Source organism: Streptococcus sp. SN3 (assembly GCF_030439905.1).
The window spans coordinates 57,319-113,350 of record NZ_JAQFJF010000009.1; the positions used below are offsets into that span (position 1 = coordinate 57,319).

Genomic DNA, 56,032 nt, shown 5'->3' on the forward strand with positions numbered 1-56,032 from the left:
CTCAACATCTTCAGGTGCCGGACTCCAATCGGTCTTAATCGTCCCTCGTTCGACCTTAACTTCCCATACTTTTTTCCGAGCGTCCTTATGATAGGTGTTGACTCGCAAGTGATAAGTTCCAGTCGGTTTGTTCCATATAAAAATCGTACCTGTCGTGCCAGTATTGCTATCGGACACAATCTGATAATTCGTAACCGTCTTATCCATCAACCAGAGCACTACATTATCGCTTTCTCGATTCCCGTTGTGATCGCCGCTAAAAACTCCATCGGTTTTAGCAGAAATCAGATATTTTTCACCCTTAACTAAATCAATCGAAGTGGATTGCACGTATAAAACATTGTTATCAAAATTAGATGGATTTATATCAGGCTTAAATTCTCCCTTTGAGCCTTTCAGTAAATTCTTCCCGCCGACAGAAATCTTACTAATCTCTTCTCGGATTCCATCTGCAGTCTGTTTGACCTCTGTTTTGCTGGCTTTGTCAGCCAGCTGGCCAGTAATCCGATCGAGGTTTTGCTCATTGGATTGTTCATAGGTTGTCTGTTGCGTGCGGATAGCGCCAACATCTTTTTTGACTTGCTCGATTTTAGCGGAGCTTTCTGATTTCTCCCTGAGTAAATCTGATTTGACAGCACTCAAATCTTTCTTAGCCAGCTCCATATCTTGTTTGAGTTGGTTAATCGGCGCAGGATCTGCGGGCTTTCCAGGGTCTCCCTTATCGCCTTTTTCTCCAGTAGCTCCTTTAGGCCCTCGTTCTCCTTGGTCTCCTTTTTCAATCAGACCTTTAGAGACCGTTTTAATTCTATTTTCGCCCAGAATTGCACTAACCGAAGCTACTATCCAGCTATCACTCTCTTTATCCGTATTAAATACCCTTATTTGGACGCTATCACCAGCTTTTAACCCTGCTGTGTTTTCGATGACAGACCAATCTCCAGTATAACCATCTGCGCTGTATTGATTGATAAATTTTTGCGCATATTTGTATTGGGTGGTAAACAGTCGTAGAGACTTTCCATCTTCTCCTTTTTCACCGTTTAAACCATTCTTCCCGTCATTGACATTGCTAAAAGTGACTTGCTCTCTAGCAACCTCTTTTCCATCAATCAAGGCAATAGCTGTCAACACTAGCTTGCTAGACATGCCAGCCGCCTTAACTTCAAAAGTTGGAGACGTGCCAAATCCTTGATTATCAACTAACCACTTCCACGTACACTCAACTGGTTTTTGACCTCTCTTCAAGGTCGGATAGATTGTTGATTGTCCTTGATTGTTTTTAAAAATAATCCCGTTGTTGGTCGCTAATTTAATAGCGTAGGGTGTTGCTTCAAGCGTTAGTTGTTCCACTCTTTGCAATAGCTCATTGGCAATCTGGCTCGACTTTCGGACATAGTTTGAGAGACTAGTCTTGACCTCACTCGTCTCTAACAAAGATTCTGTTTGCTCGTTAATCCGAGCTTGTACATAAAGTGGAGGGTCAAAGTGCCGTGCGTCAGCTAGCGTCTTTCTGTCGCCGATGTTGCCGTCAACCGCACCTTCCACTTCGTAATCTACTTTTAACTCACAGTGCTTTTTCAACTCAGATAGCATATAACCAAACAGAGCTTCTTTATTAGCATATTCAGTACCGCTATCCTCATTGACGATATACCCATCATTGGTCTTTCGAGCGATAGACGGGTATTTATCTCTTGCCTGTGGTGCGTAGAGCGTATCGCCGCTACTGTAAAAGAGCAAGTTTCCTTTGCCGTCATAGATTTTTTTATTTAACCCAGCTATCGTCAGACCGTCTTTACCAGTACGACGAATCCCAGTATAAAAGTCATCCATGTTGTCCGAGTAGTTGATAACTTTCAGCTTTTCACCCACTCTAACAGGCATCCCCGTCTTGTCTTTCCCAAGATTTCCCTCACGGTAGATATTAACCACATGACGTTTGAGTGAGTAATCATTATTTAGCTCTGTGACAAATTCCAGCTCTGCGCCAAAGCTATTAGCAACCGAATAGAGCCGCGCTAGAATTGTGTCTGTTCCGCTCCACTCTAACTTAATGGACTTGTCGGCTACTTCATTGATTCCAATCTCAAATGAGTGTTCAGGGTCATAGTAATCGATGTATTGCTTAATACTCATGGCATTGGCTGGTTTGTGCGGGCCACGCTTTTCTTTGTTCGCTTCCAAACTCAATGAGTAGGCTGTTAGCTCAATCTTATAGCCTGTTTTCTTGACACTGTTAATATTCAGCCAAAAATCCTTGTCCTTAAACCGAAAAGCTAGCTTTTGTCCGCTTTGAGCAACCATCTTTTTGGAGTGATAAGTCAGCACAAGGACACTACAAGCACCTTTCAAAAACTGAGTTAGGTTGGCAGAATTATATTTGATTCCGCTTTTATTATCAAAAAAACCGACATTGTGACTGTCGGTTGTATCACGGATGGCGATTCGTACATTTCTTTTTGTCAAATCCAAGCCTCCTCAATTTCAGCTCGTGCGCTCTCTACTTCCGCAAAGCTCGACACAAGCAATTGTACTTTTGTTTTACCAGGCGGAACTTTAAAATAGTCCGTTCCCAAAATCTCATCATCTGGAGCTAACAAATTATTGACATACAACCGCCCCTTTTCTTCTGGGTTTACTTCTCCTGTTGCATCAATAAAAAGTTCTGCTCCCGTCGGATAGCGATTAGGGACATCACGCCAGAATGGCACGTTTAATTTATAAATAGCAAAGTCATTTAGATAATGATGCGTTACTAACTGATTGATGGTTGAGTTCTGCCCTTTATACTGTCCGACAAAAAACTGAACTTTAGCAGCTTGCTTGTCCTTAATTTTGGACTCGAAGTAAGAATGATAACCACCATACCAGAAATAAGTGATTTTATCCCCTTCTTTTCGCAAATCAAACATATTTCGATTTTGGTCTTTACCTTCTAGACTATAAGGGTTGTCTCTCACCCAAAGACTAGGAGTGAACTCAATGGATTTTACAACTCGACTCCCACCGGCTCCATCTCCCATAAGAAAGATGACAAGTGCTTTATTGCGCGTTCGCTCGCTTTTTTCAATCGCCATACCAGCGATAAAATGATTGTCGCTGTCTACAACTGATAAGCACCATGCCCCCGTCTGACTAACATAGCCAGTCTCAAACCAAGCACGAGCCCAGATATACCAGTCTTTTGCTTGTTGAGAAAGTTTTAACTCTTTGACTGCTCCAAACCATGATCCGTTAGCTGTATTCGTGAAATTGACCGGAAGAACCCCTAATCGTCCACCAAGATTAGAATCTGCTGCCATTTTCGTAACAACTTTTTTATTTTGGTTTTCGTAAAAAATGGTTCCGTCCGTCCAATTATTAAAGTTACCTTTCCCATTTCCAGACAATAAGACATTCTTTTTTTCTTCAACTAGATCTGCTTCCTCAATCTTACCAAACTGCATAGCACCGTACTGACTGACAATACCAACATACCCTGATTCACGCTTCAATTTGATTCGATAATTTACCGGGATTTCTTCACTACCATTATTTACGATTTCTGCTTCTAACACACCTTGCGCATTCTTTTTAAATTCAAAATAGCGTGGATTCTTAGCGTGTGCCAATCCATCAGCAATCGAAAAATTGATTGTCCCTTTGCCGCTGAACTTGATTTCTTTAAAATCAAGATCGCTGCTCGGAATAGCGTAAAAAACACGATCAGGCAGATGACTGAAAGTCAGCTTTTTCGGCTCGTCCACATTGAGAGTCGTTTGCAATGCATCGTAATCTGCAACACTGTCATATTTTACATAAAACGGTACTGGAATCTTTTTCAGCTTCTTGCGAGTCTTGACAAATTCCGATCCATCAAGTATTGGATAGTCTTGGAAAGTTGGATCATAATCTGCACCACCAAAGGCGGTGAACCCATCTAAAACAGTAATCCATTTTGTTAATTCAACATCATTAAAATGTACTTTTATCATTAAGTCCACCCCAATCCATTCACAGCGTTCAGAATAGCCTGACGCTTTTCTTGTTCTTCTGATATTGGCTGTGCCAGAACTTGAGATACCTCTCTAGTATCTAATTGCTGTGACACGATAATTGGACGATTTATCAGCTTGGCAATCATATCCAGCATATCATCTTCTCTGCTGCGGTCTTTCGTAGTGTTTAACATCTGGTCGGATAATTTACTAGACGATAGAGCAACTTGCACTTCTTGATTCGCTAACGCTCCAAGCTCAGGCACAGTCAGCTCATTTCCGAAACTATCAGTAATCTCTCCAGCCATACCGCTAACAGTCGATTTAACGGATTTAAATTGATTTCGTAACCCGTCATTTAAACCATTCATGATTGCTTTACCGGCAGGTATCAAGAGTTTGCGGTCATATTCAATCGGCCCTTTATGGTCGCGAATCCAGCCTGCAATCCCACCGACAAAGTCAGTTACACCTTTCCAAGCAGATTTTAAACCACCAAGAAAACCATCAAGAATAGCTCGACCGGCATCCCAAAGATTAATGTTGCGCAAACCATTGAAAATATTAGCGATTCCTGATACTAAATTTGAAACACCCTGTTTCATGCTGTTCCATGCATTTTGTGCGCCTTGCACAATTCCATTAATAATGGCTTGTACAGAAGATTTCAGACCATTCCATGCACTGACAGCAGTGGATGAAATAGAATTCCATAAATTAGACAAGAAATTCATAAAGCCATTCCAAATGTTTTGAGTGCCCTGTACTAGTCCAGTTATCAGATTTGATATAGTAGTTTTTATCCACTCCCATGCTGCAGAAGCTGCATTTTTAATAAAATCCCAGATAGCAGATAAGATATTTGAAAAGTTCTCAAACACGGATTGACCATATCCAACAATTGCACTCACAACTCCCATAAAATAGGTTTTGATGCCTTCCCAAACCATACTTACAGCGTCTGAAATGCCTTGCCAAATCAATCCTAGATCTTCGCCAAGTTTCCCAAAATTGCCTGTAACAATATCAAGGACGATCAAAACAGCCCCTAATACAATGGATTTGATGAAATCCCATGCTCCTTGAAAAATCATCTTAACACCTTCCCACATCTGAGAAAGTCCATCTTTTATGCCGTTCCAAATATTTATAAATCCGTCAATGAACGGCTGAACAATTGTCATGATAGTCTGCGTTATTGCAGTCCATGCAGCACTAACGCCTGATGTGATACCAGACCAAAGATTCGAGAAGAACTCTACAATCCCATTCCATGCATTTTTAATCGTATCAACTACTGCATTCCATGTGTCAGTCACGCCATTCCAAAGGTTCTTCGCACCATCAGAAATACCAGACCAGATACCAACAAAGAAATCAGCAATCTCTTGCCAGGCGTTTTTTATCCAGCTAACAAACCCAGCCCAAATCTTTTGACCAATTTTTGTTTGAGTAAAGAACCAAACTAAACCTGCTACAACAGCAGCAATTGCAGCTGCTATAGCACCGATTGGATTTGCTACTATAGCAGCATTAAAAGCCAAAACCGCTCCTTTAGCCGTGCTGATAGCTGCCGTAAAACCAGAAATAATCGTTTTAATCGTAGTTATAGTTTTAAAGGCTAAAAATCCCGCTAATAGTCCTGCCATCGTTGACTTAAGCACAGCCATTGCTGTTTCATTACTTTTAAGCCAAGTTGTGAAATTCTTGATTGCCCCAGAAGCTGACTTGATAAAACCTGTCACAGATTCAAATGCAGAACCAATGGCATTTACACCTTGCTTACTCCCGGCTATACCTAACAAATCACTGACAAAGTTACTAACAATACCAGCTATATTCCCGATAGTAGAGCCAATATTTTCAAAGGTGACGCGGATGTTCTCGCCGATGTTGACAATGTTGGAAGCTGTCTTTTCATCAAGGCCAAGATAGCTTTTTAAAAAGTCCTTGTTGTCTGCCTTATCTCCGGAACCAAAGATCATATCAGACAGTGCATTAAGAACACCGCTGACATTAGTATAGATATCATAAATTTTATCAGTGATACTTTTAGCAATTCCATCACCAAAGATTGCAGCAATTCCCTCTTTCAAAACTGTACCGATGACATTCGGTAAGCCCCGCAGGATATTTCCAATCATCGGAATAAAGTTTTTAAATAGAAACGTTGATGTCGTCTCTGCCAGAGCTTTCAACGAAGGCATAATATCTTCACCAAGAGCCAATTTCCCCAGCACATTTTGAGCGGCAGCTTTCATGGCAGAAAATGATCCACTAAAAGTAGATGCTGCCTCTTTAGCAGTCGTCCCCGTAATATCTAGCTTCCCTTGGATAGCATGAATAGCTTGATAAACATCGGATAAGTTGTTGATGTCATATTTGACACCCGTCAATTTTTCAGCGTCCGCAAGCAGCCGCTCCATCTCGGTTTTCGTACCACCATACCCCAACTTGAGATTGTCTAACATGGTATAGTTTTGCTTAGCAAATCCTTGATAGGCATCTTGAATACGATCCATAGATGTACCCATTTTGTTGGCATTATCAGACATATCAACCATGGCCATATTAGCCACATCTGCAGCTTTTTCGGTATCTCCACCCAAAGACTGCAAGAGACTAGCAGAGAAGCCAGTTACATTTTCCATGTAAGCATTAGCGGACAGTCCGGTAGTGCGATAAGCCTCATTTGCATAGGCTTTGACCTTATCAGCCGAACCCTTGAAGAGAGTTTCGATTCCTCCAAGTGATTGTTGAAGAGCTGCCCCCTCTGACAGAGCTGCAGTAAAAGCTTTACCGATGCCAGCTGCGGCAATAACACCCGTTACGGCCTTTACAAGAGTAGATCCAAGGGTTGACCCAGCGCTTTTACCTGCTGCACTAGCTTCCGGTGAAATAGCGTTTTGAATCGCTCCACTAATACCTTTAGCGGATGGCATAATCTGCACATAAGCTTGTCCTAATTCTGTTGCCACTAGTTCTCACCTCCAGTCTTGTCTAAAATTTTTGCTCTCGCTTTTTCAAATTCCTCGCCAGAAATAAAGACCATTTCATTGCTTTCTTTTTCTACTGCGGTCAATTTCTCTGTAATAGAAACAGGTCTATTATTCCCTTTTTGCCCATCTTTCGTTTTAAACCATGTAAGCAAAGAGAGCCTGTCTAGAATGCTGGCTTGTAGAAGAGTATCAAATGACACTCTTTGTCCAGACATCACTAACTTAATACGAGAATCTTCTCTGAGACCATAAGAAAAAACAGCTACCTGATAAGCAGGCAACTGTCTATAATCGTATATACGATACACCTCAGCAAGGTCACAAATCAATGCGTCTTCATCTGCTTGTATCATTTTGGCGAGGAGGACAATTTTTTTACCTTGTTTTGAGCTTCGAAGATTTCTTTAATAGCTTCTCCCATTTTGTCCATTGGCACAAGACCTTTTTCATCACGCACATGCTCTTTCAAAGCATCTGCTTGATCGCCTAGTAAAAGTTTTAGCAATTTAGGCAACACAAGAGGATTCGTATCCACTTCTGCGATTGCTTCTACTAGTTCATAGTTGCTTAGACGTTCACTTGAAATTTCAAACGAAAAACCTGATGTAGTCGTACCTTTAATTGATTTTAGCATCTATTAAGCTCCTTTAATATATTCATAGTGCGTATTCCCTTCTTTATCAGGAAACGCAGTAACAGTTGTCTCATAACCTACCGTTTCACCGTCTTTGTAGGCTACTTCCCCGATTTCGGTCACTTTTCCTTGCGGAATAACAATCCGTTTGAGTACACCACCTTTAAGGATAACCTCCACAACAAGACAGTGGTCTTTTAATTCAGTAGAATTTGCTTTGACAGTGATACCTGTTGCTAGTTCTCCCGTTACGTTAGTATCTCCATAAATTTCTTTAAGCACCGCTAAGTTTAGCGCTTCAATTAGTGTAAAACCAAACGTATCCTTTTTCTCAGTTTGAGAAGAGTTTACCACATCGCCACCCCAGGCCTTAATATCTTCCGATTCTGGGCTATTCGTGTTAGTAAGTCCGTCCTCTGAGATGTAGCCCAATGATTTAAACGCTGTATTAAGAGCTGTAGTTGCATCTGTTGGAAGTTCAGTACCCAATGGCGCAGAGTAAATTGCCCCACCAACCTTTGGTTTTGCGGTTGTTACATGTGATGAATTTGACATTTTATTCTCCTTTTCAATTTTAATAATGGTTAATATCAAATACTGCTTGATACCGGTAAGATTTTGTTTCGGTATCAGTATAGTTATAATCGCTATTTAACGAGATGCCACTAATATCATCTAGTTCTATCAAGCCTTCAACAACATCTTTGACTTCTTCGTTTAATAGCGCGGCATCGTGCATAGACTTAGCGTAACTCTGAAAAGCAAAAGTTGACGACTTCAACTGATTTCTCTTGCTACTGCCTGTTTTTTCTATCACGACATATTTATCAGGCATTTTCGCCTGATGTTCAAAAAAAGACGGCACAGTTAAATGACCGTCAAAGTATTTCTTGATGATAACTTCAATCATTTAACGCACCGCCTTTAAAAGTGTATTGTTTTTGAGATTATCTTTCTTAGCTTTGCGAGTTTTAGCACTCACCATTGCATTTGCACGATTGCGTCCAATATGGATGTCCTGCTCGTATCCATCACCACACCGATTTTTGATATTGCTAGCATGTTTGTTCAAAACAGTTTGCATAGCTTCTGATTTCATAAGATCAGCTACACCCGCACGATTTAGCTTAAATTTCATACCGCTCTACCGTCACTTTCTTGTTCCAGTCAAGTGGGATTAAATCTTCAATTCCCTCAAGTGGAAGACCAAATACCTGCCAACGTTTTCCAAAAAAACGTACCTCTTTGTTCTCCCAATCATGAGTATCACCTTTCGGAATAGCTAACGTATAGGCTGCCTTTCGACCGGTTAAATTAAGCTGTGTCGTGATATCGTCTGACGTAGTTGGACTGACTAACACATTTTCAACTTCGATTTCTTTATCTTCAAAGATTGAGTGACCGAAATCATCCTGACCCGTCTTGACCTTATCGATTAAGGTCACGGTAATTCCTTTAATCTGTGCCATAAATATCAATCACCCCAAATCTTTGTTTTTTCAAACCAAGTCGTTTTAGCTCTGAATCTTTGATAAACAGACCACCGCCCGGCACAAGATAAGAGCCACTCCAAGTGTATCCCAGAGCACTCTCAGAAACTTGTGTCATTGGCTCTTGATTTGTCGAAGTCATCAACGTTCTAGCTACAACATCCACTACTACAGACTTAACAACATAGGCATACGATTCATTGGCTACAAACAATTTGTCTAAGTCTTTACCAACCTTTTCAGCTTCAACACGCAACGAAGCAGAGACAACTTTCAACAGTGCCTCAGCTCGTTTTTGTTCATCAAGCTTTAAAGGTCGCCACAATTCCTGCAGCTCATCTACTGTTGCAAAGTTCTTCATATCTTTTACCCTTCGTGTTGTTCTAATAAGGCAATCAAGTCTGATTTCACTGCTTTGCTATCGTATTCAATTCCAAGTTCATCAAGTTTAGACTTGATTTCAGGAACAGTCAACTTATAGCTCTCTTTAAGCTCCGAAGCGGGGACCCAATCCCCGCCAAGTTCGCAGTCTGTTTCAATACTTACAAGAGTTTCTTTATTGATATATTCCATATTAAGCCTCCACACGAGCAAATGCTTGCTCATCAAGAATTCCCCAACCAGCATATACTTCTGTCCGCAGGCATACTTCGCGATAACGTTTTAAGTCTCGACCTGCCCCGTCAGGGTCGCCGTATTCAATAATTTCAAGCGGAATATTTTCTGCATATCCCCACTTCACCGCATTTTCAAAATCTCCCGCGATAACATGGTCTTTTTTAGCTGTACTTGCAACAGTTGTCAATGTTTTATTAACATCAGACTTCATTCCGTAAAATGAATCTGGATTTTGGCCAAAGCGGTATTCAGGATATTGAACTACTCCGTTTACTTTAATTTTACCAAGTGCCGCTCCTGCTGCCGGAGATAACGCAATTCCGTTCACTTCACAATCATTTGCTGTAATAGTCGCAACAGCAGCATCAATATTTTCATCAATTTTATCCGCTTCAAAAGTTACTACATTTCCTGTAATTAAGCCATCAAACGAGTTGGTCGATTTAAAAGAAGCATCTGTCATCGATTTGGGTTCTAAACCATGGAAAGAAGCAATATCAATTGCTTGTGCCACTTTCTTAGCCAAACCATCAATAAATGATTTAAGATATGATAATTGTTTTTCTTCTGAACAATGTACAAATTCTTCCGAAACCCGTGCTTGATAAGTAATTAAAACTGGTTTGATCACTTTTGGTTTCATAGTTGCATTTCCAGCACTTGAAGGATTTCCTTCACCTACAATTTCAGCGTTTCCTTCAAGGTTGAATACAAATGTTTCTGTACCAGTAAATGGAATAGGTTCTTGTGTGGTAAGTTTTGCAAGGGTTGAATGCCCTTTTACTTTACTAAAAATATCTTGTACTGTTTCTACAGGGAACAAATCCCCTGATTGCAATGTTGCCATAAATTATTCTCCTCTCATATTTCGCAGCATTCCTCTCAATGCTGCATCTTCATCATTTTCTGAGCCGACATTCGGCTCATTTGATTTTGGCGGTGCCTTTGGTTCAGCCGGCTTCACGAAACTGGCCAAACGCTCTGCGTCAGCTTTCAGGCTCTCCTCATCGTTTCCTTGCAGTCTATCAGCAAGGTCAATTGGCAGACCATTTTGCAAAGCAATCCGCGTCCGCAAAGCTGCTGTCTCATAACCAGTCACTTTTTCCTGCAAATCTGCAATCTGCTTGTCTGTATCTGCTTTTGATTGATTCGATGCTTCAAGTGTTGACTTCAAGCTACCGTTTTCTTTTTCCAATTCCGTCACACGAGACTTGATTTGGTCATAATCTGCGTATTTCTCTTTTTCACGAGCCAGACGCGCCTTAATCGCCGCATCAAATTCTTCTTGTGTAGTAATTGCTATAAATTCTGACATATAAAATATCCTTTCTCCGCATTTCCCGTGCGTTCGGTAATTTTGAGCATTAAAAAAAGCGTCAGTGCGCCTTTTTTAATAACTGATTCTTTGCTTTTTCCTAGGTTTTGTTGTGTAACAAAGCCAGTGCGCAAGCAGAGCGCTATCCATTAGACTGATATCCCTATCATCATATAGCGATTTATAGCCAAAACCGCCATTAGAACCTATATTGCGTTTATCACAGTTAGTCACGACTTCTGTCAAAGAGGGTTGGTCATTATGGCAGAGAGTTTGTTGAACTATTGCCTGTTCCCATAATGAGTTGGCCGTAATAACTTCTTTTACCGCAGGTAAAATAGGTTTTTTTAGTCCACTCTCCGTCATCTCGTTGGCCAAAAGTTCCTGACCGCTGGCGCCATCAACAACAACTTTTTCAACATCCGCTGATTGCAAGAAATTGATAATCCAATGCGTGCCGCTTCTAACTGACACACAATCAATGTTCTCTATGAATATCCTGCTATCTGCAGTACGTACTGCGATTGCCATAGCGACATTAACGCCATTCTGACCAAACTTGATACCAACAAATAACTTGCCTTTTAATCTTGGCATTGTGTTCACCTTCAATTCAGACCACTCTTTTTTAGAGATAACCGATTTTTGGTTAAATGTAGGCCAATAACCCAAACGCTGGATATTGTGATCAAGCTCATCTTCCCCAAGCTCTGCTTTAATTTTTCGCTCGTTGAGATGATAACCCATAGATGGATTTGTCAGGTACCAAGCTTCCACATCATTTATATCGTGGATACCCTCAACAGCCCATTCAGCCCATCCTGAGTACTCGCTTTTCCCTGCTAAAACCTTATCACGGAAACTTTGGAAGACAGTTCCTTTAGAAACCATGGTTGGAGGCGTCCCGCACATGATGGTTATTGGATTCTTACTATCCGTCACCGTGTACTTTAGAGCCGATTCTTGCTCCGTTGTGTACTCCTGTGCTTCGTCAATAATCAGCAAGTCAAAACCTTCACCGAGACCACCGCCTGATGTCCTTGTTCGGAATTGGATTACTGCACCAGTGGCCTTGAACTCAATGCGTTCCTGCCCTTTAGCTTTGTTTGAAGTAAAATCTTCACCATTAACATAGCCCATATCCTCAAGTATCTTCTTCAATTTTTCAAAAGAAGAGTGCGATGTACTGATTAAGTGCGCAGTATGCAAGATTTTTAAGCCTTTATGCAGTCCCCAAAGTTCGAGCAAATAGACATCTTCTGTCTTACCATTCCGCCGCGGGATAGCATAGCCAAACTTTTGATGTACCCACAATCCGTCTTCTCTAATCCCCATGATAGATTCAAGAAGATTGACCTGCCAGGGATAACAATCACGACCAGACTTCCAATATAGCTCTATAGCTTCTTGTGCCAAGCTATCAGTGTAATGTAAAGTTACCGATTGAGTAGGATTTTGATTGCCAAATCTAATCTTAGTTTTAGTAACCATAACATTTCCTTTCAATCGTCATTGCATGATAACCCTATCGCTGGGAGATAGTAGATCACCTCCTAAACTAGTTGTCCAAAAGTGCAATCATTCTTTTTCTTCTCTTCTCCTTTCCTTGCTTTTTAAGCAAAATTGTTGTATACTTAACTTAAGTAAGGAAGTAATCCTGTTCCCCTTGTCCACTATGTGGTCGGAATGACGGTTACTTCCTTTTTTGTACTATATCAATCAAGCGATTGCCACGCTTCATGATAACAGTATCAACATCTCTCCTGCCGCTTCTGTAGATTATTTCCAACTGCTGTAACACTTCTTCTGTGCTAATATTAGATTTTTCTAGTTCAAGCACAAAATTATTTGCTTGTCTTTTTGATTTTCGCATATTGTTATCAACAACATTTTTACCAGCTCCCTCAATCTCTTTTAAGTCAAATCGTTCACCATTGACCAAATAATCAGGAGTCGGAACTTTTAGCGGATAATTTACTTTTGGTACAAGCTGGACTTTAACACCAAATTTCTTGGCTAGCCACTCTGCAACCTCTTTTTCTTTTTGTGAATAATCTAAGACAACATGCTTTCCGTCAACATGATACTTGACCTCCTCATGCTCCCAGTAGCCCATTTCGGCAACAGAACCTTTACCTGAGTGCTTTAGCCACTCTTTTCTTATACTCTGATAAGGTTTACTATTCTGCTGTTGTCCAATCATCTTTCTGCGCTTGATAGCAGTTTTCTTTTCATCACTCCATTTTTTAGAATGAACATTTTGCCTGCGGCCATCACCGGGGCGGTAATCTACTGTACATCTACAATTCTCGTGCCGATGATAGACATCATCAGGTACATCAGGGTAATCATAAGAACCTGCCAGACCCTTACACCATTTACAAGGATGCCCAACAACCCTGCGAACGATTTTAGGTTTCAATCCTGCTTTTGCATGAAACTTAGCATTAGCCTCTATGCTGTCATCAACGATACTTTGACTGAAATTGACAACTGGGTCATTAAGCAACCATTTTACTTTCTCAAAACTATCCTCACTAGCCAACCGATTGACTAATCCATCGATACGGTCTTGGTTAAGCGCTGGATTCTGAATCGCAAATCCAAATCCTGCTTCATTGTTCAAAATCCGCTGAACTTCTGCCGAGTAATCACTTATCAGATCGTAATTTCTGCCCAGCGTCTCGTTTAACAGTCTTTGAGCAATGTTGTAATACATTTTCCCATCTGGCAAAACATCGTCGCTCAGAGAGCCTCTCAGAGCCTTAGAGAGAATCTCGCCAAGCTCAACGGCATAGTCATTCGCGTCAATGTAATTTGCCTTTTTCTGCTCCAATTTTGAAATAAGAATCTGCAAAGTGGAACTATTAAGCCGACCATCTTCAAAATCTAATTGTATCTTTTTGAGGAGCTCTGGTACGATATCTTCAACCATTGACATCAGCTCCCTTGATACCAGTCAGGTCTCTGATAGTCTTAGCATCCAAATAGCCAGGAACTGCCTGATTCAGCTTGATAGCTCCATCACCAATCATGGTCAACATATTGGCATCAGCCTCAAAGAGTGGCTCCCATTTTACGCTAGTTTCCATAAATTGGCTACGTAAAAAGGGGAACTTGTCGCGTAAACAAACGGCTACATAAGCCGTATTTAGCAATCCAGATGCGAAAGATCGTTGAGCTTTTCGCCCAGCCGCTCTTAGATTTTCATGAGCAGCTTTGATTGCTTCCACTGAAGATGGATTGTCAGACGGGAAACCTAAATCATCTAGAGTTAATCCGCTTCCACCAGCAAACAAAGAAGCATACATCCTAAGCTGCTCAATAAATGGAGACATGCTAGCAGTTGAGAACTGACCAACTGTAGGACTGTCACCATCAGCATCCTTAGAAAATTCCAAAAGACTGGAAACTGTCGCTTTCCATTTTTCGATAGGATCTGCATCCTGACTAGTTCCTACTACATATTTTTGAGGAAAAGAATAAAACTCTGCAGTCACTTCTGCACGCTCCAGCGTCCGCTTAGCAGCCTTTTGCTGGTACATGCCAGCACGAGTGATACGACTCCGCCCAAATGGCCGCACAGCATCTGGTCGATGGATAATTGGAACCAATAGAGGCTGTCCAGAGGGATTTGAGATAGAATACTCCTCGCCATATTTAGGATAATACCACGTTGCATCTGGTGTGAAATATGCCTCTAAAGTTGGAACACCATATTCATCCTGTTCTAAAACAGCATAACCTTCTGTCAATAGAAATGTCGTCGGATCCAGAATTCCTGTTGCCCGGCTCGCTTCTACAACCTGCATTTTAGGCAATTCACCATTTACCCCTGGCATGACGTAGACAAAGCAACAGGAGGCAATCAAAGCCGACTGTATCGCCGTATCAAAAAAGATATCCGGATTGTTAGCGTTAAAAATTTCTGTTGCATTAAAATCATCATTAGCAAACTCGCGGAAAACAATTCTATCTGCTAGAGCGTCGACTCCGTGGGCAGTCCATCCCAAAACAGAACTGTACGCATCACGAACTTTGTCTGGCACAACAATACTGCGAGATGGTTCTTTGTCTTCCATTGCATAATATCGATAACGCTTCTTTACACCCAATTGATAAAGGGCCAACTTCCTACGAAGATAGCCCATACCCATATAATTCATTCTGATTGCTCCTTTATCCTTTCTACAACTAATTGTTCAAAGTTTTCTTCGTGTACATCAATACCCTCAACGACTGTCCGACTAACGAAATCAAAAGCTTCTTCATTTGCCAAAATTCGATTTTTCAAATCACGATAGTATTTCAACAGACTTTTACTTTTTTTACGCTTTTTGGAAGTTGAAATGTTAGGATTTGAAACTTTGATTTTTTCCTGCTTCTTAGCAGCACGCTTTTTCTTCATCAGTTTGCGTTGATTCGTTCTAATCCCGTCCCTACGGCATTTGTCACTGCAATATTTTGACCGACTAGATGTAGCCGTGAACTTTTTACCACATATCGAACACTTAATTTTTTTCATTTCCTAACTCCCAAATCCTAACGCGAGAAAAAATGTACAGTGACGGCGTGAAGGGCTGCGCCCGTCAAGGGGAGGGGGAATCCCCCCCTTGTCGTCGTTTTCAAAAAAATTTTTAAAAAACTCAAACGATTTTTCAAAATTTAATCAAATCATTGTACGTGCTTCAATGATTTTTTCTTTTTTCAAAAAATTCAAATATAATCTTAAATCTCGTCATAAGACTTCAAGCTCTGTACTTCGTCCAGTCGCAGCTTTGCGGCAGATTGCGATTTCCAACCACAGTAGAGCTGGCTGCTCTATCTGCATAGAGCTTATCAGACTTCTGCCTGTTACATTGCCAGTGAGCTAGTTGCAGATTCTCAATTGATGATGGATGACCACCTTTTGATACTGGAACCACATGATCTATCACAGGACTTAGTGGGTGAGGGTACTTCAATGACTTATCCACCGGATGACCACAGATGCCGCAAGTGTTCTGAGTTTTGAGAATCACTCTTTTATTTTTTTCAAAAACCGTTCGATGGGGACCCTGACGATCCGGACGGATATTGTTCATAGCGGACCTCTAACTAATAAGAGGGGAGTACTTTTTAGCACCTCCCCTCGGTATTTTTTGATATTACAATAATATCACGTTGAAACTGTCATGCACTGTCAATCGCTGTCATTACTATTTTTTACTGTCATTTACTGTCACGGCATCAAGTTCTCTAGTAGCCACGCGCAGCAATCGAAAATAGGTACTCTCACTGCAATTCAACTCATCCATAACCTGCCAACGTGTCATCTTATCGATGTAGACCAAGCTTAGTATCGCTTGACTATCCGTATTCTCCAGGGAATCAATTAATCCCTGCAGTTCTCTCTGCTTTCTGATTGCTTCAGCTGTCTTTTGCTCAATCTCTTCCTTTGCAGTCAACAGTTCAATATAGATATCATCCTGCTTACGCTTGATACCTCCAGACACTTTATCTGCAGAGAATTTTGCGCTAGATAAAAGTGAAGCTTCGATTTTATCTCTACGTCTAATCAAGCTCGCAATATATAAATCTAGGTTTCTCAAATCTTTCAAAATAGCCTTTGCCTTCACTTTTAGCTCCTTTGTGATATAATATAAGTATAGTTGTTACAAGGAGTCAGCAAAGCGCTGGCTTTTTTTAATACTGATTTAAAATTACTACGACTTCTATATTATTTTATTCATATTTTTTGCATAAAATCAGAATGCAACACTGTGACATTTACTTTCAAAACTTTTATTTTATATAAAACAAGAATGGCTCTATAATAGGCTTTGTAGCTATTCTTATTTTTATATACTCTTTTTATTTAATAATAATGTCACAGATACTATTTAATTGTCTATAAAGTCAGTCATATCAAGTGCTAGATGGTGTGACATTTCATTTTTTTAAAATTTGCGAGAAAATCGACCTCAAACCTTGATACACTTGACCTCAAAGGGTGTGACATTATAAATGTCACAGTAATGTCACATAATGTCACGGATAGCTGTTTTTGTGACATTACAAGCTGAAAGTGTGACATTAACTTTTTTGCATATTTTTACGAAAATATCCTCTAAATTGACTACCATTTGTTCTACGAACTCCATATTCCCAATCACCATCATTATCCATCATCAACTTGATTTTCTTGGCCAACTTGCTGCCTCTTGCTGTATCTACATCAAAGACATTCTTTAAAATGTCCCTAGTAGAGACGGCTTCCTGCAGCACCACTCCGTGGACTGGATTACCGACCTCATCACGATAGATTTGATTATTGAAATAAGAGTAGGTGAATTGATGCCGCTGCACCATAGACATATCCGACCAGTTGGACGGAACCAACATATCCAGATATTCATAGATTTGCTCTTCTTCCTCGTCCTTGTAAGCAAACTGCTCTTTATAGACTTTTAGATCCTGCTCAACCTCTTCATCGAAAGTCAGACTAAAGCCTTTTTTGTATAGAGCCACAGCCTCTCCCCAAAGTTGAAGAACATCCTCATCCGTCATATCAAATGGCCGCATAAATTGATTATCTGCATGAACCAATACTGGTAGAAATCGACGTTCACCGGTTTTGTCCCGTAAATATTCAATTTCGTTACTGGTTCTGGCAATCACGAAGTTTTTTGGAAATTTCTCCGATCTCCGGCCGTATGCTTTCCGAAAGCGCAAGTCTGTCTTCGTGACAAAAGCTTTTAATTCCGCAAAAGTAGTCTTTCTTGACGCAATCATCTCGTCGTCATTAACGATTAAGGACTTAAGCATAATCTCATAATTATCCTTGTCAAAGAAATCTTTAACAGAATCTGTGTACCAGTCCATTCCTATCTTTTGCAAAAAAGTAGTCTTACCGGTTCCTTGACCGCCAACCAGATCAAGCACGTAGTCGAATTTAACACCAGGAGTAAAAACCTTGGCCACTGCGCCAACGAAAAACATTGTCGCTATTCTTGAAACATTGATGTCATCTTCTGCACCTAGCCAAGTTTGAAAAACCTGGTTCAATCGCTCCTTATGGTCCCATTGCTGATAAGCACGTTCCATATATTCTGAAACTGGATTATAGGATTTTTCTGCAAAGAATGTTGCAATCCCGTCTGATAAGGCTTGACGTTTAAAGACAACCCCAAAATGATTCTCAAGATAAACACTAAGCACCGCTTCAAAATTCCCAGGTAATTCACCTTTTGGAAGTTCGACATTATCAAGCTTGATGTCGGCCACAATCTCGTGTTCTTGAGAAAAGGAATTATGCCTTAAAAAGTCATTGAGGCGCGTGTCACTCTTGAGAGCTAGCAGCACATTTCGCGGACTGTCTGAGACGATTACATCAATTTCTTCTTTCTCGCCCTGGTCATTGACAATCTTTTTCTTCGTCCGCTTAAATTGAGCCATGGACATTTTTAAAATCTCACCAATGATACTCACCTCCTCATATCTTTATCAATCATACTCATCACCGTCCGCTCAAGTTCTTTATCAGGTAGCGGATCCAGACTGTTATTGTTTGCTATCTGAGCCAACTGCAGAACAAACTCTGCTTCTACATGCCTAGACAGCAAACCGCCCGTGAATTTGGCCAAGGTATCGTTTCTGGTTCCCTCACCACCAAATCCAATCGCAATCATTTCAAATAGCTCTGTTGTTCTATTGCGTTTTCTGTTTGAATAATTTTGATAGCGTAACTGATCCAGGTCATTGACCTTGTTCTTTTTTAAGTATTCCGATTTGATAGCCATGACCAGCGCCCTGCTGGCCGTGACCATCGTGCCGCCCTCTTTTGATTTATCAATGTCCCATTCATATTTCCCTTTTTTTGTTTTCGATGGAGCGACTAACACATAGTTATTAGGATGAGCTTTGACATCTACACCAGGAAGAAAACCAATCATCTGGGTCATGGACACATCAGGATGTTTAAAATAAAAAATATGTTTACCGCCACTTGCAGTCTTAGCCTGCAAAGTCGGAGTTATCAAGTTCAGATGTTCCCAATTCTTTAAAGATTCAAAGCCATTATGCTTACCGTGTAAATCAATGTCGATGACAAAAAACTTATCTGTCCGAACTGCAATATTAGCATCAGGATACTGCGACCAGAAATCCTCTATTTCCTGTTCTGTCAAGGCTGGCTTATCTGCAAAAGCAATCATCGGTTTCTTGCTAGTTGGACTAATAGGAATAACCGAAAATCCCTTTTTCTGATAAGCTAAGGCATGTTCTTTCATTCCCATCTAGTACCTCCTATTAGAATGGCAGATCATCATCCGATATATCCATCGGATTGCTATTGTTATTTTGTTGATTGCGACTTTCCAAAATTTGGAAGTTTTCTGCAACAACTTCGGTGACATAGACGCGCTGACCTTGCTGATTTTCATAGTTACGCGTCTGAATTCGACCAGTAATTCCGATAAGAGCTCCTTTTTTGGCCCAATTTGCAAGGTTTTCTGCCTGTTGGCGCCATATAATACAATTAATGAAATCTGCTTCTCGTTCACCATTTTGACTTTTAAAATTACGATTAACTGCAAGAGTAAAACTAGCTACTGCCGTATTACTCTGAGTCATACGCAATTCTGCATCACGGGTCATGCGACCCACAAGTACAACGTTATTTATCATTTATTCAATTCCTTTCACTTTTTTCGTTTCGTCAATCAACTGTTGAGCGGCCTTCAACTGACCAACTGGTATCTGTTCGATTTTCTCAACTCCCATCAGACCAACGAACCATTTTCCAATTGTAATAACTGGTGCATTAGTTGATTCTGCAATATATTTGATATCCTCACGCAACTTCTTAGCCTGAGCGCCTGTGATGAATTTCTTATCATTAGTTGGCTTTTTAGCACTTTCATTTGATTTAGCCGCTGACTTACTTGCCGCTTTGTTTGTAGATTTTTGATCTGTCTGTTCAGCGTATTCATCTGTGTCAGGATCCTTGTTGTCGTCAATAGCAAATAAACCATTCAAAGCGTACTTACGCGCATAGCTGGATGCTGTACCTGTTATTTGGCTGCCGTCCATCCCTTTTTTTGTTTCTTCTTCACGCGCTAATGCTTTAGATCCGATAGCCTCACCTTCAGCGTAGAGTGTGACAGAAGCCTCAACATAATGGCGCCCCTCGATATAGACGATGTCATCACTCATAGTGATTGCCGCCTTATGCTTTTTTAAAATCGGTTTTAGAGCTTCTAGGATATCCTCTGCACTTCGATAATTGTATTTTCCGAAAGAGTTATATTGACCCTTTGGAGCAACCAACTCACTTTGGATTGACTGCAATACTCCAAATATTTTTCCCATGTTAACTCCTTTTAGTCAAACAACCCTCTCAAAAAATCACGAGTAAGCTTATCAGGCTGCTTTTCAATCTCTCGAACCTCGCTGCCATTTGGATAAGTTAATTCATATGTAGCTTTAACCTTGACAACTTCACAACCAAACATTTTAGCCATGCTTTTGAATTGCATTTTGTCTTCTTCGTATTTTTCGAGAGACATGAACAAAGCATTTTGAAGATTATCCGTGTATTCTGCTTCGTAGGCTAATGTTCCGCGATCCTTAAACAATTTTAAGAAAGACCCTGTTTCTTTTCTACGCAATACAATAAATTCTTGATTAGTTTTCATTTTGATTCTCCTTAAATTTGATAACCTTCTGGGTATTTTGTAGCAAGCGGTCTGTAGTTAGATTCTGCTTTCTTTCCACATTTCTCGCATTCCATATTTGGGACCACGTTATTATGATAGTTTGCGTCATCATATCCGCCATCTATTTTCGTAAAGCCACAATGTTCACACTCATATTCTGCTGTGAAATCTCTTCGGTATTGACTGATAATTTTTTTAATTCGCATTCGTTTCTCCTTAAAAATAAAATTCTATGACTCTCACGTCATGTTGTTGGCGGCTGCCTGTTACCCGCCAAAGTAACTGCCTATAATCATCATAATCTCCATCAGACGGGCTGACTGGATCTAAGACTACAATCGTTTTAAACTTATGCTGCAAGCCGTCCACACCTACACCCAATACTTGGCTAGTGGCCACAACATTGGTCTGTTCCAGAGAATCTTTCTTGTCCCCGGTCCAGATTCCAATTTCTGGATGGCGTTCTCGGATAATCTCTACAATCTGCTTAGACTTGCTAACTATCAACATTTCTGTCTTGCTAGCTAACAGGAGGTCCAACTGGAGCAGCATAGGCGTGTCTTGATTGACCGCTTTAAGCTTTGGGAAATCCACTTCAAAGCCTGTCTGTGTGAGGTACCTTTCAAAAGTCTTTCGGCCAAATGTCTGTTTTGCCATGGCGTACTTGCCATCTTTTCCGACAATGTTCAGCTTTCTAAACTGTTCCAATTCTTCCGGATTAGCAGTCAAGCACCAGACAGGCTCAAAGATGACCTCAAAGCCATTGTTTTCAGTCGCGCCCTCAATTTCCTCAATCTCTTCCCAGCGGAAAAAATTTGGTAGATTAGAGACATATCGCTCATAGTTTCGGAAGTCCTTCCACTTCTCTTTTGAGTAGGAAAAACGGTCGTATTCCATTTCTCCGTGCGCTTTTTGCCAATCAAATTTATTATTTGGCGTAGCCCCGCCAAATACCGTTTTTTCCAAAGGATAGAAATTCTGACCCTTTTTTCTGATAGGTGTGGCCGATAGTCCGATTGTATAACTGCGTTTGATTTTTTTGTACATCTTATAGTTGGCATCACTCGACATGTTCTGCCACTCGTCAATGATAAGCACATCGCAATCAAGCTTCTCACCTTTTTTAACTCGATTCTGCAGCGTTCTATCTGTCACAATGTCAAATTCGACATCGCTATCAAATCCAACAACTTTGATTGCTTCCGCCCAGCCGGTCAAAATAGCCAGTCGATTATTTGTGATGATAATTTTCTTAGCTTTCTTGTGTTTAGCAATAACCAGGGCACAGATGGTTTTTCCTTTGCCACCTAAAGCTTCCAGAAAAATTCCATTAGTGAGCAGGTCGCTTCTTCGAACGGCCTCAGCCTGCCATTTTCTCAGTTGCAATTCTGCCAATGTCCTTGATCACCTCCTCAATGTCATTCCTTATGGCCCAAAACAATCCAAGTCTAGCAGCGGCCCTGACATCCTGATGGTGACTCTTATCAAATGTCCAAAGCCCCAAAGCTTTTAGTAAGTCATTTGGTATATCTGCCTGATAACCTGCATTCCTCTGTAAAATCAGATCAGGATAGCACAACTCAATAGCTTCAATGGTCTCAACTACCGAGTTGTCTCTGGAATAATCATTATCTCTTACCTCGAATTTCTCAACCACTACTGTATCCACTTCGAGAGTACGGCCAATTTCTTTGAACCAGGTCTTAAAGTTTTGAGCACCGAACGGCACTACCCAATAGTCGACCAATCTTGCATTATCCAGGAGCACAATTCCAGTTGTACTGCTTTCAATTCGATTGCTTGAGGGGTCAATTGATAAAATCTTCATGCTGTCACCTTCTCAGAAAGCACGCCATCAAATAGAGCTGTCTCAAACCAATTCTGTTTATTAGCTTTCGCAAAGGCAAACAGTGTTTTCAATTCTTTATGCTGCTTGTCTTTTATTTTTAGCTCTTCTTCATTTGTAAATTCAGGCTTCTCACAATCGACCGCTTGAATGATCATCTTGTACTCTGGCTTAAATACTTTCTTGCCAAGCCACGTATCCAGTTGAACTTCATCTATTTTTTGAAACCCAATTTTGATATCAAAAGGGAAATTTTCAGTTACATTAACAATGATTTCCCGGTGACCAATCACGACAGAAATATTTTCGGTAATTCTAGTTTTGTTAATCAATCCCATCAGCGAATCCTCAAACTTCTATTTTCCTGCAGCTCTGCACCCTTAATTTTTTTACCTTCTTTCAGCAACTCGTAAAGTCCTTTTTTATCGGGCGTTACCGTAACTTTTTTATTCCAGTATTTCTTAGGCAGCAGAGCTTCATCCACCTTGACACTAGCCTTAGAATTTTGAATTGCAATGGTAAACAATGATGACTTGATTCTCTCATTGCCGGTCACTTCCATGGCCGTCTGCAGATTGTCTTTGAGTATGCCGATTTTATTCTGCAAACTCTTCTTCCGATCTTGTAGCCGTTTGATTTCTTCATCAATTCCCGGAATGTCTGCTTCTAAATTTTTGATAACTTTGACATAGCCTTCTGCCTTGTTGACAAAGTCCTCTTCCCAGTCCATACCTTCCAAAGTATCTTGCTTTGTTTGTTCGTCAATATCCATTTCATAAATAGTCAGATATTGACCTGTTAATTCATATAGTGTACTCATTTTGTTACCTCTTTCATTAAGCTGCTTCCATTCGACTTCTAATATTCATCAAGAGACCTTTCAAATTGCATTTCTCAGTCTCTGATAAGTTGCACTTATCAATAAATATTGCGATAAGCTCAAAGGCTTTTTGTAAGCTTTTCTTTTTGTTAAACATTTTTACACTCCTAATTGTTTTTCACGTTTAATGTTTTCCAGCATCTCTGCCAGTGTTTCTTTTTTGGGTCTGTATCGGTTGCGAGATTTCCACTTAACAAACAGGCGAAATCCTTCGTAATTGACAAAGACGATTCTGTGAGTTGGGTTGTCAATGAATTGTCTGAAGTCTGGATGTTCTCTCATTTCTGCCGCCCAACCTTTAGCAGTTCCGACTGTCAACCCTTCCCATATTTGGCAAAGGTGTGCATAGTCACCATATGTTGCTTTTTCAGACTGATTGGCAGGTCTGTAAACTATTTCTGCTTTTGGCATAGTAAATTGTTCCTTTCTGTGTTATAATTAAGTTAGTTATTTTTGTAAGCGACTGATTTTTCAGTTGCTTTTTTTGTTATAATCGACTTATTTTGAGTTTAATTTGTTAAACATTCGTTTCAAAAAAAATCTTTTACATGTTTATTAAAAACTCCGGCTAATTTTTGAAGTGTTCGAAGTTTAACAGTTGAAAACTGACCTGATTCTATCAAATGTATTGTTGTTCGAGAAACATTTGACTTCTCTGCAAGTTCCTCTTGAGACATTTTTTCTGCCTCACGCCATTTTTTTAAACGTTCTCCTTGCACCATTCCTCACCTCCTTTTGTAGTTATGATATAATAAAAATAAAATATTCGAGGTTAAAAATGAAATTAAAACCTGATTGCATACGTGATATTCTACTTATTGTCGAAAAACACGCTACATATTCAAATGATGTTGAACAGGAAATTGTTTTTCAAGAATTAGAGAATAAATATAATCATGAAGAAATCCTGTATCATGTTCGCCAATGTGAAGCAAGCGGACTCTTCTTACAGGTACAACACTTTTTCGGTGGTTTCTCAATTATAGATTTATCTCCAGCCGGCCATCAATTTATTAACGATATTAGACAAGATACTAACTGGAACAAAATTAAAGAAATCGCAAAGAACGTTGGTTCTACTTCTCTTGATGTCTTAAAAGAAATATCTGTTCAGGTTATTTCAAATCTTATATCAAACCAATTTAGCAAGTAATTTGATATAAACCTCGGCATAGCCTTTCTCGGCTGTGCTTTTTATTTTAATAGCTTGCACGCCATTTATTTTTTGATTATTTATACGAATAGAGTTTTCTCGTATAGCGATGGTATCCATATCCTCACCTCCTTTCAAATTTGGTATAATAGAATAAAAACGATTGGAGAAAATCTATGTTTGTAGAAATTCAAATAAGTAACTATGCCAGACAAGATGTTGTAATAGAGAATTCCTGCCCTAATTGCCGAAAACCAATCATCCCAGATGTTGTAAGCAAAGGGAGCAGTGAAAAATCTGTAGGAAAAAGTAATATTTTCATAACATTGCAGTGTCCAGGTTGCGAACATTTCTGGGTAGAAGAGTTTTCTGCCACTCTTGACGGTACAAACCATTACAATCTAACACATGTTGAAGTTAAACCTGAATTGCCTAGTGATATCCCAATGCCAGAAGATATTGACATCATTTCGCCTATCGGAAAAGATATTTACCTACAAGCCCTAAAAGCTGAAAACGAGAAGCTTGACCATATTGCAGGCATTGGCTATCGTAAAGCTTTAGAATTTTTTGTTAAAGATTTTGTTATTTTGACAAACATGGATGATAAAGCCAAGATTGAAAGAATGCAACTCAAGCAAGTCATAGATACATATATTGATGATGAAGAATTGAAGACAGTTGCTCTAGCTTCAACATACATTGGCAACGACGAAGGTCACTACTTCCGAAAAAATCCAGATAAGGATATTTATGACTTAAAAAACTATTTACATGGCTTCATTTTCTACCTTGGTAAGAAACTTACTTTTCTTGATGCTCAAGAGCTTGTGAATCGCTCAAAGAAATCTTAGAATCAATTTCTTCTACTTTCCCAGCAATATACGTTACAGTCCTCAGTATTTCATTGAGGGCCGTTCTTTCTAATTCATTCATTTTCTTCTCCTTATCTAAATTCATCTAGGCTGACGTCTAATGCGTCAGCTATTTTTTGCATGTTGTCAAAGTAAATGCGTTTTGTACGACCAACCTTTAAATTGATGAGTACATTCTGGTCAATTTCAGCTTTTTTACTGACAGCATACATCGTCATTCCTTTGCGATCCATGACAGCCTTTATTTTTTCCCACATGTTACTCCTCCTACCATATATTGTATTTTTGTTTAAAAACATTGCAATAATATACCATATATTGACAATTTGCTATATTTATTTTATAATATATCCATGATTAACGATTAAGCTAACTTTAACTACCATTTAAACTTTTTTTGTTAATCAAATAATTAAGAAAGGAGAAAAGCTATGGATCTTAATCAATTTCAAGACTTCCTTCCTCTTGTTACGGGATTTCTAGGAGGCGCTACTTCTGCCGGTGTGTTTGCAGGTCCTATTCAAACATTGCAAGATTGGTGGTATATCAATTATGGTCACAACGTTTCTACTCAAGCAGCCTTGTTGAAAGCTAACCGTGAAGCAAGTGTAGAAAAATTGAAAAACGATATCTTGCAAGAAGTGGCAACTATACCTCCAGAAAATGTTCAAGAGCCATCTATTAAGATATTAGGCCCAGCACTTGAAGCGTCCAGATACTATATTGAAGAAGAGGAATTGAGAAATATGTTTTCAAAAATTATCTCTTCTTCATTCGATAATAGAAAGAACGGTATGATTCACTCGTCATTTGTGGAAGTAATCAAACAGCTAGATGTACTAGATGCACAAATATTACAATTTCTCAACGAAAGTAATTACAGTAAATTTGCAGCATCCCCAGCTATGAAGATGTTCCTACAGGACGAACAAGGAATAAAAACTCTTTTTCCTTTAATTTTTCTCACTGAAGAACTGTTTGATCTTCATCGCAATGCAGCTGCAATTATCAACCTAGAACGACTTGGTATTATATCAATAAAAGATACTCAACATCTAACAGATGAAACTGAATATTATTTTATAGAAAAACACCCAATCATAATTCATCTACTTGAGCATAATCCAGGTTTCGAATTAGGTAAACTCTGTTTTATAATTACTGAATTCGGTCAAAACTTTATTGATGTTTGTGTTGTGTAAGAGAGGTTAATAGTATTTTCATTTGTTCCTTAAACCAAACATCACTGTCGTGGATATGTTTTTCAAGCAATACCGATGTATTGTGAATATGCCATTTCATCATTATGAACGAAATGGTGATTGAAGATAATATGGATACAATCAGTATTTCCATCCTTTTCCTCCTCTCTACCAAAAATTTTTGACTAAGGTAATGACCTAAAAAATCAAATTCCAAATCACAATAGTGATTATTACACCAATAGCGACCAGTCCGCCGACTGTCCAAAGTTTATCTTTATCCATTGCTTTTCACCACACATTATGCTAGAATGACGGTGTAAGAGTTGGGGCTTGCGCCCCGTTCTTACTACTCCTTCGGCGTGACTCTTATTTAAATAAGAGTTGGAGTATAACTGCGATAAGCGCTATTATCGCTGCTATTACCGTAGCTCTTGGCTGTGTCAGCCAAGGGTCTTTTTTCTTGCGCCGGCGCTTTAGCATAATGATTTTTCCTTTCGTTTTATTTGCTTATCTCTAAGCTTGATTATAGTTTAACACGTTAAACATAATTTGTCAAGTGTGTTAAACAAAAAATATTTACTTTTTTTATTTTTAAGTGTATAATAGATTAAACAACATATAGAAAGGGGTTTTTTAATGAAATTAGGAGAATTACTAAAATCATACAGATCAGAACATAAGTTATCTATGGATGCTTTTTGCGAATTATCTGATTTAACAAAAGGGTATATTTCTATGCTTGAAAAAAATGAGCATCCGAAGTCAAAAAAACCTATTGTTCCATCTTATGAAACGATAGAAAAAATTGCTAAAGGCATGCAAATTTCTGCAGAAGATTTGATTGATATGCTTGATGACGATCAAGAAATTCAAATCAATGCTACTCCCCCTGTTCTTTCAAAATCTGAAATCCAACAAATCTACGACCAGCTCCACCAGCCGCGTCAAGAAAAAGTATTGACATTTGCTGACAAGCAGCTCAAAGAGCAGAAAAATGAAAATTCAAATAAAGCAGAAGTCACCGATCCTCTCGCCGAATACCATGTATTCGAGAAATTATCTGCAGGAAATGGTTACAACTACATGGAAGATCGTAACTACGATGTCGTATTCTATAACAAAGATATAGACCACGACTTTGCTTCTTGGGTCTATGGAGATTCCATGGAACCTAAATTCCTTGACGGATCTGTCGCCCTTATTAAAGATACTGGTTGGGACTATGATGGTGCCATCTATGCTGTTGATTGGGATGGCCAGAGTTACATAAAAAAAGTCTACAAAGAAAAAGACGGTCTAAGGCTCGTCTCACTAAATGACAAATACGATGATAAGTTTGCTAAGTGGGAGGAAGAGCCACGGATTATCGGTAAGGTGGTTGGCAATTTTATGCCGGTAGAAAGATAAAGAAGTGTTTTATGAAAATAGGAATGAGAACTCCTAGTTTAAAAAGAAGCTTAAAAGCTAGGACTACATCAAAGTGGAAGCGCCAAATAAAAAAAGCGGTGATTCCAGGATATGGACAAAAAGGAATAGGCTGGATTAAAAACCCTAAAAAAGCAATGTATAACAAAGTATATCGCAAAACAACTTTTGGATTATCGGACATTGTAAAATCTTCAAAAGAGAAAAGTTCAGCTAAAGTTAAGAAAAAAGCTATCCGACAATCAAAAGACTACACAGCAAAAGACTATAAACAGGCTGGTATTGTAATGATTATTTTAGGTCTACTATTGATGTTTGTGATACCAGTTTTAGGGATATTCTTTTTGATTCTTGGTATCATTTCATTTGGTGTTGCCACCCTATTTTCTAAAAAATATTCAAGGAGTAAATAAATGGGATTTTTTGACAAAGCAAAAGAAGAAGGATCTTTCTCTTCCGCTTCAGGTATTGAGAATCTTCATTACGTCGTATTACAGGTAACTTTAAAAGAAAAATTTATTGGAACTGGTTCAGGAAATTTAACAGAGTTAGAAAATGTAATCAATAAACAAGCCAAAAAAGGTTATCGTCTACATACCATTGCTACTAGCAATGGCGGAAGTAAAGGACTAGGTGGTGGTGATAGAATTCAAGCTACTATGGTTTTTGAAAAAATTTATTAAATAAAAAAGCCCCACGCTCTCAAAGTTTGGCGACTCTGAGCGTGAGGCAAAAACGATTGTATAAGAAACAACCATTCAAAAGGTCGTTTTCTTGTACCCATTTTACCAAAATATAGGAGAAAAAACAATGTGGGTAGAACAACACAAAAGCGGAAAAGTAAATTTTGTTGAAAGATACCGTGACCCTTATACCAACAAATGGAAAAGAACGTCTATACTCATGGAGAAAGACACCCCCAGAATACGAAAAGAAGCCCAAAAGATACTTGATACTAAGATAACTAACCTTTTGAATAACCTAAAAACGTCAGAAATGCTCTTTACAGCTCTTTTAAACCAGTGGTGGGGATTTTATCAACAAGAGATAAAACGGTCATCTATCGCTTCGTTAAGGGGGAATATCAGGGAAATAAGAGAGTCTTTTGGACTGAATGTAAAAGTGGTCAATATTGATCCCAAATATGTCCAAACTTACCTAGACAATCTCGACTGCTCCAGAAACAAGAAAGAACGTCACAAATCTATGCTCAACCTTGCTTTTGATTACGCTGTTGATCTGAATATTATTAAAGATAATCCGTCTCGGCGGGCCAAGCTCCCGCGAATAAAGAAAACTTTGGAAGATTGGAAGAAAATTGAAGAAAAATATCTTGAAGAGGATGAAATCCAACCGCTTCTTAAAGAGTTATATCGACGCCCCAACACTTACCGTTTAGGGTTACTGTCTGAGTTCATGAGCCTAAATGGCTGCCGTATTGGTGAGGCGGTCAGTATCGAACCAACAAATTATGATTTTGAAACCAGGGCTCTACAGTTGCACGGGACCTATGACCACACAGAGGGCTACCGTAACGGTGAAAAGACAACTCCTAAAACTCTTGCTTCCTACCGAGAAACAATCATGACCAACCGGGAAATGGAAATCCTCAAAGAAATAGAGTTCATGAATGAACTGGAAAAAAATACCAATCTACGATATAGAGACATGGGCTACCTTTTCACAACTAAAAACGGAGTTCCCATTCAAACTAACTCTTTCAACCTAGCTCTTAAAGCTGCCAACAAGCGATTGGAAAAACCGATTCAGAAAAATCTTACCAGCCACATCTTCCGTCATACTCTAGTCAGCCGTCTGGCTGAAAACAATGTCCCGCTTAAAGCTATTATGGATCGTGTCGGTCACGCTGATTCAAAGACAACTGTTCAAATTTACACCCACATCACCAAGAAAATGAAGTCAAATGTGGCTGACATCATGGAAAACTATTAATTTTACGCCCCAAAAATGCCCCAAAACACAAGAAAAGCCTATTGCACAACACCGAAACGTTGATACAATAGGCTTTTTATCGTTGAATTATTTAACAGCGTCTTTAAGAGCTTTACCTGCTTTGAATGCTGGCACTTTAGAAGCTGCGATTGTGATTTCTTTACCAGTTTGTGGGTTACGACCTTTACGAGCTGCACGTTCACGAACTTCAAAGTTACCAAAACCGATCAATTGAACTTTTTCACCAGCTGAAAGGAATTCAGTTACTGCTGCGAATACCGCATCAACTGCTGCTGCTGAATCTTTCTTAGTCAATTCTGTAGCTTCTGCTACTTTTGCAATCAAATCTTGTTTGTTAGCCATTTAACAAATCCTCCAAAATATTTTATGAATTAGTAGTCACTAACTCTAACAAGTATTATCATATCTAAAAAATGTTATTAGGTCAAGCACAAAACGAACTTTTTTCAATTTTTCCAAAAATATCAAACTTATTCATAGCGAACGAGGATTGCCCACGCATTTTCACCTGTATGTGTTTGAATAATAGAACCAGTCTCCAAAACAGAAATCGTTTTTCCCACACACGGTTGCAAAATCTGTTTCATTTCGTTCGCCAATTCGGCAGTTCCTGCATACGAAATTCCAATCTCTGTTACTTTTTTATCCTTCAGACTTACAGCCAAATCATTGACCCATTTTTTAAAAGTTTTTACGCCCCGCCCCTTTACAATTGGTTGTAGTTCATGCTGTTTCATCTGCATTACCACTCGAATATTCAGAAGCGAGCTGAGAAGTCCTGTTACACGACCAATGCGACCTCCTTTTACAAGATTTTCAAGAGTTGATACACCGATATAAAGTTCCGTTTTTTCACGCACTTCTTCAATTTTTGCCAAAATATCTTCTAAATCAGCACCTGCCTTGGCTAATTTGGCAGCTTCTACCACTTGAAACTTCAAAGCTTGATCTGTAAAAGAGCTATCAATGACTGTGACATCGACGTTTGATAAAGTGGCACCTTGACGGGCGGCTTCAACTGTTCCAGATAAAGCATGGGACATATGAATTGAAATGATTTTATCAGCATGTTCACCCAATCGTTCAAAAACCTCTGCAAAGACGCCGACGGGCGGTTGACTTGTTTTAGGAAGATTTTTACTGGACTGCATCAAGCGAAGAAATTCTCCTTCTTTCAGATCAGCATCGGAATAAACAACACCATCTACCATTACAGACAAAGGGACGATTGTAATCTCTAAATCCTCTACAATTTGCGGTTCAATCGTAATAGATGAATCCGTTACAATTTTGATTTTTGTCATGTTTTTCCTACTTTATAAATTTTATCTATTTAATTCATTATATCAAAAAAATAACTTTTTGTGGAATAATTTTTCTGAATAAAATATGTAAAAGATGTGTATAGCTCTTTATTGTTCTCAATAGACAGAATTATTAAATTTTCAGAAAATAATTGACACTCTAATGTTTTTTTGTTAGCCTATTCTTGTATCTTAATTTAAAGTAAATTTTAGAGAAAGAGGGAATAGTTGATAAATGAAACAGACAAAATTTTTAGGAATTCTTTGTCTTATACTGGCTTTCATTTCAATTATGGTTGGTGCTAGCAGTTTTTCTTGGCATAAACTACTCAGTGGTGAGACTAACACTTGGCTATTATTTTTAGAGTCGCGCTTACCAAGGACTATTAGTATCATTTTAGCAGGATCTAGCATGAGTATTGCGGGACTTCTGATGCAAACTGTTACACAGAATCATTTTGCGGCGCCTAGTACAATTGGAACAGTAAATGCTGCAAAGTTCGGTATGCTTCTCAGCCTCTTCTTCTTTCCAACGGCGAATTTGGCTCAAAAAATGCTCTTCGCCTTTGTCTCTTCTATTTTTTTTACGATTATTTTTATTAGATTTATCAGAAAATTATCATTTAAGGAAAAATGGTTACTGCCACTTGTCGGAATTATTTATAGTGGTGTCATTAGTGCAGCTGCTGAAATTCTTGCCTATCGTTTTGATCTAGTGCAAAGTATGACATCGTGGACGCAAGGATCTTTTGCAATGATTCAGACACATCAATATGAGTGGCTTTTTTTAAGTTTTGTTATTCTGATTGCTGTCTGGCGGTTGTCTGCTACTTTTACAATTATGAATCTAGGAGAAGATGCTAGCCATAATCTAGGGATATCTTTTTATCAAATGGAAGGATTGAGCCTATTTCTCATTGCTCTCACAACCAGTGTGACAATGATTACAGTGGGCTCGCTTCCTTTCATAGGCGTGATTATACCAAATATTGTGCGAAAATTTTATGGAGATCATATCACGCGCATCAAAAGTATTACTGCCCTGACGGGAGCAGGCTTAATTTTAATCTGTGATATTATGTCACGTATGGTGATCCGTCCCTACGAAATCTCAGTTAGTTTGATTCTGGGAATTTTTGGAAGTTTAACATTCATTTATCTTTTATGGCGAGGTGCCACTCATGAATAAAATGAAAATCCAAACAAAAGGGCTCATCATCTTACTACTCTTTGTAGCTGTAGTAGCTATATTTTTCTACCTGATGCCAACGGAGTATCCTTTGACAGGCTTTATCATAAAACTGCGATCGCAAAAGTTATTGGCCTATCTAATCATTGCAGTTGCTGCTAGTTTTTCAACAATCAGTTTCCAAACGATTACTGAAAATCGATTTTTAACACCAAGTATCCTAGGCCTGGATGCTCTCTACGTACTCATGCAGACTGTCTATCTATTTTTTGCCAATCAGTTTATTGGAAAGATATCAAATCCCTTGTTTGAGTTTATTATCATTTTGAGTATTCAATGTGGATTTTTCCTTTGTTTGCAGCCTATGATTAAAAAACTGTTACAACAAGGTTTTGTGTTCATTTTACTCATCTGTATGGCATTAGGGATACTATTTAGAAGTACAAGTACCTTTCTGCAAGTGTTGATGGATCCTAACGAATACGATAAGCTTCAAACAAAACTATTTCCTTCATTTCAACGAATGAATATGGAAATTGTTCTGATTGCTACTGTCATCATCGGACTAGTTAGTCTATATGTACTGAAAAAGAATGCTGTGCTCAATGTCTTCCGTTTAGATAAAAAGACAGCTATGATTTTAGGCATAGAGGTAGAAAAAGAGCAAAAAAAACTGCTATGGGCTATTGTTTTACTGACTTCGTCAACGACTGCTTTAGCTGGACCCATGATGTTTTTTGGCTTTATGATGTCTAATCTAGCCTATCTACTCATCAAAGAATACCAGCATAAATGGCTCTTTTTAGTGGCCAGTTTACTCGGCTTTATCTTTCTAATCAGCGGACAACTGCTGGTAGAGCGAATCTTTCAACTACAAATTAATGTCAGCATGGTCATCGAGTTAGTAGGAGGTTCTTTCTTCTTCTATCTCTTAGCAAAGGAGGCAAAACGTTAAATGCAATTAGAAAACATTAGCAAATCATTTGGGGAAGAGTTAGTCTTAGACGACATTCGTTTAAGAATTTCTCCCAGTAAATTCACCGCCTTTATCGGACCAAACGGTGCTGGAAAATCTACTCTTCTCTCTATCATGAGTCGCTTACTCAAAAAAGATCAGGGGTTTCTCAGTATCAAAGGAAAAGAAATTGAAGCTTGGAATTCTAGAGAATTAGCTAAAGAGCTAACAATTTTAAAGCAAAAAATCAACTATCAATCGAAATTAACTGTTGAAGAACTAGTTTCATTTGGGCGCTTTCCATATAGCCAAGATCACTTAACAAAAGATGATGTTCAACAAGTGGAGCAAGCCTTGATTTATCTGAATATCCTTGACTTGCGAAATCGCTTTATTGATACACTTTCAGGAGGGCAATTGCAACGTGTCTTTATTGCCATGGTTTTGGCACAGGATACAGATTTTATTCTTTTGGATGAGCCACTGAATAATCTGGATATTAAGCAAAGTATTGCCATGATGAAAATCTTGCGTTCACTTGTGGATGATCTGGGAAAAACGATTATTATTGTCATTCACGATATCAATATCGCTAGTCAATATGTGGATGAGATTGTCGCCTTTAAAGATGGGAAACTCTTTTGTCAAGGTACGACGGAACAAATCATGAAAAAAGAAACTTTAGATTCATTGTACGAAATGGACATAACCCTTGGTGAAATCAACGGGAAAAAAATCTGTGTATATCTATAATTTAAATTTGGAGGATTTCTGATGAAACAGAATACAAAAAAACTATTGTTATCTATCCTTACAGCTTTTGCTGTTGTATTTTTAGCAGCTTGTGGCGCTCATAATAAACAAAACACAAAGACAAATACCTCATCTTCTGCAAGTGAAGTCTCTATTAAATCAGCAGCAGGGGAGACTAAAGTTCCAATCAATCCTAAAAAAATTGTTACGTTTGACCTTGGTGCAGCCGATACCATTCGGGCTCTAGGAAAGGAAAGTAGTCTCGCTGGGATTCCAAAGAAAACCTTGCCTGCTTACTTGAAAAATCTTTCAAAAAACATCAAAAATGTTGGCACCATGAAAGAACCTGATATGGAAGCAATCGCCGCCTTGAAACCAGATTTAATCATTGCTTCTCCACGTACAGCACAGTATGTTAAGAAATTTAAAGAAATTGCTCCTACTGTCCTTTTTAAAGCAGATAATAAAGATTATTGGGGGTCTACTAAACAAAATATCCTCTCCCTGGCAAGTATCTTTGGAGAAGATGGAACAAAAAAAGCTAAAAGCGAACTAGCTGCATTAGATAAAGAGATTGAAAGTGTTGCAAGTGCAAATGAAAAGTCAACTAAAAAAGCCTTAACGCTTATGCTGAACGAGGGCGCAATGTCAGCATTTGGTGCGAAATCACGTTTTGCATTTCTTTATAGCACCCTGAAATTCAAAGCCACTGATGCCAAAATTAAAGACTCTCGGCACGGTCAAGAGGTCAGTTTCGAAAGTGTCAAACAAATTAACCCAGACATTATTTTCTCTCTCAACCGAACTCTTGCTATCGGTGGCGATAATTCAGTGAATAAAGATTTATTGAATAATTCACTAATTCAAGAAACAAATGCTGCTAAAAAGAAAGCGATTGTTAATTTAACATCGGATCTTTGGTACCTTAGCGGTGGTGGTCTCGAGTCTACTAAATTAATGATTAAAGATGTCAAAAATATAGCTGGAAAATAAACAAAAAGAGTTGAAAGAAAACTTACTTGAAAAGTTCTTTCAACTCTTTTGTTGTACAACATTCAGTTATCTTCAGCCACCAATGTATGATTTTTGACGAAATAATGTTCTAAAATGCCCTCGTCTCCGAATAAAACTCCATGGAGAACCCCACCATAGACAGCTCCACCATCCATACCAATTTTTTGATCCTGCGTTCTCCAAAGGTGACTTGTCCCAGGTCTCTCAGAAAAGAGATAAAAAGTTGGGGTATGACCAAATACGATTGTCTTTCCGGTTTGATTGTATCCCTGATGAAAGGGTTCACGCAACCAAACCTTTTGATAATCACTAGTTTGGTGCCAATCTTTCAAATCTAAATCAATACCGGCATGCACAAAAATATACTGTTCTGTTTCAACAAAGAAGGGCATCTGACGGATGAAAGTCACGAGATCTGGTGCCTCTTCTAACACGCGCTTAGCATCTTCCACTCCATCAACAGGAGTATCTAAAGATCGTCTTAAAATGGAATTGATTGTCGTATCTCCACCATTACGGCGATAATGTTCATATCCTCTCTCGGGATTATCTAACCAAGTTAGAAACATATACTCATGATTTCCAGAAATGCAAATTGCTCCTTGCTTTACAACAAGGTTCTTCACACACTCTAAAACTGCTCTACTATCCTCACCACGATCAATCAAATCTCCTAAAAAAATGAGCTGGCTTTTTCCATCCCATTTTTTGAGTAGCGTTTCTAGCATATTTGCCTTTCCATGTACATCTCCAATTACAAAATAATTTGTCATGGTTTTCCTCCTGATAAAAGAAGAGATTGAAACGCAAGCCTCCAACTTCAAAGCCTCTTGTATAGTAAACAACTGGTGCAGAAACGAACTACTCAAAGTACTACTTTGAAGTTACAGATAAAACTTGCGAAGTAAGTCACTCTTCCAAATTTGGAAGAGTGCTTTTGACGAAAACTTCGTTTTATTCAATTGCTGACTTAGCAGCCTTCTAGATACTTAAGCAACTTTGTAGGAATTAGATTATACAAATATCCGGGGTCATTATACCAGAACTTTGGCATAACGAAGGAGACGAACAACGTCAACCCATTCACTGTTTCAATAGTTCTCTAGCCTGCGTGAGAGCTGCTTCAGTCACATTTTCACCCGCTAACATTTTAGCAATCTCTTCGATACGCTCTTCATCAGACAACAAGCGAACTGTTGAAACTGTTGAATATTCATCTGATATTTTCTCGATGAAAAATTGATAATCTGCAATGGCAATCACTTGTGGTAGGTGCGAGATGGCAAGAACTTGTCCATTGGAGCCAATTTTATGAATTTTCTGAGCAATAGCTTGCGCAACACGTCCAGATACGCCTGTGTCTACTTCATCAAAAACAATGCTTGTCTTGCCTTCTTTACGAGAAAAAGCAGACTTGATTGCCAACATCAAACGTGACAATTCACCACCGGAGGCAATCTTAACGAGCGGTTTGTAATCTTCGCCCGGATTAGTTGAAATGTAAAATTCAACATGCTCATTTCCCTCGCGGCTAAACTTTCCTTTGGTAAATTGAACTCGAAAATTCGCCTTTTCCATATAGAGATCTTTTAATTCTTGCTGAATCTCTGCTTCCAATTGCTGGGCTAATTCGTGCCGTTCCTGACTCAGACGACCTGCTAGAGAGACCAAATCTTTCTCTAGCTTTCTCAGCTCTTGATCCAAATCATTTGATGAGAGATTCTTTCCAGTCAAAAGCGCATATTCTTTAGAAATTTGCTCTAAATAAGCTAACACATCATCCACATGCCCACCGTATTTACGAGTAATGCTATAAATCAGATCTAGACGCCTTTCAACTTCTAAGAGACGATCACCATCAAAATCCATGTTATCTAGAATGTCTTCCAAACGCTTTGTTGCGTCTTCCAGTACATAGTAAGACTCAGCAAGATTAGCCGCAATTTCTTTGTAAGTAACATCGTACTCTTCGATAGCTTCCATATCATTCATGGCAGCTCGAATATTAGATAAACTCGAAAACTCCTCATTATCCAGCATAGCGTAGGTATTTGTCAAAGTGTCTGCAATCTGCTTATGGTTGAGTAATTTATCGCGTTCTTGGTTTAATGCCAAATCTTCGCCAGCTCTTAAATTGGCCGCCTCAATCTCTGCAATCTGATATTCCAGCATATCAATCCGCGCCTTATTTTCTTCTTGATTCTTCTGAATCGTTATAACTTGCTTACGCAACTGACGATACTGATCAAAAGTTTGCTGATAATCCGCTTTGAGTTTAAAAAATACTTCATCTCCAAACTCGTCCAACATGGAAATATGAAGCTGCGGTCGCATCAACTCTTCTTGGTCGTGCTGACCGTGAATATCCACCAAATGCTGTCCAACCGATCGCAAAACGGATAAATTGACCATTTGACCATTAATACGGCTGATACTGCGACCGTTTTGGAAAATTTCTCGCCGAATAATCAACTCATCTGTCATATCAAGCCCCTGCTGCTCAAAGATTTCAACCAAAGCTTTACTCTGTTCAATCGCAAACAGTCCTTCAATCTCAGCTTTTGGTGCGCCATGACGAATCACATCTGTTGTTGCTCGGCTTCCCAACATCATATTCATAGCATCAATGATAATAGACTTCCCAGCACCCGTTTCACCTGTCAAAACGGTCATGCCTTGCTCAAAATTGAGAGAAACCTCTTCAATAATTGCAAAATTTTTAATGGAAATTTCAAGTAACATAGGCTACCTACCAATTTTTTATCTCTTCCAATACCTTATGAGCCATTTCTTCATTACGGAAAATAAGGAGGATTGTGTCATCATCCGCTAAAATACTAAAAATGTCATCAGAAAAATCTTCTACAATTTGTCGCTTCACAAAAGCTGTGCTTCCAGGGACAAGGCGAAGGTTGATCATATTTCTTAACAACTCAGAATCTAAAATATTGTTATCCGCTAATTTTAAGCTTGTACTAGCTGATTTTGGTAATTCATAGATATAGGTGTTATTCTTCTGCGGAATTTTGACAATTCCCAGCTCTTTAATGTCTCGTGAAATGGTTGCCTGTGTTGCTGTGATTCCTGATTGTTTCAGATATTCTACAATAGCTTCTTGTGTTCCAACTTCATAATCCGACACAAAATGTCTAATTTTTTCTAATCTTTCTTTTTTATTCATCCTTAAATTCCTTATGTGCTGTTTCCACGACAGTTGTAATCATCGTCTTTACTAGGTTTTCGGGGTGAAACCTTTTTTCTAAATAGGCCAGAAATTCCACGTTCCCATGTCCACCTTGAATAGGGGAGAAATCCAGACCTTTAACAGAGAATCCGGCTTCAACCATAAAGTCCGTTACTTTTTCTAAAACTGCTTGATGCACTTTTTTATCTTTTACAATTCCATTTTTACCAATTTGCTCTCTACCGGCCTCAAACTGCGGCTTAATGAGTGCCACAACTTCTCCATTTTTAGCCAAAACCTTATGCAAAGCTGGTAGAATGAGACGAAGCGAGATAAAACTGACATCAATGGAGGCAAAACTAGGTATCTTCTCAAAATCAGCTGCTTCAGCATAACGAAAGTTAAATTGCTCCATGCTGACCACTCGCTCATCTTGACGGAGTTTCCATGCCAGCTGATTCGTGCCGACATCTACTGCGTAGACTTGCTGCGCACCATTTTGCAGCATAACATCCGTAAAGCCACCTGTCGAGGCTCCAATGTCCAGCGTGACCTGCTCCTCAACTGAAATGTCAAACACCTGCAAAGCCTTTTCTAATTTTAAACCACCACGACTGACATATTTGAGCTTTTCTCCCTTGAGTTTCAACTCCATACTTTCATCAATTTTTTCACCAGGTTTATCAAAACGTTGACCATTGGCAACGGCAACAACTAAACCTGCCATGACCCCTCGTTTAGCTTGTTCTCTCGTTTCAAACAAACCTTGCTTATAAGCTAGAACATCTACTCTTTCCTTCGTCATTAAGCCTCAAACTTTCTATTATTTTTCTGATAGCAGACCCTGAAAAATCTATGTCCATTTCTACCTCTGCTAATAAAATCTCAGCTGCGCTCAACTGTTCTTCAAAGAAATGCTTAGCACCATCCAAGCCCAAAATAGCTGGATAAGTGGCCTTCCCTGCTGCTACATCTTTCTGTGGTGTCTTCCCCAAGTCCTCAAAACTCGCTGTCTCATCTAGAATATCATCTCGCACCTGAAAAGCTAGTCCAAGTAATTGACCCGTTTTTCTTAATTTTTCTTGCTGCGGTTCTGCTAGTTCAGCAATCAAACCAGCTGCAATAAAAGGATAGGTCAGGAGCTTACCAGTTTTGTTAGCATGAATAACCTGTAACTCTTCCAAACTAACGCTACGACCTTCTCCTTGCATATCAAGAACTTGACCTCCAACCATGCCAAAGGTTCCAGCAGCTTGAGATAATTCTGCAATTAAGTTTGCCCTAATCTGACTAGGTAATGCCGCTTCTGCTACTAAGGCATAAGAATCCAAAAAGAGCGAATCCCCTGCTAAAATAGCCATATCCTCTCCAAATTTTTTGTGGCTGGTTAAACGACCACGACGATAATCATCATCATCCATAGCTGGCAAATCGTCATGAATCAAACTTCCAGTATGAATCATCTCAAGCGCTGCGGCCACCTGAAAATGGGCCTCCGTCAATTCCAAACCCATACCTTCTAACAATTCCAAAAGCAGCAGAGGGCGAATCCGCTTGCCGCCTGCATTGATCGAGTAAAGAATCGCTTCAATCAAATCAGCCGATACCATCTTTTGAACATAAAAATTCTCAATAGTCCGTCCAATTCTAACCAATTTTTCGTCTTGTTTCATTCCACTTCCGTTTCTGTGCCGTCAGCCTGCATAACCTTGACTAGTGTTTTTTCTGCCTTATCTAAGGTTGCTTGAAGTTCCTTTGAAAGTTGCATTCCTTTTTGAAACTCAGAAATCGCTTCTTCCAAAGGGACATCTCCGTTTTCTAACTTTTGCACAATGACTTCTAAATCAGCTAAATTTTCTTCAAATTTCTTTTCTTTTGACATTTTTTACCTCAACTTCCAGATGACCGTCATGCATAACTACACTGACCTTGTCACCCTTTTCTATATCTTTGGTACCTGATACCACCTTGTCGTCTTTTTGAACAATCGCATAGCCACGAGCCACAATTCGACTGGTATCCAACATAAGCAATGCATCAGATAAACGCTTGACTTCTGCTACCTTGTAATCATAAATCACCGCCATATTGCTACGTAAAAGGCGTTCCAACTGGACTGCACGTTCTTGATAAGTCTGAACCATCCTTAAAGGAGATAAAGCCTCCAAACGATGTTCTAAGAGCCTTGCTTGCTGCATCCCTTCACTATAATATTCGCGAATTTGTTGCTTGAGTCGCAAATTTAATTGATCTAATTTTTGAAGATAGTTATCATATAATCGTTCCGGTTGACGAAAAATGACAGACTGGCTCAACTTAACCAATCGCTCACGATTATAGGTAAGACGATTAGACGTAGCAGTAGCCAAACGATTTTGTTGCTGCTGTATGTGCGCTAAGAGATCCAATTTTGTTACAGGTGTTGCTAGTTCTGCAGCGGCAGTTGGCGTTGCGGCGCGTCTATCTGCAACAAAATCTGCCAAAGTCGTATCTGTTTCATGCCCTACACTTGAAATGATTGGAATTTGAGATTCAAAAATGGCACGGACAACAATTTCTTCGTTAAATGACCAAAGATCTTCAATTGATCCACCACCTCGACCGATGATAAGGACATCTAAATCCCTTCGTGTATTAGCACGACGGATACTATCTGCCACCTGAGTAGCAGCTCCTTCTCCCTGTACTTTGGTTGGATAAAGAATAATCTCTACTCCTGGAAAACGACGGCTAACAGTTGTAATAATATCGCGAATCACTGCACCACTAGGACTAGTCACTACCCCAATTTTCTTAGGAAATTGGGGTAAGGTTTGTTTAAATCGAGTCTCAAACAAGCCTTCTTCCCCTAACCGTTTTTTAAGCTGCTCAAACTGAATTGCCAAAGCCCCTACACCATCTGGCTCCGCTTTTTCAATGATAATAGAGTAGGAGCCACTTGGCTCATAAAGCTGAATCCGGCCGACAACATTGATTTTCATGCCTTCTTCCAAGTCAAAACCTAGCTTTTTGTAAACTCCGCCCCAGATTGTTGCCTGAATGACAGCCTTTTCGTCTTTGAGAGAGAAATACTGATGATTCGGACGTTTGCGAAAATTGGAAACTTCTCCTGTCAAATAAACCCGCTCTAAATAAGGATCTTTATCAAACTTTAACTTTAAATATTTAGTCAAGGTCGATACAGATAAATACTCAGCCATTTCTCTCCTTTCTTCTCCTATAGTTCTTCTTCATTTGTAATGTTTATTATACCAAACTATCTATAAAAAATCATTGACAGAATTCATAAAAACTAACACCATTTCTTCATCCACTTAGGAATCTCTTTACTAATTTTTGTTGGCAAGACCACATAAGATTTTTTGCTCAACTCCTCTGCAATCGCCGAATGAAGATAGACAGCGGCAGTTACACGATCTAGTAGAGAGCTCGTTTTAAATTGTCCTGTAAAGCCCGCAATCATACCTGCAAGCGTGTCCCCCATACCGCCTGTTGCTTGATACGGACCTCCAATGGACAGTTGAAAACAGTTCCGATTTCCACTTTGAAAAATAGTCGTTCCATGCTTTTTTTGAACAACGATAGTTTTAACAGGAAAGGCATTAACTGCTTCTTGACTTTTTTCGAGTGTCTGCTCTGTTAGCTTTAATCCACTCAACCGTTCCCATTCTTTTTGATGTGGTGTAAAAATCGTCTGTGCCTTTGGAAATGGCAAAACTTCTTTGCTAAAAAAAGAAATGGCTCCACCATCCATGATAAAAACTTGACGTTCACTAGCAAGATTTATTACCAACTGTAAAGTAGCTTTTTCAAGAGGATTTTCAGCCAAACCTGGACCAATCAATAGCACATCTGCCTTTTGGATCTGTTCTTTCAATAATTTCTCGTCCCGAATATCAAAAGCCATTGCTTCAGGTAATTGTGCATGTAACGATGGGATATTTTCCTTATCTGTTGCCACTGTGACTAATCCAGCTCCACTATAGATCGCAGCCATTGCTGCCATTATTATTGCGCCACCAAACGGATAAGTACCGCCAATCAATAACAGACGACCATACTCTCCCTTGTGACCATTCAGCGCACGTGGTTGAATAACCTTTTTCAATAATGTATAGTCTACCACTTTCATGTTTGCTCCCTTCACTTATGCCAGTAGAGAAGTGACACCCTTGTTTATCTTTATTTTACCATAAACAAAATAGACATGCCTCCAAAATCGAAAACATGTCGCACTCTATTTCTTCAAACTCCGTTTGCAGGCTCTATATGTCTGTTCCATAAGCATAGTAATAGTCATGGGACCAACGCCCTTTGGCACAGGAGTAATGAGACTAGCGATTTCTGATACTTCATCAAATTTTACATCGCCAATCAATTTACCATTCTGATCGCGGTTCATCCCCACATCAATCACGACTGCACCTTCTTTAACAAAATCTTTCGTCACAAAGTGACCACGCCCAATAGCGACAACCAAAATATCAGCCTTTTTTGTGATCTCTGACAAATGATGTGTCCGCGAATGAGTCAAAGTTACTGTGGCATTTTTAGCCAGCAAGAGCTGTGCCATCGGCTTACCCACAATATTACTTCGTCCAATGACCACCGCACGTTTGCCTTCTAAGTCAACACCATACTCATGAAACATTTCCATAATACCAGCAGGTGTTGAAGGGATCATAACAGGATGACCACTCCAGAGTCGCCCCATATTCATCGGATGAAAGCCATCCACATCTTTATCGGGATCAATCGCTAGCAGCACCGCTTCTTCATCAATGTGTTTGGGAAGAGGCAATTGCACTAAAATACCATGCCAAGCTGAGTCTTGATTGTATCGTTCTATCAAAGTAAGTAATTCTTCTTGACTAGTCGTTTCTGGCAGACGTATTACTTCGCTCCGAAGCCCTACAGACAAAGCGGAGCGCTCTTTATTTCGCACATAAATCTGACTGGCTGGGTTATTCCCCACTAAAATCACTACAAGTCCTGGAATCGATCCTGTTTCGTCTTTTAATTTTCTAACCTTTTCTGCTAACTGTATTTGCAATTTTTCTGCCAAAGCCTTGCCATCAATTATCTTTGTCATATCCATCTCATTTCTAATTTCTCCATTCTATTATAACATATAACAAAAAAATGACTGCTTTTTCTTATAAAACATTATCAATCAAAAGATCGTAGAATTCCTTCCTTCTTTCAGCTTTTAATATTTTATAAAAAATTACAGAAAAAACAGAAAAAAATCAGCCAAAAAACTTAAAATTACCTTAAACCTTAAAACTATTTTAAGGTAACTGCTTTAACATAGAACACGGTACCGATTTAGTTTTAAAATATATAGAAGGGAAGAAAATTATGCAAATAGCCAAGCAGGCTTTGAATTACATCAGTAGAAAAAGAGTTAAAACTCTTCTTGTATTTCTGATACTTACTCTCATTTCAACTGCCTTAACTAGTAGCTTTTCTATTATGGGAACGACTAATAATATCGAAAAGAAAATCTATGACGCATCAAATACTGGCTTTACAATAACTAGCAAAACACTTGAACGACCACTTTCACTAAAAACAGCAGAAAAATTACTTGAGAATAAAGAAATTTCAAAATTCAACTTCAAATACGATGCTTTAGCAAGTTTGACAGATAAAACTGTTGTTAAGAAAAAACAAGGTGTCACAAGAGACAATCAAAACCCTGTCCTCAACAATCTGGTTGCTGCATTAGGAACAAGTGATTCTACTCTAGAAACAACCTTTGCAAGTGGTGTTTTCAAACTTGAACAAGGAAAGCCAATTCGTAAAGGCGATAAATCCAAGATTCTCATCCATGAAAAATTAGCTAAAAAGAACCATTTAAAGGTTGGAGATAAACTAAAACTAAAGGGAGCTTCCTTAAAGGATGAGGATGCTAAACAACTCCATGAAGTAGAGTTTGAAATTGCTGGTATCTTCTCTGGAAAAAAAGAAGAGAAACAAACAGGTTTAAGCTCAGATGCGACAGAAAATACTGTCTATATGGACTATGAATCGAGCCAACACTTACAAGGCTACAAACCAGCTGATTATAAATTATCTGCAGCCGTTTATTTCGTATCAAATCCAAATCAAATTGATAAAGTCATCAATACAGTCAAAAAGTCAAAAATTGATTGGAAGCAAACTGATCTTGTTAAAAACTCTAAAGCTTTTGAAGCAGTTTCTTCTTCTGTTACCAGTTTCAAACAGATTATTAATGTTTTAACTTTCAGTATCATTATTGGAAGTATCATCGTTCTTTCCTTGATTCTCATGTTCTGGTTGAGAGAAAGGATTTATGAAATCGGAGTACTATTATCTCTTGGTATTTCAAAAGCGATGATTATCTCTCAATTCATACTAGAACTGGTTATCATATCAGTATTTAGTATGGCACTAGCTTCTATTAGTGGCTCTTATATTTCCACCATGGTATTCAAAGGGTTTATAAAAGGCGGTCAACAACAAGATAGCTCATCCGCTATTTTTGAAAATATCGTTCCGCACTTACATGCCTCTACTATTTTGATGACTTATGGAATACTGCTCATCATTATTTTACTTGCAGTAGTAGGTTCATCTTCTATTATCCTACATAAAAAACCAAAAGATATTTTAACCGATATAAGTTAAGGAGACAAAACATGACAATTTTAAAAATGGATTCAGTTAGTTACCAATACAATAGCCTACAAGAAAATGTATTGAATCAGATCACAGCTTCATTTGAAGAAGGAAAATTTTATGCTATTATAGGGAAATCTGGTGCAGGAAAATCAACCTTGCTTTCCCTTCTTGCAGGACTTGATACTCCTACAAAAGGAAAAATCCTCTTTGAAGATCAAGACATCGCCCAAAAAGGCTATAACCATCACAGACGGAAACAAATCTCCCTGGTTTTCCAAAATTATAATTTAATCGATTACTTAACTCCGATGGAGAATGTTCGACTCGTAAATTCTCAAGCAAGTAAAGATAGCTTACTACAACTTGGACTCAACGAAAAAGAAATCCATCGTAACGTATTACGATTATCAGGTGGCCAGCAGCAACGGGTTGCTATTGCACGCGCTCTTGCATCTACAGCACCAATTATCTTAGCAGATGAACCAACTGGAAACTTAGATGAAGGTACTGCCATGGACATCATTGAAATCCTAATTAAATCAGCTAAACAAAAAAATAAATGTGTGATTGTGGTGACACACAGCAAAGAGTTAGCTAATAAAGCAGACGTCGTCTTAGAGTTAAGCAATAAGAACTTAATCGAAGTCACTAAGAATTATAAATAAGACCTCCAAGGAGAAGAAATTATATGTTAACGATAAAGAACGCTCTTGCCTATGTATGGCGCAAAAAAATAAAAACACTGATTATCTTTTTAATCCTGTTAGCCATCTCTACTTTAACACTTGGCAGTATTGCTGTTAAAAATGCAACAGACGCTGCTTCAAAAGAAACTTTCAAAAATATCACTAGCAGTTTCTCAATGCAGATTAACCGCGAAGTGAACCAAGGTACACCTCGCGGAGCAGGAAATCTTAAAGGCGAAGATATCGAAGCTGTAGAAAAAGTTAAAGGTATCTCTGGCTACATCAAACGAATGAATGTTGTCGCTGACTTAATTGATCACCAATTGGTTGAATCTGGAGAAACCGACTTTGAAAGCGAAGATAGAAAACAAAAATTCGGCCGTGCCATTATGGCAACAGGTATCAACGATTCATCTAAAGATGATAAATTTACCGCAGAAACCTTCAAACTAGTTGAAGGTAGACATATCAACAAAAATGACAAAAATGTTGCTTTAATTCATAAAGATTTTGCAGAAAAGAACAAACTTAAAGTTGGCGATACGATTAATATAAAATCGAATACTTATGACTATGATAACGTTCGCAAAGCTAATAAAACGACTAAAGTGACAGTTATCGGAATTTTTGACGGGAAAAATAAAGGAGGCGTTTCTAGTCCTCAAGAATTGTATGAAAATACCTTTATCACAGACTTAGAAACGACTAAAACTTTACAAGGTTCAACAGATAAAAACGCTATTTATCAAGATGCTACTTTCTTTGTAAACGGTAGCCAAGATATTGATAAAGTGATGGCGAAAGTAAAAGAAATATCATCTATTGATTGGGAAGCCTACACCCTTGTTAAGAGCACAAGCAACTTCCCAGCACTTCAATCTTCTATTAACGGTATTTACGGCGTTACTGGAAACCTCTTAATCGGAACGCTAATCTTTGGAGCGATTGTTCTTACGCTAGTCTTGTTCTTATGGATCAATGGTCGTAGAAAAGAAATGGGAATCATGCTTTCAATGGGAATTAGCAAAACAAAGATTTTCTTCCAATTTATCACAGAAGTTCTCTTTGTAAGTATATTTAGCTTCATTGGTGCTTACTTTGCAGGTAGTGCTGTCAGCAAGGTGATGGGAAATAGCATTTTAAAACAAGTTACCAGTGGTATTGCTGAAAAACTAGCTCGAGAAGGTAAGAGCGCCAATCTTGGAGGCGGGGCTGAAGTGGATGGCTTTAACAAGACCCTCACTAGCCTCAATGTACATGTATCTCCTGATGATATGACCAAAGTGGTCATCTTTGGACTTGCCATTATCATCGTTTCCGTCCTCATTGCTTCAATCACGCTCCTTAGTAAGCAACCAAAAGACTTACTAATGGGAGATAACAGCAAATAAGATATCAATGAGTTCAGACAAAATCGGTCCGTCAGCTAAGTTGACGGACCGATTTATTTTATAGACAGCTGGACTGACTCTCGGATGAAATGACGTGAGGTTCGCTTTGTCGACTTGGTCGATAAAATGAACCGCTTTGGATTGGATCTGTCGACCTAGTCGAAAAGATAAATGACTTTTAGTTTACCACGTCGACCCGGCGGACGAGATGAACTACTTTTGGTTTGCTCCATCAGCCCGGCGAGCAGGATGAAACTGTTTTGATTGGCTCCGTCAGCCCGGCGGACGAGATGAACTACTTTTAGTTTACCACGTCAACCCGGCGGACGAGATGAACTACTTTTGGTTTGCTCCGTCAGCCCGGCGAGCAGGATGAAACTGTTTTGATTGGCTCCGTCAGCCCAGCGGACGAGATGAGCTACTGTGGATTTGGCTCGCTTGAGCATTGTTGTTTGTATTTTTGCTCCCAACCATACTGATTGTTTACTGATTTTTACAGTTCTTTTGATGTGCTTTCAGCTTCTTCATAGCCCAGTCGTAGTGACTGGATGTGCAGCTGACAAAGTAGGAGCCAAGAGTACTCCCACCAACCCATTTATAAACGCTCTTTGAAAACAGCTCTTCATTTGTAAAGGTTTCAGCCAGGGTTAGCACTTTTTCCTGTGATTGATGAAGCAACTTGATTGCTTTTTCTAGCGGTGTCTGTTGATGTTTTTGCCAAAATGCCACATTCATCTCACCATAGCTTCTCCAATTATAAGGTGCTGGCAAAAACGATTTTTCGACACCATTTTGATTGGAATACACCCAATTGAGAAGTAATTGTTGCCACTCATAAAGATGAATGAGAACATCTCTAAGATTTTTATCTCTCTTCCAATGAGCTTCTTTCCGTTTCTCATCTTTTGAAAAATCAAATGTGGTATTCAACTCTTCTTCTGTTAATCGGGAAATCAATGACTGTAGCTTTGCATATTGCTGTGTTGCTGCACTAATCAACTCAGTCTTGCTAGTAGGTCTTACCATGTTGTGTTCTCCTTTTTTAATAAATCATATAACAAATAACCTGACAACCTCTGTCATATTTTTAGTTTTCTCTTTATTTTTGTCTCATTTTTTCTTTGATTTCACATTGACAGTCACAATCGCCACAGCGTCCTTTTCCTTTGATGATATGGTGCATAGCTGCACCTGCTAAAACTAAAATGATGATAAATACAATAATCGTGGACATAATTTCTCCTATACTGTTTGATGTGTCAGACTATCTAAAGTGATAACCTCTACTGTTTCTTTGCGCGGTTTTCTAAAGATGAAATAGAGACCCGCTGCCACAACGAGCAGAGCAAAGACAGTCACTGGAGATATTCCTTTTCCGTACAGCAAAACTTGACCAAACTGGTAAATCACAAGGCTGACATTATAAGCCAGTAGAGTTTGGAATGAAATAGCAATCCACGTCCACTTGGCATTGCCCATTTCCCGATGAATCGCACCAATCGCTGCAAAACAAGGAGCGCAGAGCAGATTAAAGACAAGGAATGAGTAGGCGGAAAGTGCCGTATAATGCTGTTGGAGATTGGTCCACAACTCTTTGGTGGTCTCTGTCGCGTCTGTCACTTTATACAAGATTCCAAAAGTAGAAATCACCGTTTCCTTAGCCAACAATCCCGTAATAGCCGCAACCGTTGCTCGCCAATTGCCAAAGCCAAGAGGGCTAAAGATCCAAGCTAGCCCCTTTCCTAATGCCGCTAAGATACTATCTTCCGTCTCAACCGCCTGCAAGCCAAAGTTATAGGAACTAGCAAACCAAATGAATATATTAGTCACAAAGATAATCGTTCCAGCACGCTTAATGAAGCTCAAAGCCTTTTGACCAGCATAGCGCAAAACCGTTTTGACTTGTGGCAGGTGGTAACTCGGCAGCTCCATGATAAAGGGCGCTACTGCTCCACCGAGACTCGCTGTCTTTTTCAAAGCAATCCCTGATAAGACAATCGCTCCCATTCCGACAAAATAAGCACTTGGTACAATCCAAGGATTATTAGGGAAGAACGCTCCAGCAATCAAAGAAATAATTGGTAATTTGGCGGAGCAAGGCATAAATGTTGTTGTCATAATCGTAATCCTACGGTCACGTTCATTTTCAATAGTTCTACTCGCCATAACGCCAGGAACACCACATCCCGTAGAAATCAGCATAGGAATAAAAGATTTCCCAGATAAGCCAAAGCGTCTAAACAGCCGATCCATAACAAAGGCAATCCGGCTCATATAACCAATGTCTTCCAAAATTCCCAAGCAAACAAATAAGACGAAAATCTGCGGAACAAAGCCCAAGACAGCCCCACAACCTGCAACAATCCCATCAACAATCAAAGATTGAAGCCAATCAGATACTGCTAAGTGTTCCAGCAGTGATTTGATACCGTTCGGAATCCATTCTCCAAAGAGGATGTCGTTTGTCCAATCCGTTCCCATCGTTCCAATCGTTTGAATAGAGAGGAAATACACCAACCACATAACAAGCGCAAAGATTGGTAAAGCTAAATAACGATTGGTCACAATACGGTCAATCTTGTCTGACAAACTTAATTTAGTAACATCGGCTTGCAGCACCATTTTGACTGCTGACTCAATAAACTCATAGCGCGCATTAACAACAATGGTCTCTGCGTCTTCAGTGTAGATTTCCTCCGTAATCCTAATCGCATCTTCAATCTCCGCTTTTTGGAAATCAGACAACACCAGCTGTTCGGATAATTCTTTATCGCGTTCAAAAAGCTTAATGGCATAAAAACGAGCCTGTTTTTGAGGCACTGCATTTCCTAAAATGCGGATAATTTCTGACAAAGCCGCTTCAAAATGACTGTCGTAAACAGGATAGAGCGTTTCATCCGTGCGCTTCATTTCTCGCAAGGCCTGCCGCATAACTTGGTCAATCCCTGTTTTTTTCAAAGCACTAGTCGCAACGACTGGTACACCTAGCTGATAACTTAATTTAGTCGTATCGATCCATTTCCCTTGTTTTTCAACGACATCGCTCATATTTAAAGCCAGCACAACCGGAATTCCTGTCTCAATCAATTGCAAGCTCAAGTATAGATTTCGTTCCAAATTGGTTGCGTCAACTACATCCAAAATCCCGTCTGCATTATCGCTTAAAAGATAATTTCTACTAACCACTTCTTCAGAAGTATAAGGCGACAACGAGTAAATTCCCGGTAGGTCTTGGATAATAATTTTTTTGTTTTTGCTAAACAGACCACTTTTCTTCTCGACAGTGACACCAGGCCAATTTCCCACATGCTGGCTACTACCAGTTAATAGGTTAAACAAACTAGTCTTTCCACTATTCGGATTTCCCGCAAGCGCTAATTCTTTCATTGTTTTGCTTCCTTTTCACCTTTCACCACACTAATCAAGCTAGCCTCCGACTTTCTTAAGGTCAAGTCATAGCCCCTAAGCTTAATCTCAAGTGGATCACCCAACGGTGCAACTTTTTGCAATTGAACGTTTGTGTTTTTGGTCAACCCCATGTCCATCAACCGTCGTTTTAAAGCACCATCTGCATGAATTGCTTCGATGTATGCCGAATCTCCAATAGCCAACTCAGATAAAGGAAGAGAAGATTTGCTACTGCCCTTTGGCACAACATCCAGTTTTTTCAAAATAGAATTATCCAAGGCAATCCTCGCAGCTCGAACTAAGAGAATAGCTGTGTCGTTTGTTTTTGAAATGACTTGAATAAAACTGCCTATCTTAATCCCTAGATCAGCTAAATGACGGACACTCGCTTCCTCTAGATCGATTCCGACAATTTCATATTCTGTTACTAATTTTATTTGAGATAAATCCATACTCTCTCCTTTTTATTTTGTCAAGAAATATGCTTACTACCATCATTAGTATACCACTTTTTTCTAAGAATTTCTGACAATTCTAAGATAGATAAGCAAAAATTATTGCAAAATAAATATCCCCTAAGCAGATGCCTAGAGGACATATTTATTAGAGACTAACAAATTTAATATAACAATTCATAGATTTCCATTGCAATCAAATCAATGCTATCAAAAGTATAGGTTTCACGCGCTGCAACATCGCGAAGAGTGAATACTGAGCCATTTTCTTCGTCATAGCTATAAGTTACTTCTGCTACAACAACCCCGTCACGTTCAAAATTACGTTTCAAATTGCCGCCATCTTTTGTCATAGCATCTAAACGATTGATAATTCTTACTAAATGTGATTCCATTTTCCTTCTCCTATTCATTTATACGTTACTATTTTACCACAAATGAAAGATGAAATACCAGCAAAAGACCCATTTTTGGTAAATTTAACACAAAATGAAATGCTCAAATATAAAATTCTATCTTTTAACACTTTATTCTTGCAATGTTTTAGAATACTGCTATAATGAAAATAAGAAGTTTGACTATTATTGACCAATTGATTTCCGTCGAGCAAATTTTAAAAGAAAGAGGTAGCACATGCTTTGTCAAAATTGTAAAATAAACGAATCAACTATTCACCTTTACACAAATGTGAATGGAAAACAACACCAAGTTGACCTCTGTCAAAATTGTTATCAAATCATGAAAACAGATCCAAATAATGCCTTATTTCGTGGCATGACCAATATGAACAATCAAAATAATTTAGACCCTTTTGATGATTTCTTTAGCAATCTAGGGAATTTTCAAAATCATCAAGAACCGCAGACCCCTCCTACTCAATCAGGTGGCGGATACGGTAACGGAGGCTATGGTTCCAATCAAGGTGGCAGCACGCGCCAACAAGTACCACAACAACCCAAAGGCCTCCTAGAAGAATTTGGTATCAATGTAACTGAATTTGCTCGGCGGGGCGAGATTGACCCTGTAATTGGTCGTGACGAAGAAATTGTGCGCGTCATTGAAATCCTCAATCGTAGAACGAAGAACAATCCTGTCCTCATCGGAGAGCCCGGTGTCGGTAAAACAGCAGTTGTCGAAGGCTTAGCTCAGAAAATTGTAGATGGAGATGTTCCACATAAACTCCAAGGCAAAGAAGTCATTCGTTTAGATGTCGTTAGTTTGGTTCAAGGGACTGGTATCCGTGGTCAATTTGAAGAACGAATGCAAAAACTCATGAACGAAATTCGCTCTCGACAAGATGTTATATTATTCATTGATGAAATTCACGAAATTGTTGGAGCTGGTTCTGCTGGTGATGGAAATATGGATGCTGGAAACATCCTAAAACCAGCACTTGCTCGCGGTGAACTCCAATTAGTCGGTGCCACAACTCTCAATGAATACCGGATTATCGAAAAAGATGCTGCACTGGAACGCCGTATGCAGCCTGTAAAAGTTGATGAACCAACAGTTGAAGAAACGATCACTATCCTCAAAGGTATTCAAAAGAAATACGAAGACTATCACCACGTCAAATACACAGACGATGCCATTGAAGCAGCAGCTGTCTTGTCCAATCGTTATATCCAAGATCGCTTCTTGCCTGATAAGGCCATTGACTTGCTAGATGAAGCAGGCTCTAAGATGAATCTGACACTTAACTTTGTCGATCCAAAAGTCATTGATCAACGATTGGTAGAAGCCGAAAACCTCAAGGCACAAGCTACTCGTGATGAGGATTTTGAAAAAGCTGCTTATTTCCGTGACCAAATTGCCAAATACAAAGAAATGCAGCAAAATAAAATGGCTGATCAAGATACGCCTCTTATCAGTGAAAAAACCATTGAACATATCATTGAGCAAAAGACAAATATTCCAGTTGGCGACTTGAAAGAAAAGGAACAATCACAATTGATTAGTCTGGCTGATGATTTGAAAGCTCATGTCATTGGGCAAGATGATGCTGTTGATAAAATTGCGAAGGCCATTCGCCGTAATCGAGTTGGACTAGGTACACCAGACCGACCAATTGGTTCTTTCCTTTTTGTTGGACCAACCGGTGTCGGCAAAACAGAACTTTCTAAACAACTAGCGATTGAGCTCTTTGGTTCAGCTGACAGCATGATTCGTTTTGATATGAGTGAGTATATGGAAAAACATAGCGTAGCAAAACTCGTCGGAGCGCCTCCAGGTTACGTTGGCTACGAAGAAGCTGGACAATTAACAGAACGTGTACGTCGTAATCCTTATTCTCTCATTTTACTTGATGAAATAGAAAAAGCTCACCCAGATGTCATGCATATGTTCTTGCAAGTACTGGATGACGGACGTCTGACAGATGGACAAGGTCGGACAGTCAGTTTCAAAGATACGATTATCATTATGACTTCCAACGCCGGTACTGGAAAAGTCGAAGCAAACGTCGGATTCGGTGCAGCGCGTGAAGGACGTACCAATTCTGTTATCGGTGAATTAGGGAACTTCTTCAGTCCAGAATTTATGAACCGTTTCGATGGTATTATTGAGTTCAAATCTCTTAGCAAGGAAAATCTCCTACAAATCGTAGATTTGATGCTTGAAGATGTGAATAAACGCTTAGCTGTAAATGGTATTCACCTAGACGTAACAAACAAAGTCAAGGAAAAATTAGTTAATCTTGGTTATGATCCAAAAATGGGAGCTCGTCCACTTCGCCGAACAATCCAAGATCACATCGAGGATGCTATCACCGACTACTATCTTGAACATCCAAGCGAAAAAGAGCTCAAAGCTGTCATGACGAGCAATAGCAAGATTGTTATCAAGTCGTCCAAAAAGTCTGAAAACGAGACCGAAAAAGAAATTAAAACAACAGCAGACGACACTGCTAACTGACTATGAAAATCACTCCTTAGAAGTTTCTCTAGGGAGTAATTTTTCGTTACTGAACTCTATATCTCAAAATTGTCTTCAACTTCTGGGGAGCTGTTCGATTTTTATTGTTCAAATAAATTTCACGATGATATGACGTACAACGTTTTAACCCATTTTCTTGACAGAAAGCATCCATTTTCGCAAAAGCTTGCGGTTCATCATCAAAAGTTCCTACATGAAGCATTGCAATACTATTTCCTTCATCCATTCGTTCAAAGCGAATTTCATCATAGTGTAAATTTGGTTTTTTCACTTTTACTTTTGCAAGAGCTTTTTCAACCATTTCTCTGGTAATAAACTCCGGCTGTGCAATCATAATGGTATAAACCAAGTCATCTTTTACTAAAACTTCTGCTTCTTTTTGCCACCAAATCCCTTCCAGCGGATAGACTGTAAAATCTGTCACTTCTAGCTCTGGATTGGATTTTTTATAATCCATTTTAACTGCATAAGCAAGAGAGTACAGAGCCGAAACCCGCTCAGAGAAATCAGAGCTATTTGGATTGCCTGCTCCGTCAATCATAATGAAAGCCTGCTCCGGAACCGTCACTAGCGTCGGACTTGCCTTTACACCATATATAGCTTTTTCAGCCTTTCTCCATTCATATTTCATTTATTTACCCCTTTCATTTTTCTATCATCAGCATAACAAAGTAAACTTGTCAGTTTCTGTCAACTTTTATATTTTTGGGAAATTTCATTTAATTTTTTTGCTAATTTCTGTCGCACTTCAGGCGGTTCTAACACTTCCACTCCATCCAAAAAGGATAAAAGATAAGCATAAAGACTGTCATGATTCGGAAATTCTGCTTCTACAAGTAAATTTCCTACCACATCTGTCGAAATCAAACCAGAAAATTCTTCATAGACACGAAAAGCTTGATGTTTTTCAAATTTCAATTGTAGCCGAATTGTTTCCTGTTGGCTTTCTTTACTTTGAAAGTCAGCTTGTCTTAACTCTCTGTCAAATATTTCAGTTGATAGCTGGCAGTGATTGACTCGACTTAGTTTGAATAACCGAAAATCCTGTTTTTCCGACAAAATCCATATAAATACCAATCTTGACTTTTAAAAATCAATTGCATAGACTCAACCCATCTGCTCATCTCTTCACCCTGTTGATTCAAGTAGTCAAATTGAAGAAGCCGCCTCTGAAAGATTCCTCTCTTAATCTGCTCAAACGTTTCTTGATGGTATTTTTGCCCACGCCAATCTGTAAAATCAATTTGTAGCCAATTATCCATTTTTATTTGAAACAAAGCCTGCAGCTTTTCTAATACTTGATGTTCCTCTCGTAAAGTTTATAAGCCTTGTACAGATAAAAGCAATTCTTCTTGCTCCTGAGCCGATAGTAAACTTTTATCCAGTACAAATGAATCCAGTAAAAAAATACCACCGCCTTTCCCCGGATTACAATAAATAGGGATACCTACACTGCTTAACCGATCCACATCACGATAAATAGTACGAATCGACACCTCAAACTTCTCAGCCAATGCTGGTGCTGTAGCATGCCCATTCCCCAGTAGATAATAAATGATACCTAGTAATCTTCCTTGAGTCATGTTCTCACCTCTCTATAATTATACCACTATAACTTGCCAAATCTTGTCTCGTTTTAATACCAAGTGATTGAACAAAAAGAAATCTTATTAAACCCTTGACAGTAATCACTTCATCCTTTATGATAATAGTAAACTAGTCACAAAAGAGGAACAAATATGACAGTCGCAACTTTTGGAGAAAAGAAAGAAAGCGTTCAATATGTAAATCGCTATGGTGTTTACGCAGTTATTCCAGATGCTAAAAAAGAAAAAATCATCTTAGTGCAAGCACCAAATGGAGCCTGGTTTTTACCAGGTGGTGAAATCGAAGAAGGTGAAAACCATCGAACCGCACTTGAACGCGAATTGATTGAAGAACTTGGCTTCACAGCTGAAATCGAGCAATATTACGGACAAGCAGATGAATACTTCTACTCTCGCCATCGTGATACCCACTTTT

67 protein-coding genes and 1 pseudogene (2 of these 68 running past the window's edge) are annotated in these 56,032 nt (G+C 39.0%); 16 read left to right on the forward strand and 52 right to left on the reverse strand.

The window, feature by feature from the left end:
• From PCY71_RS13050 to PCY71_RS13205, 32 genes are all read right to left on the reverse strand, one after another.
• Positions 1-2,466, reverse strand: the 5' portion of a protein-coding gene (locus tag PCY71_RS13050) for a hypothetical protein (protein ID WP_301412715.1). Its footprint begins 1,695 nt before the window's first position; the window shows 2,466 of its 4,161 coding nt (coding positions 1-2,466); its start codon is at positions 2,464-2,466; its stop codon lies beyond the left edge, outside the window.
• Positions 2,463-3,974, reverse strand: a complete 1,512-nt coding sequence (locus tag PCY71_RS13055) for a distal tail protein Dit (RefSeq protein WP_301412716.1) — start codon at positions 3,972-3,974, stop codon at positions 2,463-2,465. Before PCY71_RS13055 ends, PCY71_RS13050 begins: the two co-directional genes overlap by 4 nt.
• Positions 3,974-6,955 (reverse strand): PblA, encoded by a 2,982-nt coding sequence (locus tag PCY71_RS13060; protein ID WP_301412717.1) that lies wholly within the window; start codon positions 6,953-6,955, stop codon positions 3,974-3,976. Before PCY71_RS13060 ends, PCY71_RS13055 begins: the two co-directional genes overlap by 1 nt.
• Complete coding sequence (locus PCY71_RS13065) at positions 6,955-7,329, reverse strand: DUF5361 domain-containing protein (protein ID WP_264350656.1); 375 nt, start codon at positions 7,327-7,329, stop codon at positions 6,955-6,957. The genes PCY71_RS13060 and PCY71_RS13065 overlap by 1 nt, the downstream gene beginning before the upstream one ends.
• Positions 7,326-7,610 (reverse strand): hypothetical protein, encoded by a 285-nt coding sequence (locus PCY71_RS13070; RefSeq protein WP_301412718.1) that lies wholly within the window; start codon positions 7,608-7,610, stop codon positions 7,326-7,328. The genes PCY71_RS13065 and PCY71_RS13070 overlap by 4 nt, the downstream gene beginning before the upstream one ends.
• Positions 7,611-7,613: 3 nt before the next feature.
• Complete coding sequence (locus PCY71_RS13075; protein WP_301412719.1) at positions 7,614-8,165, reverse strand: phage tail protein; 552 nt, start codon at positions 8,163-8,165, stop codon at positions 7,614-7,616.
• A gap of 19 nt (positions 8,166-8,184) precedes the next feature.
• On the reverse strand, positions 8,185-8,520 hold the full coding sequence (locus tag PCY71_RS13080) for a hypothetical protein (protein WP_144210060.1): 336 nt from the start codon (positions 8,518-8,520) through the stop codon (positions 8,185-8,187).
• Positions 8,521-8,748, reverse strand: coding sequence for a hypothetical protein (locus PCY71_RS13085; RefSeq protein ID WP_301412720.1), 228 nt, complete (start codon positions 8,746-8,748; stop codon positions 8,521-8,523).
• A complete protein-coding gene (locus PCY71_RS13090; protein WP_301412721.1) occupies positions 8,738-9,079 on the reverse strand; it encodes a hypothetical protein in 342 nt (113 codons plus the stop codon). Before PCY71_RS13090 ends, PCY71_RS13085 begins: the two co-directional genes overlap by 11 nt.
• Positions 9,066-9,461 carry a phage Gp19/Gp15/Gp42 family protein gene (locus PCY71_RS13095; protein WP_301412722.1) on the reverse strand — a complete coding sequence of 132 codons (396 nt, stop codon included), beginning with the start codon at positions 9,459-9,461 and terminating at the stop codon, positions 9,066-9,068. The genes PCY71_RS13090 and PCY71_RS13095 overlap by 14 nt, the downstream gene beginning before the upstream one ends.
• A gap of 5 nt (positions 9,462-9,466) precedes the next feature.
• Entirely contained in the window at positions 9,467-9,673 is a 207-nt protein-coding gene (locus PCY71_RS13100; protein WP_106382470.1) for a HeH/LEM domain-containing protein, read from the reverse strand.
• A gap of 1 nt (position 9,674) precedes the next feature.
• Positions 9,675-10,565, reverse strand: a complete 891-nt coding sequence (locus PCY71_RS13105; protein ID WP_301412723.1) for a phage major capsid protein — start codon at positions 10,563-10,565, stop codon at positions 9,675-9,677.
• 3 nt (positions 10,566-10,568) lie between these two features.
• Positions 10,569-11,033: a DUF4355 domain-containing protein gene (locus PCY71_RS13110; RefSeq protein ID WP_106382468.1), complete on the reverse strand. Its 465-nt coding sequence runs from the start codon at positions 11,031-11,033 to the stop codon at positions 10,569-10,571.
• Between the two features lie 75 nt (positions 11,034-11,108).
• Positions 11,109-12,524: a DEAD/DEAH box helicase family protein gene (locus PCY71_RS13115; protein ID WP_301412724.1), complete on the reverse strand. Its 1,416-nt coding sequence runs from the start codon at positions 12,522-12,524 to the stop codon at positions 11,109-11,111.
• 202 nt (positions 12,525-12,726) lie between these two features.
• Positions 12,727-13,974 carry a hypothetical protein gene (locus tag PCY71_RS13120; protein ID WP_301412725.1) on the reverse strand — a complete coding sequence of 416 codons (1,248 nt, stop codon included), beginning with the start codon at positions 13,972-13,974 and terminating at the stop codon, positions 12,727-12,729.
• Complete coding sequence (locus PCY71_RS13125; RefSeq protein WP_247938733.1) at positions 13,961-15,199, reverse strand: hypothetical protein; 1,239 nt, start codon at positions 15,197-15,199, stop codon at positions 13,961-13,963. The genes PCY71_RS13120 and PCY71_RS13125 overlap by 14 nt, the downstream gene beginning before the upstream one ends.
• Positions 15,196-15,558, reverse strand: a complete 363-nt coding sequence (locus PCY71_RS13130) for a hypothetical protein (RefSeq protein WP_301412726.1) — start codon at positions 15,556-15,558, stop codon at positions 15,196-15,198. The genes PCY71_RS13125 and PCY71_RS13130 overlap by 4 nt, the downstream gene beginning before the upstream one ends.
• Before the next feature lie 223 nt (positions 15,559-15,781).
• A complete protein-coding gene (locus tag PCY71_RS13135) occupies positions 15,782-16,117 on the reverse strand; it encodes an HNH endonuclease signature motif containing protein (RefSeq protein ID WP_301412727.1) in 336 nt (111 codons plus the stop codon).
• 114 nt (positions 16,118-16,231) lie between these two features.
• Positions 16,232-16,651 (reverse strand): DUF1492 domain-containing protein, encoded by a 420-nt coding sequence (locus PCY71_RS13140; RefSeq protein WP_301412728.1) that lies wholly within the window; start codon positions 16,649-16,651, stop codon positions 16,232-16,234.
• 457 nt (positions 16,652-17,108) lie between these two features.
• The gene (locus PCY71_RS13145; protein WP_301412729.1) at positions 17,109-18,503 is read right to left on the reverse strand and encodes a virulence-associated E family protein; all 1,395 of its coding nucleotides are present in this window, start codon (positions 18,501-18,503) and stop codon (positions 17,109-17,111) included.
• Positions 18,500-19,309 carry a bifunctional DNA primase/polymerase gene (locus tag PCY71_RS13150; RefSeq protein ID WP_301412730.1) on the reverse strand — a complete coding sequence of 270 codons (810 nt, stop codon included), beginning with the start codon at positions 19,307-19,309 and terminating at the stop codon, positions 18,500-18,502. The genes PCY71_RS13145 and PCY71_RS13150 overlap by 4 nt, the downstream gene beginning before the upstream one ends.
• A 13-nt stretch (positions 19,310-19,322) precedes the next feature.
• Complete coding sequence (gene ssb, locus PCY71_RS13155) at positions 19,323-19,700, reverse strand: single-stranded DNA-binding protein (RefSeq protein WP_134970835.1); 378 nt, start codon at positions 19,698-19,700, stop codon at positions 19,323-19,325.
• Entirely contained in the window at positions 19,701-20,384 is a 684-nt protein-coding gene (locus tag PCY71_RS13160; protein ID WP_301412731.1) for an ERF family protein, read from the reverse strand.
• Between the two features lie 11 nt (positions 20,385-20,395).
• The gene (locus tag PCY71_RS13165) at positions 20,396-20,710 is read right to left on the reverse strand and encodes a hypothetical protein (protein ID WP_106079283.1); all 315 of its coding nucleotides are present in this window, start codon (positions 20,708-20,710) and stop codon (positions 20,396-20,398) included.
• 11 nt (positions 20,711-20,721) lie between these two features.
• Positions 20,722-20,937: a hypothetical protein gene (locus PCY71_RS13170; RefSeq protein WP_106079282.1), complete on the reverse strand. Its 216-nt coding sequence runs from the start codon at positions 20,935-20,937 to the stop codon at positions 20,722-20,724.
• A 10-nt stretch (positions 20,938-20,947) separates the two neighbouring features.
• Positions 20,948-22,126, reverse strand: a complete 1,179-nt coding sequence (locus PCY71_RS13175; RefSeq protein WP_301412732.1) for a DEAD/DEAH box helicase family protein — start codon at positions 22,124-22,126, stop codon at positions 20,948-20,950.
• Positions 22,092-22,559 (reverse strand): hypothetical protein, encoded by a 468-nt coding sequence (locus PCY71_RS13180; protein WP_301412733.1) that lies wholly within the window; start codon positions 22,557-22,559, stop codon positions 22,092-22,094. Before PCY71_RS13180 ends, PCY71_RS13175 begins: the two co-directional genes overlap by 35 nt.
• Positions 22,556-22,915: a hypothetical protein gene (locus tag PCY71_RS13185; protein ID WP_301412734.1), complete on the reverse strand. Its 360-nt coding sequence runs from the start codon at positions 22,913-22,915 to the stop codon at positions 22,556-22,558. The genes PCY71_RS13180 and PCY71_RS13185 overlap by 4 nt, the downstream gene beginning before the upstream one ends.
• Entirely contained in the window at positions 22,915-23,397 is a 483-nt protein-coding gene (locus tag PCY71_RS13190; protein WP_301412735.1) for a siphovirus Gp157 family protein, read from the reverse strand. The genes PCY71_RS13185 and PCY71_RS13190 overlap by 1 nt, the downstream gene beginning before the upstream one ends.
• 16 nt (positions 23,398-23,413) lie before the next feature.
• Positions 23,414-23,554, reverse strand: a complete 141-nt coding sequence (locus PCY71_RS13195; RefSeq protein WP_301412736.1) for a hypothetical protein — start codon at positions 23,552-23,554, stop codon at positions 23,414-23,416.
• A gap of 2 nt (positions 23,555-23,556) precedes the next feature.
• Positions 23,557-23,868: an excisionase gene (locus tag PCY71_RS13200; RefSeq protein ID WP_106382452.1), complete on the reverse strand. Its 312-nt coding sequence runs from the start codon at positions 23,866-23,868 to the stop codon at positions 23,557-23,559.
• A gap of 119 nt (positions 23,869-23,987) precedes the next feature.
• Entirely contained in the window at positions 23,988-24,179 is a 192-nt protein-coding gene (locus PCY71_RS13205; RefSeq protein ID WP_235499510.1) for a helix-turn-helix domain-containing protein, read from the reverse strand.
• 56 nt (positions 24,180-24,235) lie between these two features.
• Between PCY71_RS13205 and PCY71_RS13210 the strand changes: the two genes are divergently transcribed.
• Complete coding sequence (locus tag PCY71_RS13210; RefSeq protein WP_301412737.1) at positions 24,236-24,610, forward strand: DUF2513 domain-containing protein; 375 nt, start codon at positions 24,236-24,238, stop codon at positions 24,608-24,610.
• Here the strand turns inward: PCY71_RS13210 and PCY71_RS13215 are convergent.
• Positions 24,590-24,730, reverse strand: a complete 141-nt coding sequence (locus PCY71_RS13215; RefSeq protein WP_164503725.1) for a hypothetical protein — start codon at positions 24,728-24,730, stop codon at positions 24,590-24,592. The genes PCY71_RS13210 and PCY71_RS13215 overlap by 21 nt on opposite strands.
• Positions 24,731-24,786: 56 nt before the next feature.
• Between PCY71_RS13215 and PCY71_RS13220 the strand changes: the two genes are divergently transcribed.
• Entirely contained in the window at positions 24,787-25,464 is a 678-nt protein-coding gene (locus PCY71_RS13220; protein ID WP_144210101.1) for a DUF4145 domain-containing protein, read from the forward strand.
• A 92-nt stretch (positions 25,465-25,556) separates the two neighbouring features.
• On the opposite strand, the gene PCY71_RS13225 is transcribed toward PCY71_RS13220, so the two are convergent.
• Positions 25,557-25,742: a helix-turn-helix transcriptional regulator gene (locus tag PCY71_RS13225; RefSeq protein WP_301412738.1), complete on the reverse strand. Its 186-nt coding sequence runs from the start codon at positions 25,740-25,742 to the stop codon at positions 25,557-25,559.
• 174 nt (positions 25,743-25,916) lie between these two features.
• Between PCY71_RS13225 and PCY71_RS13230 the strand changes: the two genes are divergently transcribed.
• The 5 genes from PCY71_RS13230 (at position 25,917) to PCY71_RS13250 (ending at position 30,068) form a co-directional block, all read left to right on the forward strand.
• The gene (locus PCY71_RS13230) at positions 25,917-26,687 is read left to right on the forward strand and encodes a DUF4393 domain-containing protein (protein ID WP_301412739.1); all 771 of its coding nucleotides are present in this window, start codon (positions 25,917-25,919) and stop codon (positions 26,685-26,687) included.
• Between the two features lie 639 nt (positions 26,688-27,326).
• Complete coding sequence (locus PCY71_RS13235; protein WP_301412740.1) at positions 27,327-28,097, forward strand: LexA family transcriptional regulator; 771 nt, start codon at positions 27,327-27,329, stop codon at positions 28,095-28,097.
• An 11-nt stretch (positions 28,098-28,108) separates the two neighbouring features.
• Positions 28,109-28,528 carry a hypothetical protein gene (locus tag PCY71_RS13240; RefSeq protein WP_106382448.1) on the forward strand — a complete coding sequence of 140 codons (420 nt, stop codon included), beginning with the start codon at positions 28,109-28,111 and terminating at the stop codon, positions 28,526-28,528.
• Positions 28,529-28,798, forward strand: a complete 270-nt coding sequence (locus PCY71_RS13245) for a DUF4177 domain-containing protein (protein WP_070811611.1) — start codon at positions 28,529-28,531, stop codon at positions 28,796-28,798.
• A 127-nt stretch (positions 28,799-28,925) separates the two neighbouring features.
• On the forward strand, positions 28,926-30,068 hold the full coding sequence (locus PCY71_RS13250) for a tyrosine-type recombinase/integrase (RefSeq protein ID WP_301412741.1): 1,143 nt from the start codon (positions 28,926-28,928) through the stop codon (positions 30,066-30,068).
• Positions 30,069-30,155: 87 nt separating this feature from the next.
• Here the strand turns inward: PCY71_RS13250 and PCY71_RS13255 are convergent, their stop codons facing one another.
• Positions 30,156-30,431 (reverse strand): HU family DNA-binding protein, encoded by a 276-nt coding sequence (locus tag PCY71_RS13255; protein ID WP_003036014.1) that lies wholly within the window; start codon positions 30,429-30,431, stop codon positions 30,156-30,158.
• Between the two features lie 128 nt (positions 30,432-30,559).
• Positions 30,560-31,393 carry a DegV family protein gene (locus tag PCY71_RS13260; protein ID WP_301412742.1) on the reverse strand — a complete coding sequence of 278 codons (834 nt, stop codon included), beginning with the start codon at positions 31,391-31,393 and terminating at the stop codon, positions 30,560-30,562.
• Between the two features lie 235 nt (positions 31,394-31,628).
• On the opposite strand from PCY71_RS13260, the gene PCY71_RS13265 reads away from it, so the two are divergent.
• The 4 genes from PCY71_RS13265 to PCY71_RS13280 are packed head-to-tail and all read left to right on the forward strand — an operon-like array spanning position 31,629 to position 35,283.
• A complete protein-coding gene (locus tag PCY71_RS13265) occupies positions 31,629-32,582 on the forward strand; it encodes an ABC transporter permease (RefSeq protein ID WP_006269745.1) in 954 nt (317 codons plus the stop codon).
• Positions 32,575-33,537 (forward strand): iron chelate uptake ABC transporter family permease subunit, encoded by a 963-nt coding sequence (locus tag PCY71_RS13270; protein ID WP_301412743.1) that lies wholly within the window; start codon positions 32,575-32,577, stop codon positions 33,535-33,537. Before PCY71_RS13265 ends, PCY71_RS13270 begins: the two co-directional genes overlap by 8 nt.
• Positions 33,538-34,290 (forward strand): ABC transporter ATP-binding protein, encoded by a 753-nt coding sequence (locus tag PCY71_RS13275; protein WP_006268271.1) that lies wholly within the window; start codon positions 33,538-33,540, stop codon positions 34,288-34,290. It begins immediately after the preceding gene.
• A 21-nt stretch (positions 34,291-34,311) separates the two neighbouring features.
• Positions 34,312-35,283, forward strand: a complete 972-nt coding sequence (locus PCY71_RS13280) for a siderophore ABC transporter substrate-binding protein (RefSeq protein ID WP_003068226.1) — start codon at positions 34,312-34,314, stop codon at positions 35,281-35,283.
• Positions 35,284-35,345: 62 nt separating this feature from the next.
• Here PCY71_RS13280 and PCY71_RS13285 read toward each other — a convergent pair whose 3' ends face one another.
• From PCY71_RS13285 to PCY71_RS13325, 9 genes are all read right to left on the reverse strand, one after another.
• Entirely contained in the window at positions 35,346-36,077 is a 732-nt protein-coding gene (locus PCY71_RS13285) for a metallophosphoesterase (RefSeq protein ID WP_301412744.1), read from the reverse strand.
• A 310-nt stretch (positions 36,078-36,387) separates the two neighbouring features.
• Positions 36,388-38,046 carry a DNA repair protein RecN gene (gene recN / locus PCY71_RS13290; RefSeq protein WP_301412745.1) on the reverse strand — a complete coding sequence of 553 codons (1,659 nt, stop codon included), beginning with the start codon at positions 38,044-38,046 and terminating at the stop codon, positions 36,388-36,390.
• A 7-nt stretch (positions 38,047-38,053) separates the two neighbouring features.
• Positions 38,054-38,485 carry an arginine repressor gene (locus tag PCY71_RS13295; RefSeq protein WP_003068220.1) on the reverse strand — a complete coding sequence of 144 codons (432 nt, stop codon included), beginning with the start codon at positions 38,483-38,485 and terminating at the stop codon, positions 38,054-38,056.
• The gene (locus tag PCY71_RS13300; RefSeq protein ID WP_048786221.1) at positions 38,478-39,293 is read right to left on the reverse strand and encodes a TlyA family RNA methyltransferase; all 816 of its coding nucleotides are present in this window, start codon (positions 39,291-39,293) and stop codon (positions 38,478-38,480) included. The genes PCY71_RS13295 and PCY71_RS13300 overlap by 8 nt, the downstream gene beginning before the upstream one ends.
• Positions 39,259-40,161, reverse strand: a complete 903-nt coding sequence (locus PCY71_RS13305) for a polyprenyl synthetase family protein (RefSeq protein ID WP_301412746.1) — start codon at positions 40,159-40,161, stop codon at positions 39,259-39,261. Before PCY71_RS13305 ends, PCY71_RS13300 begins: the two co-directional genes overlap by 35 nt.
• Positions 40,158-40,370, reverse strand: coding sequence for an exodeoxyribonuclease VII small subunit (locus PCY71_RS13310; RefSeq protein ID WP_003068213.1), 213 nt, complete (start codon positions 40,368-40,370; stop codon positions 40,158-40,160). The genes PCY71_RS13305 and PCY71_RS13310 overlap by 4 nt, the downstream gene beginning before the upstream one ends.
• The gene (gene xseA, locus PCY71_RS13315; RefSeq protein WP_301412747.1) at positions 40,348-41,688 is read right to left on the reverse strand and encodes an exodeoxyribonuclease VII large subunit; all 1,341 of its coding nucleotides are present in this window, start codon (positions 41,686-41,688) and stop codon (positions 40,348-40,350) included. The genes PCY71_RS13310 and xseA overlap by 23 nt, the downstream gene beginning before the upstream one ends.
• A gap of 92 nt (positions 41,689-41,780) precedes the next feature.
• Entirely contained in the window at positions 41,781-42,620 is an 840-nt protein-coding gene (locus PCY71_RS13320; RefSeq protein ID WP_037598706.1) for an NAD(P)H-hydrate dehydratase, read from the reverse strand.
• Positions 42,621-42,725: 105 nt separating this feature from the next.
• On the reverse strand, positions 42,726-43,580 hold the full coding sequence (locus PCY71_RS13325) for a bifunctional methylenetetrahydrofolate dehydrogenase/methenyltetrahydrofolate cyclohydrolase (RefSeq protein ID WP_301412748.1): 855 nt from the start codon (positions 43,578-43,580) through the stop codon (positions 42,726-42,728).
• Between the two features lie 269 nt (positions 43,581-43,849).
• On the opposite strand from PCY71_RS13325, the gene PCY71_RS13330 reads away from it, so the two are divergent.
• From PCY71_RS13330 to PCY71_RS13340, 3 genes are read left to right on the forward strand one after another with little or no spacing between them, the layout of a single operon-like run.
• Positions 43,850-45,142, forward strand: a complete 1,293-nt coding sequence (locus PCY71_RS13330) for an ABC transporter permease (RefSeq protein ID WP_003068207.1) — start codon at positions 43,850-43,852, stop codon at positions 45,140-45,142.
• Positions 45,143-45,153: 11 nt separating this feature from the next.
• A complete protein-coding gene (locus PCY71_RS13335) occupies positions 45,154-45,801 on the forward strand; it encodes an ABC transporter ATP-binding protein (RefSeq protein WP_003068204.1) in 648 nt (215 codons plus the stop codon).
• Between the two features lie 23 nt (positions 45,802-45,824).
• Positions 45,825-47,213 (forward strand): ABC transporter permease, encoded by a 1,389-nt coding sequence (locus PCY71_RS13340; protein ID WP_003068202.1) that lies wholly within the window; start codon positions 45,825-45,827, stop codon positions 47,211-47,213.
• A gap of 483 nt (positions 47,214-47,696) precedes the next feature.
• Here the strand turns inward: PCY71_RS13340 and PCY71_RS13345 are convergent, their stop codons facing one another.
• From PCY71_RS13345 to PCY71_RS13365, 5 genes are all read right to left on the reverse strand, one after another.
• Positions 47,697-48,239, reverse strand: a complete 543-nt coding sequence (locus PCY71_RS13345; RefSeq protein ID WP_003036027.1) for a ClbS/DfsB family four-helix bundle protein — start codon at positions 48,237-48,239, stop codon at positions 47,697-47,699.
• Between the two features lie 73 nt (positions 48,240-48,312).
• On the reverse strand, positions 48,313-48,447 hold the full coding sequence (locus tag PCY71_RS13350; protein ID WP_003023693.1) for a FeoB-associated Cys-rich membrane protein: 135 nt from the start codon (positions 48,445-48,447) through the stop codon (positions 48,313-48,315).
• Between the two features lie 8 nt (positions 48,448-48,455).
• Positions 48,456-50,600: a ferrous iron transport protein B gene (feoB, locus tag PCY71_RS13355; protein ID WP_301412749.1), complete on the reverse strand. Its 2,145-nt coding sequence runs from the start codon at positions 50,598-50,600 to the stop codon at positions 48,456-48,458.
• Positions 50,597-51,073 carry a FeoA family protein gene (locus PCY71_RS13360; RefSeq protein WP_006269767.1) on the reverse strand — a complete coding sequence of 159 codons (477 nt, stop codon included), beginning with the start codon at positions 51,071-51,073 and terminating at the stop codon, positions 50,597-50,599. The genes feoB and PCY71_RS13360 overlap by 4 nt, the downstream gene beginning before the upstream one ends.
• Before the next feature lie 167 nt (positions 51,074-51,240).
• Complete coding sequence (locus PCY71_RS13365) at positions 51,241-51,471, reverse strand: DUF1797 family protein (RefSeq protein ID WP_006267994.1); 231 nt, start codon at positions 51,469-51,471, stop codon at positions 51,241-51,243.
• A gap of 238 nt (positions 51,472-51,709) precedes the next feature.
• Between PCY71_RS13365 and PCY71_RS13370 the strand changes: the two genes are divergently transcribed.
• Positions 51,710-53,989, forward strand: coding sequence for an ATP-dependent Clp protease ATP-binding subunit (locus tag PCY71_RS13370; protein WP_301412750.1), 2,280 nt, complete (start codon positions 51,710-51,712; stop codon positions 53,987-53,989).
• 46 nt (positions 53,990-54,035) lie between these two features.
• Here the strand turns inward: PCY71_RS13370 and PCY71_RS13375 are convergent, their stop codons facing one another.
• Both PCY71_RS13375 and PCY71_RS14985 read right to left on the reverse strand, forming a co-directional pair.
• Entirely contained in the window at positions 54,036-54,641 is a 606-nt protein-coding gene (locus PCY71_RS13375; RefSeq protein WP_301412751.1) for a GyrI-like domain-containing protein, read from the reverse strand.
• A 59-nt stretch (positions 54,642-54,700) separates the two neighbouring features.
• Positions 54,701-55,593: pseudogene (locus PCY71_RS14985) on the reverse strand (helix-turn-helix transcriptional regulator).
• Between the two features lie 156 nt (positions 55,594-55,749).
• On the opposite strand from PCY71_RS14985, the gene PCY71_RS13395 reads away from it, so the two are divergent.
• Positions 55,750-56,032, forward strand: the 5' portion of a protein-coding gene (locus PCY71_RS13395) for an NUDIX hydrolase (RefSeq protein ID WP_003068183.1). 167 nt of this gene lie beyond the right edge of the window; 283 of the gene's 450 nt are visible here — the first part of the coding sequence; it begins with the start codon at positions 55,750-55,752; the stop codon falls past the right edge of the window.

Excerpts from the sequence above, each read along its gene's own strand:
- PCY71_RS13235 (WP_301412740.1), top strand. The coding sequence starts at position 27,327 with ATGAAATTAGGAGAATTACTAAAATCATACAGATCAGAACATAAGTTA.
- PCY71_RS13320 (WP_037598706.1), bottom strand. The coding sequence starts at position 42,620 with ATGAAAGTGGTAGACTATACATTATTGAAAAAGGTTATTCAACCACGT.
- PCY71_RS13230 (WP_301412739.1), top strand. The coding sequence starts at position 25,917 with ATGGATCTTAATCAATTTCAAGACTTCCTTCCTCTTGTTACGGGATTT.
- PCY71_RS13075 (WP_301412719.1), bottom strand. The coding sequence starts at position 8,165 with ATGTCAAATTCATCACATGTAACAACCGCAAAACCAAAGGTTGGTGGG.
- PCY71_RS13255 (WP_003036014.1), bottom strand. The coding sequence starts at position 30,431 with ATGGCTAACAAACAAGATTTGATTGCAAAAGTAGCAGAAGCTACAGAA.
- PCY71_RS13365 (WP_006267994.1), bottom strand. The coding sequence starts at position 51,471 with ATGGAATCACATTTAGTAAGAATTATCAATCGTTTAGATGCTATGACA.
- PCY71_RS13105 (WP_301412723.1), bottom strand. The coding sequence starts at position 10,565 with ATGGCAACATTGCAATCAGGGGATTTGTTCCCTGTAGAAACAGTACAA.
- PCY71_RS13165 (WP_106079283.1), bottom strand. The coding sequence starts at position 20,710 with ATGAAAACTAATCAAGAATTTATTGTATTGCGTAGAAAAGAAACAGGG.
- PCY71_RS13345 (WP_003036027.1), bottom strand. The coding sequence starts at position 48,239 with ATGGTAAGACCTACTAGCAAGACTGAGTTGATTAGTGCAGCAACACAG.
- feoB (WP_301412749.1), bottom strand. The coding sequence starts at position 50,600 with ATGAAAGAATTAGCGCTTGCGGGAAATCCGAATAGTGGAAAGACTAGT.
- PCY71_RS13200 (WP_106382452.1), bottom strand. The coding sequence starts at position 23,868 with ATGCCAAAAGCAGAAATAGTTTACAGACCTGCCAATCAGTCTGAAAAA.
- PCY71_RS13325 (WP_301412748.1), bottom strand. The coding sequence starts at position 43,580 with ATGACAAAGATAATTGATGGCAAGGCTTTGGCAGAAAAATTGCAAATA.
- PCY71_RS13310 (WP_003068213.1), bottom strand. The coding sequence starts at position 40,370 with ATGTCAAAAGAAAAGAAATTTGAAGAAAATTTAGCTGATTTAGAAGTC.
- PCY71_RS13250 (WP_301412741.1), top strand. The coding sequence starts at position 28,926 with ATGTGGGTAGAACAACACAAAAGCGGAAAAGTAAATTTTGTTGAAAGA.
- PCY71_RS13150 (WP_301412730.1), bottom strand. The coding sequence starts at position 19,309 with ATGGGAATGAAAGAACATGCCTTAGCTTATCAGAAAAAGGGATTTTCG.
- PCY71_RS13220 (WP_144210101.1), top strand. The coding sequence starts at position 24,787 with ATGTTTGTAGAAATTCAAATAAGTAACTATGCCAGACAAGATGTTGTA.
- PCY71_RS13135 (WP_301412727.1), bottom strand. The coding sequence starts at position 16,117 with ATGAACAATATCCGTCCGGATCGTCAGGGTCCCCATCGAACGGTTTTT.
- PCY71_RS13055 (WP_301412716.1), bottom strand. The coding sequence starts at position 3,974 with ATGATAAAAGTACATTTTAATGATGTTGAATTAACAAAATGGATTACT.
- PCY71_RS13360 (WP_006269767.1), bottom strand. The coding sequence starts at position 51,073 with ATGGATTTATCTCAAATAAAATTAGTAACAGAATATGAAATTGTCGGA.
- PCY71_RS13265 (WP_006269745.1), top strand. The coding sequence starts at position 31,629 with ATGAAACAGACAAAATTTTTAGGAATTCTTTGTCTTATACTGGCTTTC.
- PCY71_RS13185 (WP_301412734.1), bottom strand. The coding sequence starts at position 22,915 with ATGGGATTGATTAACAAAACTAGAATTACCGAAAATATTTCTGTCGTG.
- PCY71_RS13160 (WP_301412731.1), bottom strand. The coding sequence starts at position 20,384 with ATGGGAAAAATATTTGGAGTATTGCAGTCAATCCAAAGTGAGTTGGTT.
- PCY71_RS13275 (WP_006268271.1), top strand. The coding sequence starts at position 33,538 with ATGCAATTAGAAAACATTAGCAAATCATTTGGGGAAGAGTTAGTCTTA.
- PCY71_RS13245 (WP_070811611.1), top strand. The coding sequence starts at position 28,529 with ATGGGATTTTTTGACAAAGCAAAAGAAGAAGGATCTTTCTCTTCCGCT.
- PCY71_RS13085 (WP_301412720.1), bottom strand. The coding sequence starts at position 8,748 with ATGAAATTTAAGCTAAATCGTGCGGGTGTAGCTGATCTTATGAAATCA.
- PCY71_RS13130 (WP_301412726.1), bottom strand. The coding sequence starts at position 15,558 with ATGAAAAAAATTAAGTGTTCGATATGTGGTAAAAAGTTCACGGCTACA.
- PCY71_RS13080 (WP_144210060.1), bottom strand. The coding sequence starts at position 8,520 with ATGATTGAAGTTATCATCAAGAAATACTTTGACGGTCATTTAACTGTG.
- PCY71_RS13210 (WP_301412737.1), top strand. The coding sequence starts at position 24,236 with ATGAAATTAAAACCTGATTGCATACGTGATATTCTACTTATTGTCGAA.
- PCY71_RS13065 (WP_264350656.1), bottom strand. The coding sequence starts at position 7,329 with ATGATACAAGCAGATGAAGACGCATTGATTTGTGACCTTGCTGAGGTG.
- PCY71_RS13370 (WP_301412750.1), top strand. The coding sequence starts at position 51,710 with ATGCTTTGTCAAAATTGTAAAATAAACGAATCAACTATTCACCTTTAC.
- PCY71_RS13335 (WP_003068204.1), top strand. The coding sequence starts at position 45,154 with ATGACAATTTTAAAAATGGATTCAGTTAGTTACCAATACAATAGCCTA.
- PCY71_RS13330 (WP_003068207.1), top strand. The coding sequence starts at position 43,850 with ATGCAAATAGCCAAGCAGGCTTTGAATTACATCAGTAGAAAAAGAGTT.
- PCY71_RS13375 (WP_301412751.1), bottom strand. The coding sequence starts at position 54,641 with ATGAAATATGAATGGAGAAAGGCTGAAAAAGCTATATATGGTGTAAAG.
- PCY71_RS13270 (WP_301412743.1), top strand. The coding sequence starts at position 32,575 with ATGAATAAAATGAAAATCCAAACAAAAGGGCTCATCATCTTACTACTC.
- PCY71_RS13125 (WP_247938733.1), bottom strand. The coding sequence starts at position 15,199 with ATGAATTATATGGGTATGGGCTATCTTCGTAGGAAGTTGGCCCTTTAT.
- PCY71_RS13225 (WP_301412738.1), bottom strand. The coding sequence starts at position 25,742 with ATGTGGGAAAAAATAAAGGCTGTCATGGATCGCAAAGGAATGACGATG.
- PCY71_RS13240 (WP_106382448.1), top strand. The coding sequence starts at position 28,109 with ATGAAAATAGGAATGAGAACTCCTAGTTTAAAAAGAAGCTTAAAAGCT.
- PCY71_RS13305 (WP_301412746.1), bottom strand. The coding sequence starts at position 40,161 with ATGAAACAAGACGAAAAATTGGTTAGAATTGGACGGACTATTGAGAAT.
- PCY71_RS13100 (WP_106382470.1), bottom strand. The coding sequence starts at position 9,673 with ATGGAATATATCAATAAAGAAACTCTTGTAAGTATTGAAACAGACTGC.
- xseA (WP_301412747.1), bottom strand. The coding sequence starts at position 41,688 with ATGGCTGAGTATTTATCTGTATCGACCTTGACTAAATATTTAAAGTTA.
- PCY71_RS13340 (WP_003068202.1), top strand. The coding sequence starts at position 45,825 with ATGTTAACGATAAAGAACGCTCTTGCCTATGTATGGCGCAAAAAAATA.
- PCY71_RS13095 (WP_301412722.1), bottom strand. The coding sequence starts at position 9,461 with ATGAAGAACTTTGCAACAGTAGATGAGCTGCAGGAATTGTGGCGACCT.
- PCY71_RS13170 (WP_106079282.1), bottom strand. The coding sequence starts at position 20,937 with ATGCGAATTAAAAAAATTATCAGTCAATACCGAAGAGATTTCACAGCA.
- PCY71_RS13190 (WP_301412735.1), bottom strand. The coding sequence starts at position 23,397 with ATGAGTACACTATATGAATTAACAGGTCAATATCTGACTATTTATGAA.
- ssb (WP_134970835.1), bottom strand. The coding sequence starts at position 19,700 with ATGATAAATAACGTTGTACTTGTGGGTCGCATGACCCGTGATGCAGAA.
- PCY71_RS13120 (WP_301412725.1), bottom strand. The coding sequence starts at position 13,974 with ATGTCAATGGTTGAAGATATCGTACCAGAGCTCCTCAAAAAGATACAA.
- recN (WP_301412745.1), bottom strand. The coding sequence starts at position 38,046 with ATGTTACTTGAAATTTCCATTAAAAATTTTGCAATTATTGAAGAGGTT.
- PCY71_RS13205 (WP_235499510.1), bottom strand. The coding sequence starts at position 24,179 with ATGGTGCAAGGAGAACGTTTAAAAAAATGGCGTGAGGCAGAAAAAATG.
- PCY71_RS13110 (WP_106382468.1), bottom strand. The coding sequence starts at position 11,033 with ATGTCAGAATTTATAGCAATTACTACACAAGAAGAATTTGATGCGGCG.
- PCY71_RS13215 (WP_164503725.1), bottom strand. The coding sequence starts at position 24,730 with ATGGATACCATCGCTATACGAGAAAACTCTATTCGTATAAATAATCAA.
- PCY71_RS13295 (WP_003068220.1), bottom strand. The coding sequence starts at position 38,485 with ATGAATAAAAAAGAAAGATTAGAAAAAATTAGACATTTTGTGTCGGAT.
- PCY71_RS13280 (WP_003068226.1), top strand. The coding sequence starts at position 34,312 with ATGAAACAGAATACAAAAAAACTATTGTTATCTATCCTTACAGCTTTT.
- PCY71_RS13180 (WP_301412733.1), bottom strand. The coding sequence starts at position 22,559 with ATGAAGATTTTATCAATTGACCCCTCAAGCAATCGAATTGAAAGCAGT.
- PCY71_RS13350 (WP_003023693.1), bottom strand. The coding sequence starts at position 48,447 with ATGTCCACGATTATTGTATTTATCATCATTTTAGTTTTAGCAGGTGCA.
- PCY71_RS13195 (WP_301412736.1), bottom strand. The coding sequence starts at position 23,554 with ATGTTTAACAAAAAGAAAAGCTTACAAAAAGCCTTTGAGCTTATCGCA.
- PCY71_RS13285 (WP_301412744.1), bottom strand. The coding sequence starts at position 36,077 with ATGACAAATTATTTTGTAATTGGAGATGTACATGGAAAGGCAAATATG.
- PCY71_RS13260 (WP_301412742.1), bottom strand. The coding sequence starts at position 31,393 with ATGACAAAAATCAAAATTGTAACGGATTCATCTATTACGATTGAACCG.
- PCY71_RS13090 (WP_301412721.1), bottom strand. The coding sequence starts at position 9,079 with ATGGCACAGATTAAAGGAATTACCGTGACCTTAATCGATAAGGTCAAG.
- PCY71_RS13300 (WP_048786221.1), bottom strand. The coding sequence starts at position 39,293 with ATGACGAAGGAAAGAGTAGATGTTCTAGCTTATAAGCAAGGTTTGTTT.
- PCY71_RS13115 (WP_301412724.1), bottom strand. The coding sequence starts at position 12,524 with ATGGTTACTAAAACTAAGATTAGATTTGGCAATCAAAATCCTACTCAA.
- PCY71_RS13070 (WP_301412718.1), bottom strand. The coding sequence starts at position 7,610 with ATGCTAAAATCAATTAAAGGTACGACTACATCAGGTTTTTCGTTTGAA.